Raw genomic sequence first — 57,671 nt, 5'->3', positions numbered from 1 at the left:
CCGCACGCGCCCGCCGACCGGCAGGTGCCGCTGCTGCCCGTTGAGGAACCCCAGCGAGTACGCGTTCTGCGCCGCGGTGGCCTGTTCGCCCAGCCACGACAGCAGGTGCAGCGTGTCGGTGAGGTCGCGCGGACCCGACGCCTCCTGGATCTCGCGGAAGGTGGCGGCGGCGTGCAGCGCGAGCACCCGGGGCAGGATCGCGTTGGGCATGCCCTTCTCGCCGCGCTCCCGCCCGATCTCGCCGACCACGGCCAGGTCGTCCGGACCCAGTCGCTCGTCGGCGGTGGCCAACTCGATGGTCCGGCGGCGGATGAACACGGCGAAGTCCAGCATCGCCGCCCGGTCGCGGTCGCCCGTGACGGTGGCGGCGTACTCCGGCAGCTCGCCGACGCAGATGTCCACCACCAACCGCGCGTTGACCGGGACCCGGTTGCCCAGCCGCGTGTACAGGTCGTCCATCCGCTACTCCGGGGGCGCGGCCAGCGCGCGGGCCACCGCGGTGCTCAGCACCCGCACGCCCCGCACCGACACCGGGTCCAGCCCGGTCAGCTCGCGGGCGCGTTGCAGGCGGTAGTCGAGGGTCCTCGGGTGCACGTGCAGCGCCGCCGCCGTGCGTAGGCGGGACAGGTCGTTGCGGTAGAAGGCGTCCAGTGTGGTCACCAGCTCCGGCCCCTTGGCCAGCTGCGCGACGAGGTCGCGCAGCCACCGGTCGACCGCCGGGACCCGCACCGCGCCGAGCTCGGCGAACAGGTCCGCGCGGTAGAAGGCGGTGGCGCCGTTCGGGCGCACGGGAGCCACCCGGCTCACCTGCCGCGCTTGCGCGACGGCCGAGGCCAGGTCACCGATACGTCCTGGAGCCGCGCCCACCCCGCACGGCAACCCGACGGCCGTGCGGAAGTCCGACGCGACCTGGGCCGCGCGTTCCTCGGCGGTGTCCCGGGCGGTCGCGCCCACGAGGGCGACGAACTCGTCCGGTGCCGTCCAGGAACACGGGATCCAGTGCTGGGCGAGCAGGTCCTTGGTCAGCGTCGCCCGCGGCGGGTCGATGTCGCCCCGCACCCGCGCCACGATCACCACGCCGTCGCGCGGCACCGCCAGCTGCAGTTGCCTGCCCATGTCCACGGCCAGCGGATCGTCCACGAGCAAGGCGTCCACCAACAGCCGTACTCGGTCGATGACCGGGAGCGCGTTCGCCAAACCGCCCAGATATCCCGAAGTGTACGCCACATGGGACGTCGCGGCGAGCTCCGGCAGCCAGCGCAGCGCGCGCATGACGGCGTCCCCGTCCTGCGGCCGCGCCAGTTCGTGCACCTCGCGCATCATCAGCGAGGTGTGCAGCAACAGGACCTGCCGCTGCGAGGCCAGGGAAACCCCCTTGGCGCCGCGCTCGTGGCCCACCGCGGTGAGCATGCCCAGGTCCGCCGAGGTGAACGGGCTGCTCTCGGCGATCAGCCCGATCGAGCGGCGGCGCAGGAAGGCGGCGAAGTCCACCATGCCCGCGTGCGCGCTCGGGTTGTTCGCCAACCTGCGGAAGTCCGGGATCTCGCGCTGGTACGCCTCGACCGCCAGCTTGCTGTTGACATCGATCTTCTTTCGCCACAGGGCGAAAAGGTCGGCCATGCCATCCCCCGTATGCGGTTGTCGCCCGCGCGGGACGCGCCCGCGCGGTACCACGGGGCAGCGTAGGGGCGATCACGCCCGCGGTGAACCGTTTCCCCCCGATCCGGGACGTTCGGCCCCATCGCTGCCATTCCCCCTTGCTCCAACGGTTCCGGGTGGGCCCGCCCGGGGGTCCCCACCACGGGGCGGGCCCACCCTCGTCGGCGGTCGGACGACCGCGGACGCCGGTTCGCGGGACGGCGGCGCTTCGGGGGTCGGCCGCCGCGTGGGCTCAGCCCGCGGTGTCGAGCGCGACGCTCACATCCCCGACGACCAGCGGGTCCGGGAACTTGCCGACCTTGCTCGCCGCACCGGTGAGCAAGTTGATGGTGTAGAAGGCGCTGATCCCCCCGGACGGCGTGAACACCGCGTAGGCGGTTTGCTTGCGCGGCTTGCCGTCCACGAGGTCGCTGTAGATGTCGAGCCCCGCGTTGCCCGCGTCCACGCCGAGGCCGCCGGTAGGCGCGAGCTGCCCGCTGTTGGCGGGCGACTGGACGACGACCTGGTCGGTGGCGGTGTTGAGGTCGAACAGCGTGGTCGCGGTGTCGGGGTCGAGGTCGTTGTTGGTGTACGCGGCCGCCGTCACGCCCGCGGTGGCGTCGGTCGCGGGCGGTGTGTTGAGCGCGGGATCGGCGACCGTGGTGCCGTCGTCGATGTTGTGCCGGAGGTTCTGGCCGGTGTCGCCGACGATCCGCAGCCGGTTGGCGGCGGGGTTGAAGTCGACGCCGAAAGCGTTGCCCTGCAAGCGACGGTCAGCTGCGACACCTTGGTGAGCACCGCGCCCGGGATGGAGATGGTGTAGATCCCACCCGCGTTGCCGACGCCGTAGAGCTTGCCGTCCTGCACCCGGAAGTCCAGGCCGATCAGGGACTTGTCGTTGCCGACCAGGCCGGTGACGTTGCGGAACCAGTCCACGACCTGCGGCCGGTCGACCCGGAAGGTGAGCAGTTGCTTGCCGTTGGCGGTGATCCCGTACGCCTGCGGCGGGTTGACCTGCGCCTGTCCGGCCCCCGCGAGTGCCACCGCGGCGACCGCCGACGCCGACACGACCGCGATGGCCGCGACAGCGCGCGTTGAGGCTGATCTCATGAACGGTTCCCCTCTCTGCCGCCAGGTCCGCCCCTCGGTGCCCTGGCGTGGGAAACCCTGCCGGCCCGCGGGCCGGCAGGTCCTCGTGACGGATGACGAAAGCGCTTCACATCCGGCGGGGGGTGTTGTCACATCCCGCAAAGTTTCACGAAACAGCGCGCAACCCGGCGAGGAGCACCCCGGTCAGCGGTAAAGGCACCCCAACGACCAGGTCGGATCGGCTCCGACCTGGTCGTTGGGGTGCGCGAACGTCTGCGGCGAGATCGCCCGGAAGCCCGGTCGAGCCCGACAAGCCGGGGTCAGGCGCCGGGGAGGAGGTGGGCGTAGCTGTCCGGGTTGGCGCGGAGGAAGTCCGGGAAGGACTGGGCCGGGTGGCCGGTCAACCGGGGGACGGTGTCGGCGACGACGCTCAGCTCGCCGGTAGCGATCGCCAGGTAGGAGGTCACCCAGCCGGCCACCTCGTGGTCCGGGGCGCCGTAGACCGAGCGGGACTCGTACGCCTCGGTCTCGGTCTCGGCGTGGTAGGTGACGGGTCGGCCGGTGAACTCGGTCAGGGTGGCGGCCGCCTCGGCGAGGGTGATGGCCTCGGGGCCGGTGACGTCGAGGACCTGGCCGTCGTGGGACGGGTCGAGGAGGACGGCGGTGGCGACGGCGGCGATGTCGTCGGGGGTCACGGCGCTGACGCGCCCGTCGCCCGCCGGGCCGCGCAGGACGCCGTCGGTGCCGGTCATGGCGGGGAGGCCGGAGGCGTAGGTGCTGTCGCGCAGCGCCACGAAGGGGACGCCCGTGGCGCGCAGGTACTGCTCGGTGTGCCAGTGGTCGCGGCCGAAGGTGAAGGTGCAGTCCGCGGCCGCGCCGAGGAACGACAGGTAGACGATCCGGCCGACGCCCGCCTCGATGGCGGCGTCGATGGCCGTGGCGTGCTCCCGCACCCGGTTCGCCGACTCGCGCGCCGACACCAGGAACAGCACTCCGGCCCCCGCGACGGCCGCGCCCACCCCGGCGGCGTCGGTGTAGTCGGTACCGCGCACGGCGGTGGCACCCGCCAGGTCGGGCAGCGCCTCCGGCCGACGCGAGACCAGCCGCGTGGTCGCCCCCGCGTCCGCCAGCCGACGGGCCACGCGCCCGCCGATCCCGCCGCCCGCCCCGGTGACCGCGATAACCGCCTCAGCCATGCCCACCACACCTCCGCGTTCCGAATCCACTACGCGGCTCCACTGTAGACAGGTCGACCTCCTCCTCGTCCGACCAACACCACCCGTCCCACAGGCTGAGTCGACCACCACACCTCACCGCCCACACAGGCCGCCCCGACTGCGTTCGCCCGCCGCGCAGGGCCCAACACCCGGCTAACGCGAATCAGATTCACGAAATGGGCACCACCTGTGGTTACTGCCTGTGTAGCGTCCCAGCCCACCCCGACCCGCGCGGCAAGGGTGAGTGAACCAATCCCCGTCTTCGAGCACGAACGGTGTAATCCCCGGCCCCACGGCGCGGGCGGCTTCTCGTTCGGGTGGTCGGGGCCTGAGCCGCGTCACCAAGTCGCACCCGGAACATCCCCTATCTGCAACCGCGAAGCACCCGAGAGCTTCCACAGCAGCAATGCGAAGGGACGGTCATGTCACGTGTTCTGGCCACCATCGTCTCCACTGTCACCGCGACTGCCCTCTCAGTACTCGCCGTCCTCGCCGTTCCCGGCGTCGCGGCAGCCGCTCCCCAGGCTGCCTCGGCAAGCTCGGCCGGTGTGGGTTCCGGCGCAGCGGCGGGTAACTCGCGACTGGTGACCCTGCGCCCGGTCCTGGTCGTGACCCGCGGCCGCGGCGGGGTCATCCGGGTCCAGGTCCGCTTCGTGCCCGTCCGCCCCAAGGCCAACCCGGACGACGACGTGCAGGTCGGCGCGGGCGACGCCCAGATGGCGGCCGACGCGACCACCGACTACGAGAACCCCTGACGACGGGGCGACCAGACCACCCCACTTCCGGTCCGCAGTGGACTCGGGGCTCGTGGGCCGGATGGGCGAGGCCGGGAACGCGCGGGGCGTTCCCGGCTCTCGCTCGTCGCACGGCGAGGTGCCCGGCCCCGGGACCGGGCCGGGCACCGCCGGTGGGGCTCAGCCCGCGAAGGGCTTGGCCAGCTCGGCCACCGTGTACGGGCGGCCGTTCTTGATCACGGACCGGACGTCCGCCAGTGCCGCGATGTCCTTCGTCGGGTCACCGCCGGTGATCACCAGGTCGGCCAGCTTGCCCGGCGTGACGCTGCCCAGGTCGTCCTCCACGCCCAACTGCTGGGCGGGCAGGATCGTCGCCGAGCGCAGCGCCTCGTACGGGGTCAGGCCGTACTTGGCCATGGCCCGCAGGTTCAGATGCAGGCTCACCGCGATGATGTCCAGCGGCGCGTCCGTCCCGGCCAGCACCGTGCCGCCCGCATCGATCAGCCTGCGGATCAGGCCGACGTCCCGGCGCGCCTGCGCCGCGTTGCCGTCCAGGAACCCGCACGGGCCCTGACCGAGCGCGCACTTCAGCTTCTGGTTGAGGAACGCCTGGTCCTGCGGCGTCATCAACGCCCTGACCCGCGGGTCGGACATGATCTGCTGGTCGTCGACCAGCGTCGAGCCCGCGCTGAACAGCGTGCTGCTGAACGGCATCCGGCCGCGCGCGGCGAGCTGGACGACGTCGTCGTAGGTCCCGCCGAAGGACGACTCGCGGGCGAACCCGAAGCCCCACTTCGTCGGACCGGCCAGGTGCTCCTTCATGTCGACCGCGTGGCCGATCGCCGGGTACAGGTAGTGCGAGGTGGTCGGGATACCCAGCTTGTGGCCGTACGCGGCCGCCTTCGCCTGCCAGTCGACGCGGAACCGCTGGTACGTCTTGATCAGGTCGTAGTCCAGCTCGCGGATGCGCGTCTGCTCGACGGCGAGCTGCTGCTCGTCGCGCACCGGCCGGGCGAACTCCCACCCGACGCGCGAACCCTCCAGCATCTCGCCGGTCGCGAAGAACCGCGGCCCGATCCGGTTGCCCGCCTTCAGCGACTCCTTGTCCTCCAGCGCCCGGTAGGCCGGGTCGCCGGTGGAGCGGGTCGTGGTGATGCCGTAGGAGAGCAGCAGCCGCCCCTGGCGGTCGCCCATGAACTTGGACTTCATCTCCTGGTGGTTGTGCATGTCCACCAGCCCGGGCGTCACCGTCTGCTTGCTGGCGTCGATGAACGTCCACCCGGGACGCGGGCGGTTGTCCTTGTGCGGCTCGATGCGCTGGATCCGGTTCCCGACGACGAGGATGTCGACGTTGGTGTACGGCTCCTCGCGCACGCCGTCCCACAACCGGCCCGCGTGGATGACCAGCTTGGTCTCCGGCTTGTCCTGGGCATAGGTCAGCCTGACCGCGATGTCGCGGGGTTTGCCACCGTCCAGGGTGATCGTGCGCAGGCGCCCGTTGTTCAAGTATAGCAGCGTTTTCGAGTCACCGCTCCAGCTCGGCGCGTCACTCGCCTCGGTGGTGAGCTGCTGGGGCGGACCGGTCGGCGCGCCCTTGGCGTCGACGGGCAGCACCCACAGCACGCCGTTCATCGAGTACGCCAGCCACCGCCCGTCCGGCGACCACACCGGACCGTCGTCGCCGCGCGTGGACACGGACCCGAACGGGCCGGGCTCCACGGTCCGGGTCGTCCCCGAGGCCACGTCGAGCAGGAGGATCTGGTTGCGCTCGGCGACCGACGAGGTGAACGCGAGCGTCTTGCCGTCGGCCGACCAGCTCGGCCTGCCCGGCACGTTCAGCGGTCCCAGCACCCGGGTCGCCGCGCCGGTGGCCACGTCGAGGGTGAAGGTCTGGGCGTTCTGGTCCTGGTAGGCGATGGTGCGGCCGTCCGGGGACCAGGCCGAGGCGACCTCGCCGCCGGGTGCCTTGGTCAGCTGGCGGGACTGCCCGCTCGCCACGTCCAGCGCGTAGACGTCCGGGCTGCCCGCCTTGTCGGAGGTGTAGGAGATCTGCTTGCCGTCCCGCGACCACGACGGGTCGACCTCGTAGAACTGGTCGTCGGTCAGCCGTTTCGGCGCGCCGCCCGCGACGGGTTGCAGCCACAGGTCGTTGAGGGCCTTGAAGACCACGGACTTCCCGTCCGGCGACAGCGCCGGGCCGACGATGCCGCGCACCTGCTGCGGACGGCGGCTGTCGAAGTCGTGCTCCTTGCGCAGGTAGTTGTCGCGTCGCAGCGTGAAGGTCGCGGTGAACGGGATCGCCCGGTCGACACCGGTGGACACCGTAGTAGCCGCGATCTTGCCGTTGGCGCCGTAGACGACCTCGTCGGGCGAGGTCCAGCGCGGCGGGAACGGGAAGACGTCGGTGTACTTGCCGACCTGCCGCACGATCCCGTCCTCGAGCACGGAGAGCGTGCGGCCCGCCTGGCCGGATCGCAGGAACGCCAGGCGTTTCCCGTCGGGGGACCAGGACGGCGCGGAGGTGAAGCCCTGCCCGCCGGGCACGAGCGTGCGCACGGCACCGGTGGCCAGGTCGACGCTCTCGACGGTCGCGCCCTGCACGTACGCGATGCTCTTGCCGTCGGGCGCCCACGTGGGTTGCTCTTCCGAGCCCGCGCCCTTGGTGACCTGGCGCGGTTCGCCACCGGCCGCGTCGACGACCCAGATGTCCTCGCCGCCCGCGCGGTCGGAGGTGAAGGCGAGCTGCTTGCTGTCGGGTGACCAGGTCGGGTAGGTGTCGTCGGCGTCGCCCTTGGTGATCTGCCGGGTGGTCTTGCCGTCCGGGGAGATGGCGACGATGTCGAAGCTGCCGTAGGCGTAGGACTGCACCGCGACCTGGCTGCCGTCCGGGGCGAAGGTGGGCCAGTACGGGTCGAGGTTGTCGGCGCCGATCGCCGTGGCCTTGCCACCCGCGCGCGGCAGCGAGAACAGCTGCCCCTGCAGGTCCATCACCATGGTGCCGTCGGCTGGGGAGGTGGTCACGGCGAGGTTGGTGCCCTCGGTGACCGTGACCTCGACGATGGTCGAATCCGGGGAGGCGGGCCCTGGGGCGCCCGCGGCCGAGGTGGTGAGCAGCGGCGAGCCGGCCAGCGCGCAGACCAGGACCACGCCGCCGAATCGCCGCTGATTCGGTGAACTCATACCAGGAAACTCCTTGGCTGTTCCCGACACCGGGTGGCAGCCCGGTGTCGGGAACTCTCGGTTGTCGCCGGTGTCGACTGCCGCGCCGCCTAGAGCCCGAACGCCAGCAGCACGTTGCCGTGCTCGCTCGGGTAGGACGGCCAGTAGCCGGATTGGATGTAGAGCACGCCGTCGGAGATCACCGCGCCGCCGTTGCCGGAGATCGCGCTGCCGTGCCCGGTCAGGCCGTTGACGCCGGGGAAGTCCTGGATGGTGTCGAACTCCCACAGCACGGCGCCGGTCTTCGAGTCGTAGACCCGCATCTTGCCGTCGACGCTGCCCTCGTAGACCAGCCCGGGACTCGTGCTGACCGCCGGGGTGTGCGAGCGCTGGCACACGGTCGGGTACTGCGCCGCGCCGCCCTTCGTGCAGCCGTCGGCCGGGCTCGGCGTGGACCAGACGACGTCGCCGTTGGCCGGGTTCAGAGCGAAGAGCGTGCCCGGGTTGGCCATGTTCGTGGCCATGTAGAGGTTCTTGCCGTCGAAGCTGCTGCCCCACTGGATGCCGGACAGACCGCCGCCGGGCATCGGGTTGGACAGCTGGCGACGCCACAGGACCTCACCGGTGCGGGCGTCGAAGGTGTGGAAGACGCCGCTCTTCTGGCCGACGCCGACGTACTGCTTGCCCTTGACGGTGAACATCGTCGGGGTGGCGCCGATGTCGTAGTCGAGCGCGGTGCCCTCCTTCTGCCCGGGGCAGTACCCGTCGTTGTCGGGGAACCCGCACAGCAGCCGCCACGTGTCGGCCTTGGTCACCTGCTGCTTCCACCGCACCGCGCCGGTGCGGGTGTTGAGCGCGAGCAGGCTGTCGAAGTCGCCGACGGTGCCCGAGTAGAGCTGGCCGACGCCGACGTAGAGGGTGTTGGAGCGCTCGTCGACGATCGGCGAGCTCCACACACCGGCGCCCGACGGCTCGAACTTGTCCGCGCCGCTGGGCCAGGTGCCGACCTTCTTGGGCTCCGGCACCGTGTAGTACCGCCACGTCAGCTCGCCGGTCTCGGCGTCGAGGGAGTCGACGTGGCCGCGGAAGGTGCAGCACGGGTAGTTGCGGTCGGGGGTGATGTTCTCCCCGCTGGACGCGCCGATGAAGATGTGGCCGTCGTGGTAGACCGGGGAACTGGTGTGCATGCCCGCCGCGTGCGGCTCGGTGTCCCGTGCCCACACGACCTTGCCCGTGCGCTGCTCCAACGCGTAGACGAAACCCTGGTTGTCGCCGAAGTACACCTTGCCGCGGGCCACGGCGGGGCCGTCGATGACGACGCTGCCGCGGTTGACCGTGGCCAGGTCGAAGCTCCACTTCTGGGCGCCGGTCTTGGCGTCGAGAGCGTAGAACTTGCCGTCCGGGCTGCCGAAGAAGATCCCGCCGTCGACCACCGCGGGTTGGCTCTTCGCGGGGAACCCGGTCTTGGGGTAGGCGAAAGCCCACTTGAGCTTGAGCTTGCTCGCCGTGCGGGTGTTGATGCGGTGTTCGCTCGCCGCGTACCGGGACCCGGCCTTGTCGCCCTGCCAGCTCGACCAGTCGCCGAACCGCGGACCGCCGCCGGACTGCTCGTCGGGGGCGCCGACGGCGTTGGTGACTCCGGCCAACAACAGCGCCGCGACACCGACCAGCGCGGCGACGCGGCGTTTTCCTCTGAACACGGGCTTTTCCACTCCTCAGGGTTGTGAGCCGCCTGCCTGGAGGCGGACTCGGGTGGGATCAGCCGCCGGGCCCGTGTCGGCCCGGCGCGCACCGCGGGCCGGGGAGTGGGCAGGGGCGGCGGTGCGGGCGCCACCGGGGCCCGCGACAGCGGATCGGCCGGGGTCGTTGCCCGGAGTCCTCGCCGCGTGGTCCGTCGAATGGCATCCGTGCTCCTCGGGACGGGGGAAGGTGTGCCGCCGATCACCCACTGCGCTTCAGCCATCCTCGGGGCCGGTCACGGGCAGCGCACAATCATGAAAAAGAGATGGCGCCGTGGTATCGGCCGACCAGGCGATGTGAACGGCGCGTGGGAAAACCCCGAGTAGAGTCCACTAGGGACTCCGTTGCCGCGCAACGCCGCAGCGCGCGGGCGGTTGACACAGGTAGCTTCACCGGGAAGTTTGTCGACCCTGGTTGTGTTCCGGCCGGAAACCCGGGCGTTTAGCCACGTCGCGTTCTGTTCGCAATCGTCAACGCCGGGAGACGAAAGTAACCGGCAATACCGGACATCAGACAACAAGAGCCCGCCTGTCGCGGCGGACAGGCGGGCTCTGGTGGGCGGTATCGCCGGGCGCTACCGGGCTTCCTGGGCCTCGTGCGGCGTCTTCTCCCCCGCCTCCACGGCGAACGGCAGGTGGTTGCCCGCGGGCGGCAGCGGGCAGGTCGCGTAGACGGTGAACGCGCACGGCAGGTTCGTCGCGCGGTTGAAGTCGAGCACCACGGCACCATCGGCGTCCGGGTCCCCCACCGCGAGCGAGCGGTTGGCGCCGTAGGTGGTGACGCCGCTGGTCTCGTCGGTGAACAGGATGCTGAAGCCGCCCCTCTTGCCGTTGAAGGCGGTCAGCGCGTGCTCGACCCCGTCCTTGGTGAAGCGGACGACCCCGGGCGCGGTGTAGACGTGGCTCAACCCGGCGACGACCGCGCCCACGGTGGTGGGGCGAGGCTCGTCGAAGGGCTCGTACGCGCCGCGCAGCACCCACCGCGGATCGGGCTCGTACGTGGGCACGCCGCGGAAGGCGCGCACCGCGTCGGCCTTGGGGTCGTGTACGCGGATGAGGTACCCGGACCGCCGCGCCACCTCCACCTCGACGTCGCCCGCCACGACGCGCGTCCCGGGTCCGCTGTTGACCAACTCGAACCGGTGCACCCCGGTCAGCGGCCTACCCCCGTAGACCAACTCGCCACCGTCGGGGTCGACGTAGGCGGCTTCGTCGTCCTGCCACCACAAACCGGGCAAGCCCGGGTACGCGGCGCGCTCGGTCCCCAGCCAGTCCAACGAGACCAGCGCCAGCCACCCGAACGGGTCGGCCAACTCACGCTCGCGACCGACCTTCCACTCCCGCCACTCCTGCGCGAACTCCACGGTCATGACAGCCCCTTCCGCTCCGGCTCCTGCTCTCACCCCCAACGACCCACCACTTGGACTATTCCCCCTCCCATATTCCGGACGCGAGCCCGCGGCAGCCACCCCCCACCCGGGTCAACCACCGGACGGGCGAAAACGGACGCCATCGGACCCGAGTGTCCACGCGCGGCGGACCACGGTGAGTGTCCCCTTTGAACCACCTACCGCCACGGAGAAGGGCGCGGCCGCGACGCTTCGCCGCGCCACTCGGCCGGACGCGCGACAGCGGTGAGCCACTCGGCGCAATCAGGGATCAAAACGCCCAAAAAGGCGTTGGGGGACAACGGACGCGTCGCGGCCCGCCGTTCACACACCGTCATGATCCACTCCACGTCGGGAGCGCGCATGAACAGACCCTCGCGGGTCATCCCCGCGGCCGTGGCCACCTCCGTCGTGACGGCGGTGCTGATCCCCACCGGGGCCTCCGCCACCCCGGCCGCCCCGGCCACCGCACCCGCCCACGCGACGGCCGCCCAACGACACGAAGTCACCCTGGTCACCGGCGACCGGGTCCTGGCGGCCCGGGACGCGACGGGCCGGTGGTCGCTCGGGCTGGCCCAAGACCCCGACCGCGCCCCCGGCGCGGCCGAGCACGTCGTGACCTACGGCAAGCGCCGGGGCGGCGTCGTCGACCACTACCTCGTGCCGGACAAGGCCCTCGGCCTGCTCCGCGCCGGTGTGCTGGACGAGCAGCTGTTCAACATCACCGGACTCATCCGCCAGGGCTACGACGACGCCACCACCGACTCGCTGCCGCTGCTCATCGAACGCCCCGACGGCGCCTCGGCCCGGGCCGTCGCGGAGGCGCCCGCCGGGTCGACCGTCGACCGGGCCCTGCCCGAGTTGGGCCTGACCGCGGTCGCCGAGCACAAGAACCGCGCGGAGGAGTTCTTCGCGGGTGTCGCCCCCTCCCCCACCGCGTTGGTCGCGAGCACCCGCGAGGTGTGGCTCAACGCCCGGGTCACCGCCTCGCTGGACCGCAGCGTGCCGCAGATCGGCGCGCCCGAGGCGTGGGCGGCGGGGTACACCGGCAAGGGCGTGACCGTGGCCGTGCTCGACACCGGCTACGACGACCGGCACCCCGACCTCGCGGGCACGGTGACGCGGAGCCGGGACTTCTCCGGTGCCGACGGTGGCTCGGTCCGCGACGGCCACGGCCACGGCACGCACGTGGCCTCCACCATCACCGGGTCCGGCGCGGCCTCGGGCGGCCGGTACCGGGGCGTGGCGCCGGACGCGTCGCTGGCCGTGGGCAAGGTCCTCGGCGACGACGGCTCCGGCGAACTCGACGACGTGAGCGCGGGCATGGCGTGGGCCGCCGCCGAGGCGCACGCGGACGTGGTGAACATGAGCGTCGGCAGTTGGCCGACCGACGGCACCGACCCGGCCGCGCGGGCCCTCAACGAGCTCAGCGTCCGCTACGGCACCCTGTTCGTGGTGGCCGCGGGCAACTACGGCTCCGACGAGGCCGTCAGCAGCCCCGCCTCCGCCGACGCGGCGCTCGCCGTCGCCGGCCTCACCAAGGACGGCAAGCTCTCGGAGTTCTCCAGTCGCGGCCCCCGCGTAGGTGATGGCGCCGCCAAGCCGGAGATCGCGGCGCCCGGCTCCGACATCGTCGCCGCCCGGGCCGCGGGCACGTCCATCGGCTCGCCGGTCGACACCAGCTACACGTCGCTGTCCGGCACGTCGATGGCCACCCCGCACGTCGCGGGCGCGGCGGCCATCGTCGCCCAGCAGCACCCGGACTGGTCCGGCGACCGGTTCAAGGGCGCGCTGGTCGGCACCGCCGCGCCGGTCGCTGGCACCGGGGCGACCGCCGTCGACGCGGGCTTGGTCGACCTGGCCCGCGCCACGAAGCAGCCGGTGCGGACCGACCAGGCATCCGTCTCGACCTACCTGCGGTGGCCCACCCCGCAACCGCAGGAGCGCAAGGTCGCCTACCGCAACGACACGGACTCGCCCGTGCCGCTCCACCTCGCCTTGGCGTTGACCGACAAGACCGGCCAGCAGGCCCCGGCGAGGCTCGCGGAGCTGTCCGCGCCGACGCTCACGGTGCCCGCGCGCGGCGCGGCGGACGCGGTGATCACCACGCGCGGCGGCTCCGGCAAGGCCGGTATCGCCTTCAACGGTCTCCTCACCGCCCGCGCGGCCGACGGCGCGGTCAGCCTCCGCACCCCGGTCGGCGTCCAAGAGGAGCCCGAGCGGTACGACCTCGCGATCGACGTCAAGAACCGCGACGGCGCCACCCCCAACCCCGACGACGGCAGCGTGCTGGCCGTCAACGTCGAGACCGGCGAGGCCATCTCGTCCCCGCTGGGCCAGCCGTTGCGGGTGGCCCCCGGCACCTACACCGTGAGCGGCTACGTCCAGACGCCGACGCCGAACAAGGTGGCCGTGGTCGCGAGCTTCGCCAACCCCGACGTCCGGGTGACCGGTGCCGCCCGCGTCGCGTTCGACGCGCGGCTGGGCAAGCGCGTGTCCTTCGACGTGGGCCAGCCCGCCGCGCGCGGCGGGGCGTGGTTGTCGCTGGCGCAGACGACCACCAAGGGCCTGCCGTACCCCGTCAGTGCGGCGCTGTACCTCGACCCGCAGTTCAACGAGCTCTACGCCTACTCCACCCCCGGGGTCCGGGCACCCTGGTTCGGCTACGCCGAGAACGCGCGGCTGGAGGAGCCGCTGCTGGAGCTGTTCGCCGAGTCGCCGCAGCGGTTCGAGGTGGTGTCGTCGTGGCTGCGCGGCTCGCCGGACCCCAAGCTCGACGAGCGGCTCGACGCGGTGCACGCGGGCGCGGGCACTCCCGAGGACCTGGCGCGGGTCGACGTCCGGGGCAAGCTCGCGGTGATCGAGCTCCCGGACGGCATCACCTACGAGGAGGTCTACCGCCGGGTCGAGGGCATCAAGAACGCGGGCGGCAAGCTGGTGGCCGCCTACGTCGCCGAGCGGGCCGCGCTCGCTGGCGCCGCGCTCAGCCCGGAGACTCCGCTGGCCGCGCTGCCGACCCTGCGGGTGGGGGACGTGCCGGGGCGGCGGTTCGTCGCCGCCGTCAAGGCGGGCGGGGTGAAGACGAGTCTGCTCTCGCGGAAGGTCAGCGCCAGCCGGTACGAGCTCAGCTACCCCACCGAGGGCTACGTGCCCGCGCGGCTGGAGCACCGCGAGCGGCAGAGCGACCTCGCCGCCGTGCGCACGATCCACTACGACGGCACGGAGAACACCCCGTACATCACCGCCGCGGAAGTCGACGGCCTGGGCACCACGATCGGCACCAACCGGGGCCTCATCGCGCCCTGGGCGGCGGAGCGCACGGAGTACTTCACCCCCGGCAAGTGGACCCTGCGGGGCTACGTGTGGTCGGCCCTCGCGGGCGACATGGTCGAACAGCTCGACCTCAAGGGGGGCCGGACCTACCGTGTGGAATGGGGCAAGGGCGTCCGTGGTCCCGGTTTCACCGGCACGACCCTCGACGACTTCGGCAAGCCGCGCCCCTGGGTCTCGCGGACCGGTGACCGGCTCCGGGTGGACGTGCCGTTCTTCACCGACGCCGCCGGGCACGCGGTCGGCGCGCAGACCTGGGCCGACATGGAGACCGGTACGACGGCCCTCTACCGCGACGGCGTTCAGCTCGGCAAGGTCGACAAGCCGGGCGTGGCGGAGTTGGCGGCACCGGCGGACAACAGCACGTACCGCCTGACGGCAGACGTCGACCGCGCGCCGCAGCAGGACTGGTGGAAGCTGTCCACAAAGGTCGCGGTCGACTGGACGTACCGCTTCCCGCCCCGGGGCGGGCCCGACGAGGTGCCGCCGCTGCTCACCGTCGGTTACCGACCGGCGCTGTCCCTGACGAACAGCGCCCCGGCCGGGCGGTTCACCATCCCGGTGACCGTCGGTCGCGCCGACGCCCCGCGGCCCCAGGTGCGGTCGCTCACGGTCGAGGTGTCCTACGACGACGGCGCGACCTGGCAGCCCACCCAGACCCGCCGCGCGGACCCGGGCTGGGAGGTCTCGGTGCGCAACCCCGCCACCGGGCATGCTTCCCCGCGGGCGAGGGCCACCGACAACGCGGGCAACTCCGTCACCCAGACGGTGATCCGCGCGTACCGCATCGGCTGACCCGCCCCACCACGGCCCTGGGAGTCCACATCGGACTCCCAGGACCTTTTTCGCGTCCCGCAACGACACCGCGCACCTCCACGGGTGGACAACTCGGACTCGCCCAGCCTGGCCCGGGCGGGCGGGACGCCGCCAGGCCAATCCGACATCTGTGGACAACTCGGAGGTATGTGGACAACTCGAACCGGACGCCATGGTAAAGAGCGATAAAAATGTGCCCCAGCACTCAGCAAATCATCTCTCGATGACCTCCGGTTATTCGCGAAGGAAACATACCAACTGCCAATACCGCGAAAGCTATAGCCAGTCGGGCACACACCGGCCCATTACCGTCCGAACTGGTCAATTCGGCAGCACACCAGGGGTTCTGGCAACTGTTAACCCCACACCGGATGCCCCGGGAGCCCACTCGGGCGCTTGATTTCCATTTCTCCGCGAACTTATATTCCCGCCCGAGTTCTCGGTATTCCCTGCATGCCTGAGGAGTTCGCGTGAAACGCAGAATCGGTGTCCCCCTGGCCGCCTGCCTGGCGGCGCTGTCCGTGCCGGTGGTGATGAACGCCGCGTCGGCCAGCCAACCGGCACCGGCGGCCCCCGCCCCGGCGGCGTCCCCGCTGGCACTGGCCAACTCGGCCGGTGACCTCGCCGCCGCGTCCGGTCTGGACGCGCTGGCCAAGGGCCCGGACGAGCAGTTCGTCCGCCGCACCACCTACCAGGGCGGCGTCCCCGGTCGCAAGGACCTGTTCTACGTGTCCTACGACCGCACCTACAAGGGCCTGCCGGTCATCGGCGGCGACGCGGTCGTCGCCACCGACTCGGCGGGCAAGGTGCTGGACACGGTCGCCGCCAACCGCGGCGGTCTCGCCGTGGACACCAAGGCCACGATCACCGCCCAGAAGGCCGAGGGCGTCGCCCGAGCCCAGGTGTCGAAGGTGGACTCGATCGACGGCAACGCGCTGTCGGTCCTCTCCGGCGGCAACGGCAAGCTCGTCTACGAGACCATCGTGGCGGGCCACAAGGCCGACGGCGTCCCCACCCGCCTGCACGTGTACGTCAACGCGCGCACCGGCGCGGTCGAGGGCACCAAGGACGACGTGCGCGCGGGCACGGGCCAGAGCCAGTGGAACGGCCCGAACCCGCTGAACATCGACACCAGCAACAACCAGACCGTCGACCCGATCCGCAGCGGCGTGCGGTGCGTGGACTACTCCGGTGGGCAGCCGTTCACCAAGGCCAACAACTCCTTCGGCAACGGCAACGCCACCAGCAAGGAGACCGGCTGCGTGGACGTGCTGTGGTCCACCCAGCACGAGTGGGACATGCTGAAGAACTGGCTGGGCCGCAGCGGCATCAACGGCAGCGGTGGCGGCGTCACCGTCCAGGTCGGCCTGAACCAGGTCAACGCGTACTGGACCGGTGACCACATCGAGATCGGCCACAACAACGCCAACCAGTGGATCGGCTCGATGGACGTCGTGGGCCACGAGCACGGCCACGCGATCGACCAGTACACCCCGGGTGGCGCGGGCCAGGAAGCCGGGCTCGGCGAGGGCACCGGTGACATCTTCGGCGCGCTGACCGAGGCCTACACCAACGAGCCGTCCCCGTACGACACCCCGGACTACACCGTGGGCGAGTCGGTGAACCTGGTCGGCCAGGGCCCGATCCGCAACATGGCGAACCCGTCGCTGGTCAACGGCGACCCGAACTGCTACTCCAGCCGCATCCCCAGCACCGAGGTGCACGCGGCGGCCGGTCCGCTGAACCACTGGTTCTACCTGCTGGCCGAGGGCTCGAACCCGGGCGGTGGCAAGCCGACCAGCCCGACCTGCAACAACTCCTCGGTGACCGGCATCGGCATCCAGGCCGCGGGTCGCGTGTTCTACAACGCCATGCTGCTCAAGACCTCCGGCATGTCGTACAACCGGTACCGCACCGCCACGTTGACCGCGGCCAAGAACCTCGACCCGACGTGCGCGCAGTACAACGCCACCAAGGCCGCGTGGAACGCCGTCTCCGTCGCGCAGCAGTCCGGTGAGCCGACCTGCACCCCGCAGGGTGGCAACGAGTTCAGCATCGCGGTCAACCCGACCTCGGGCACCGTGCAGGCGGGCGGGTCGACCAGCGCGACCGTCAGCACCAGCACCACCTCGGGCACCGCGCAGAGCGTGGCGCTGACCGCCAGCGGCCAGCCGTCGGGCGTCACCGTCACCTTCAACCCGGCGACGGTCAACTCCGGTGCCACCTCCACCGCGAACATCGCGGTCGGTTCGAACGTGACGGCCGGTACCTACCCGATCGTCATCAAGGGCACCGGTACCGCCACCAACCACACCGTCACGTACAACCTGACCGTCGGTGGGCAGCCGCCCGCCAACGACTTCTCGCTGGCGCTGAACCCGACCAGCGGCAGCACCGACGCGGGCAGCTCGGTTAGCACCACCGTCGGCACCACGACCACTACGGGCTCCGCGCAGACGGTGACGCTGACCGCCTCCGGTCTGCCCACCGGCGCCACCGCGACGTTCAGCCCGTCGTCGGTCACCACCGGCGGCAACTCGACGCTGACCATCGCGACCACGTCGTCGACCCCGGCGGGCCAGTACTCGGTGACCGTCACCGCGTCCGGCTCGGCCAACCACACCGCCACGTTCTCCCTGACCGTCAACGGCGGCAACCCGCCCGGCGGCTGCGGCAGCGTGGCCGAGTGGAGCTCGTCGCAGGCCTACGTGCCCAACGACCTGGTCTCCCACGGCAGCCACAAGTGGAAGTCCACCTGGTACTCCACCGGCGCGGAGCCCGGCGCGCCCGGCTCCTGGGCCGTCTGGCAGGACCAGGGCGCCTGCTGAGCAAGCCTTTCCACCCGCTGGGCGGTCACCGGTCTCCGGTGGCCGCCCAGCGGCGTTTCGCACCCCGGCCGGGGTAGGGACCACCTAGGGGGCGGACGGCGACGGTCATCCCGAGGACCGATGTCGGGGTACGCGCGCGCAAACAGGATGTGTCGCATGCGAACAACAACTCTGGTGACCGCGTTGGTCACCGCCGCGGTGGCCTCGGTCGTCGCCGCGACCGGCGCGCAGGCGCAGACCCCCGCGCGGGACCGGGTCGCGTGGCAGAAGTGCGGTGAACGCGGAGCGGACTGCGGTTCGGTGAGCGTGCCGCTGGACTGGAACCGCCCCGGCGGCGCGAAGATCACCGTCGCGGTGAGCCGGTTGAAGGCCACCGACCCCGCCAAGCGCATCGGTGTCCTGGTCTTCAACCCGGGCGGTCCCGGCGGCCCGGGATCCGGGGTGGTGCGCGACAACGCGGCCGAGCTGTTCCCGCGGGACCTCCTCGACCGGTTCGACCTCATCGGCCTGGACCCGCGCGGTGTCGGCGACAGCAAGCCCGCGATCGCCTGCGAGAAACCGGTCGCCGATCCCGCGGTGACCCAGTTCCCGCGCGACCAGGCCGGGTACGACCGGCTCGTCGCCTACAACCGCGTGGTGGCCGACGGCTGCCGCCGCAAGACCGGCCCGCTGATCGACCACGTCGACACGGTGAGCGCCGCCCGCGACATCGACGCGGTCCGGGTCGCGCTGGGCGAGGACAAGGTCAACCTGCTGGGCCTGTCCTACGGCACGTTCCTCGGCTCCACCTACGCCAGCCTCTACCCCGACCGCGTCCGCGCCTTCGTCCTCGACGGCGCGGTCGACCACACCGTCGGCTCCCGCCGCATGGCGTTGGACGAGACGCGGACCACTGAGGAGGTCTTCGCCGAGTTCGGTCGTTGGTGCGCGAGTGACCCCACCTGCGCGCTGCACGGCCGCGACGCCGTGGCGGAGTACCGGGCGCTGCTCGACCGGGCGACCCGGCACCCCGTCCCGGCGACCGGCGTGCCGGGTGGCCTGACCGCCGAGCAGATCGGCTACGCGGCCTACTCGTACCTCATCCTCAAGGACTACTGGCCGTACCTGGCCACCGCCATCCGCGACGCCGCCACCGACGCCGCGGGCCTGGTCGGCGAGGTGTCCTCCCCGGCCTACCGAGCCATCGCCTGCCACGACTTCCCCAGCGACGTCCGCGACTTCGCCGACCTGTCCGCGCGCCTGCGGGAGGTCCGGACCTCCCCGACGGCCCGCGGGTACGTCGAGGCGTGGGACATCCAGGCGGGTTGCCTGGGCTGGCCCATCCGCGCGAAGAACCCGTGGGGCCCGACCCCGGTGCGCGGCGCCCCGCCGATCCTCGTGGTCAGCGGCGAACACGACCCGTCGACCCCGAACGCCTGGGGCATCGGCCTGGCCCGCCAGATCGCCTGCTCCCGCCTGCTGGTCTGGAAGGGCTACGGCCACACCGCCTACCTCAACGACCCCGCCACCCAACGCCGAGAGGTCGACTTCCTCCTCAACCCCACCCGCTGACCACCCGACCACACCCCCGGGGCACCACCGCACACGCGGTGGTGCCCCGCACTCACACAAGCCCCCACCCCACCTACCCCGTACACCAACTCCGCCCCCGCACCGCCACCCCCGCGGCACCGCCGCCCCGCCCCACGCAGACGCCCCCGCACAGACCCCCTCCCACCCGGGGGCAGGCCCTTGATGCGATCCTATCGCCACAGCTCAGAGGCCGTACAGACGCGACTTGCCCGCTGTGGACAACCAGCGGGGATGTGGATAACCCGGCAACCCGTTCGAGTGATCCGATCCAACTGTCCACAGTGGACCGGCCAAGGCGATGGCCGCCACATGTCGAAGCCTGAGAAGATCGAGCGATAACGCCCGAGCACGTAACCGGATAACGGCACCCGCGCAACAGAAACCAAGCCGGCCCAAGACACGACGGCCGCCGAGCTGCCAGCGGAACGAGCACAGGTCGGTGGAGGCGCGACGCGATGGCCAAGAGGGCCCACGCGTGGCGCCGCACGACGAACGCGACAGAACCGCGGGCAACGCGCGCCATCCAAGCCGCGTCAAGCCAAACCGCGCCCCACCAAGAAGGCCCCGGACGAGGGAAGGTCAGGCGGGCGACAACACGGCGAGCAAGGCCTCGCAGGTGCGGCGCGTCTGGTCGGCGAGCGCGCCCGCCAACACCTCCGCCGTCGTCTGGTCCTGGTTCTTCGCCGCTTCCTCGATACCGGCGCAGGTCGCCGCCAACAGGTGACCGGCCATCATCGCGCTGGTCCCGCGCAGCCCGTGCGCCAACCGCGCCGCGCGGGGCAAGTCGCGGTCGTGCACGGCCCGAGCGATCCCCGCCGCGCGCGCGGGTGCCTTGCCGGTGAAGGACTCCAGCAACGTACGGGTCACCTCCGCGCCCATCCCCCGCAACTGCTCCAGCATCGCCGGGTCCAACACCTCCACCTCGTCCTCGGCGGAGCTCACCCGGTCTTCCTCCCGCCGCGGCGGCGGGGCCACAGCCGCGGAAGAGGTCATCCGACGCAACGCGGCCTCCAACTGGTCGCGGCGCAGCGGCTTGGTCAGGAAGTCGTCCATGCCCACGTCACGGCAGCGCTTCTCGTCGGAGGCGAGCGCCGACGCGGTGAGCGCGATGATCGGCACCTGCCCCAGCGGCTCGGGCAGCTGCCGGATCCGGGTGGTCGCCTGGTAGCCGTCGAGCACGGGCATCTGGCAGTCCATCAGCACCACGTCGTAACTGCCGGCCCGCAGCATGCGCACCGCCTGCTCGCCGTTCTCGGCGACATCGGCGGAGTAGCCGAGCGCGGTGAGCATCTGCACCACGACCTGCTGGTTGATGTCGTTGTCCTCGGCCACCAGCACCCGGCCCGCGCTCGGCCTCAGCTGCGGCCGGGTACCGGTCGGCGCGGTCTCGGCGGCCCGGTGCCTGCCCAGCTTGGCGTCGAGCAGCCTGCCCAGCGCGTCACGCAGGGTCGCCGCGCGGATCGGCTTGGCCAGGTACACCTCGACGCCGCCGCCGCGCGCCCGCTTGGCCTCCTCGGCGTCGATGGTCGAGGTCAGCACCGCCAACCGCGGCGCCCCGGTGGACGAGTCGGCCTGGATCCGGGCGGCCAGCTCGAGACCGTCCAGGTCGGGCATGCGCATGTCCAGCAGGGCTACGTCGAACGGGCGGCCGTCGGCGGTCGCGCCGCGCAGCGCGGCCAGCGCCTCGGTGCCGCTGGCGGCCAGGCTGACCCGCACCTTCCAGGTCTCCAGCAGCTGCGACACGATCTGCCGGTTGGTGGCGTTGTCGTCGACCACCAGCACGGCGGCGCCCTCCAGGTCGCGCACCGGCCGGGCCGCGGGCAGCGGCGCCCGGGCGGGCGGCAGCGGGAGGGTGAAGAAGAACGCACTGCCCTCCCCCGGGTCGCTGGTGAGCCCGATGGAGCCGTTCATCAGCTCGACGAGCTGGCGGCAGATGGTCAGGCCGAGGCCGGTGCCGCCGTACTGGCGCGTGGTGGACGCGTCGACCTGGGTGAACGCGTCGAACAGGTGCTGCTGGCGGTCGTGCGGGATGCCGATGCCCGTGTCGGTCACGGTGAAGGTGACGTCGTGGTGGTGGTCCGGCGGGATGATCGGCGGGATGTCGACGAAGACCACGACCTCGCCGCTGGGGGTGAACTTGACCGCGTTGGACACCAGGTTGGTCAGCACCTGCCGGACGCGGTGCGCGTCGCCGTTGAGCGCGGGCGGGATCGCCGGGTGCACCACGGCCGCGATCTCCAGCCCGGCCCGCTGCGCGGCCGGCGCGAGCAGGCTGACCACGTCCTCCACCAGCGAGCGCGGGTCGAAGTCGACCGGGTCGATCTCGAGCTTGCCCGCCTCGATCTTGGAGAAGTCCAGGATGTCGTCGATGACGTCGAGCAGGGCGTCCGCCGAGCGCTGCAGGGTGACCACGTTGTCGCGCTGCCGGGCGTCGAGGTCGGTGTCGAGCAGCAACGTGGCCAGGCCGATCACGCCGTTCATCGGGGTGCGGATCTCGTGGCTCATGTTCGCCACGAACGCCGACTTCATCCGCGAGGCCTCCAACGCCTGGTCGCGGGCCGCCGCCAGTTCCCGGTCGTGCTCCTTGCGCTCGGTGATGTCGCGGACGAAGGCGCTGAACACGACCTCGTCGCCGTTGCTGGAGGACCACAGGGTCAGCTCGGCGGGGAAGCTGGTGTAGTCCTTGCGCCGGGCCCAGACCTCGGTCGTGGTGCCCAGCAGGTGCTGGTCACCGCCGCCGAGGACCCGCCGCACCCCCGCCGAGTGCGCCGCCCGCTGCTCGTCGGGCACCACCAGGTCGACCAGCGGACGACCCATGGCCTCCTCGGCCCGCCAGCCGAAGATCAGCTCGGCGCGGGCGTTCCAGTTGGTGACGACGCCGTCGGCGCTCATGGAGATGAACGCGTCACCCGCCGCGTGCAGGATGCCGCGGACCTCCTCACCGCGCGCGGCCAGCCGCGCCTCGGCCAGGCGCCTGCGCCGCTCGGTGCGCACCGCGACCACGAGCGCGGCCAGCAGGACCTGCACGAGCAGGGTGGTCACCGTGACGATGCGAGCCGTCAGCACGGAGACGCCCGCGAACGCGCGCGCCGAGGAGATCTTCGCGACGACCGCCCAGTGCAGCGCGGGCACCGGCCGGTAGGCGATCAGGGTCTCCTCACCGCCCTCCGTCATGGTCGCCGAACCACCCGTGCCCCCGAGGGCGGCCCGCACCCCGCTGGAGTCCAGCCCGGACGCCAACCCGGGCATCCCCGGCGGCTGGGTGACCAGGGTGCCCCGGGGGTCGGTGACGACCAGCGAGACGTCCTGGGCCACGGCGACCCTGGAGACGAAGTCGGTGAGCAGGTCGACCGGGTAGCTGACCACGACGACCCCGACGACGCGGTCGCCGTCGCGCACCGGCGTGGACACCGCCACGACCTTCTGCCGCTGGTCGGTGGCGGCCTCGTAGACGTCGGAGATGTAGGGCCCACCCCGCCGCAGCGCGCCCCGGAAGTAGTCCCGGTAGGAGAAGTCCGCGCCGCGGATGGTGAGCGTGCCGGGGGCCACCGCGACCAGCGCGCCGGTCGGTCCCAGCGCCCACGCGGCCAGGAAGGCCGGGTTCTGCGCGTGCAACGACGTGATCGCGTTCTGCACGCTGGTGTTGTCGGCGGTCACCGCGAAGTCCGCCTTGCGCATGACCTCGCGCTGCGCGTAGGACTCCACCAGCGACGACACACCCGCCAGGCGGTCCTCCAGCTCGGAGCCCGCGACCTCGGCGCTGTGCGCGAGCCTGCGGTCGACCTCGTCGCCGACCATCCGCTTGGCGACGCTGACCGACAGGTAGGCGAGGCTGATCAGCGGCAGCAGCGCCAGCAGCACGAACGCCGCGCACAACCGCAGGGTCCGGTTCCGCAGCTCGGCGCGCAGCCCGGGGAAGGCCACCACCCCGCGCTGGGTCAGCGACAGCCGCAGCACCAGCAGCGCGGTGACGACCAGGGACCCGACGGCGATGACCGCGATGTCCTCCGTGGACGCCCGCACCGCGCGGATCACCAGCAGCACCGGCAGCGGCAGCACGCACACGGCCAGCGCGACCCGCTCGGCCCACCGGGCGCAGCGCGCGTCCGGGTCCCGCTCGGAGTCCAGGCGCGCGACGACCACCAGCACCGACCCGGCGAACACCAGCCACGGCGCGGCGTCGGGCGAGGTGCGCAGCAGCGCCACGCACACCAACCACGCGATCGTCCAGCCCAGCAGCCACGCCGCGCCCCGGCGCGCGGTGTCCACGAACGCCGACGTCACGCAGGCGAACACCGCCACCCACGCGTACAGCGGCAACACCTGCCCCGCGCCGGGCAGCGACCACACGAACACCCCCGCGGCCACCGCCGCGGTGACGGTGTCCAGCAGCGGCACCACCCGCAACCGCGTCGCCCGCGGCCCGTCCCCGAGGAACCACAGGCCCGCCAGCGGCAGGATCCCCGCGGCGGCGAGCACGTAGGCCGAGGCGGACCACGGCGCCAGTGCCCAACCACCGACCGCGAGCAGCTGCGCGGCGAGCAGAATCCGCCAGATCGGCGCGTTGCGCGCGATCCGCGAGGTGTGCGCGAGCAGCAGGGCGGAACTCCCCGCCACCACCGCGCCCAGCGGCACGAGGCGGAGCGGGCCGTCGGGGAGCACGGCGTAGACCACAGCCGCGACGACGTGCGTGGCGACCGAGGCCCACTGAGCCATCCGCAAGCGGTTCGGCACCGGTGAAGCTGTCACCACCCGAGCGTGCTCCCTGTGCCGTCCATGCTGGGCGCGCGCCCCATGGTGTGCCACCTGGAAGAGTGAAAGTTTCACACGTTCGCGAAAGCGCGCGGGTCGGGGCGCCCTCGTCCTGGATGCACCACCGACCACAAGGGAATCACGGATCACGCGCCGGGCAAAGCCGGTCCACCCGACCGTGTGGTGCCCCAGGGGTTCGGGGCTCAGCCGAGTTCGGCGTCCCGGGTCTCCGGCAGGGTGAGCACGGCGCAGAAGGCCACCACGGCCACGGCGGACAGGTACCAGAAGAACGCCGTCGACGCGCCCGCGTCGGCCAGCGCGGTGATCACCAGCGGCGCCGTGCCGCCGAAGAGCGCGACGGTCAAGTTGTACCAGGCGCCGATGCCCAGGCCGCGGAGTTCGGTCGGGAACAGCTCGCTCATGATCGCGGGCGCGATGGAGGTCATCGCGGTGTAGAGGCCGAGGCCGACGCAGAACACCACGAGCAACCCGCCCAGCCCCGGACCGACCAGCGTGGAGAGCGGGTAGCCCAGCACCGCCATGGCCGCCGTCCAGCCCAGCAACTGCGGCTTGCGCCCGAACCGGTCGGCCACCGCGCCCATCGGGTACTGCAGGACCACGAACACGGCCGTGCCGATCGACAGCGCCAGGAACACGACACTCGGGTCCGCGCCGCGGCTGTTGATCGCGAACGGCGTGAGCGCGCTGAAGAAGGTGTAGTAGCACAGGGTCGAGAGCATGGTGAACCCGACGAGCTGCGCGACGGCCCGCGGGTTGTGGCGGAGCGTGGCCAGCAACGGGTTGCGCAGGCGGCGGGCGCGGTCCTTGGCGCGCTCGAAGTGCTCGGTCTCATCGAGTTCGCGGCGCAGCACCAGACCGACCAAGCCGAGCAGACCGCCGACCAGGAACGGGATCCGCCAGCCGTAGCCGGTCATGTCGGCCTTGCTGAGCCAGCGGGTCAGGAAGTAGCCGAGCAGCGAGGCGACGAGCACGGCCGCGCCGGTGGAGACGTAGAAGAACGCCGCGTACCGCCCGCGCCGCCCGGCCGGGGCGATCTCGGCCAGGTAGGCGGAGGCGTTGGACACCTCCCCGCCCAGCGACATCCCCTGCGCGATCCTGGCGACCAGCAGCAACACGGGCGCCAGCCAGCCGACCTGCGCGAAGGTCGGCAACAACCCGATCGCCAGCGACGCGCCCGCCATCAGGACGATGGTGAGGATCATCGCCGGGCGCCGCCCGCGCACGTCGGCGAAGCGGCCCAGCAGCAGCCCGCCCAGCGGCCGGAAGAAGAACGCCAGCGCGTAGGTCGCGAAGGTGGCCAGCAACGAGCGGCTGTCGGGCGCGAACAGGGCGCCCGCGATGTAGGTGCTGAAGGTGGCGTAAACGGTCCAGTCGTACCACTCGATGGCGTTGCCGATGCCCGCGGCGAGCAGCTTGCGCACCGGGAGCCGGTGTCGGGTGTCCGAGGTCGTGACCATGCCCCACCTCCACATACGGATCTTGGTCGGACCTTGCCACAGACCTCCACGAGTTCGTTAGGTACTTTCTTCCACACCCGCCGCCCCGGAGACGCGGGTTTCCCTGGGAACCAGACCGTGAACCCATTCCCTCGGCACACACCGCCCCACGCGATGACCGCGGAGCAAGGCCGACAGCGGCAAGCTCGGACGCGCACTCCGGGGAGAGCGCTCCCAGTTCCGCTCCACGCCACCATCACCGATCGCCAACGCCGGCAAGCAGCGTGCGAACCTCGGCCGCACGCCGACCACCTTCGGGCGCTCCTCACCGCCACGCCGACCCACGGTCCGAAGTGGACTCACGGTGGCGCGTGCGACATGCCCTGGAGAAGACCGGCGCACCGCCTGCTCGGCGGCGCGACACCGGTACATCACGAGTTCTACGCGCGCGCGTCTGCTGCGGTACCCCGAATCCGGATCTTTCAACCGGTCCAGCGACAACGTCACACCTCCCGGGTGATCAGGTTCGCCGGTCGGCGCCACGGGTAGGTCTTGCCACGATCTCCCGTACGGCCGGATTTTTCCGAATCCGGCACCACCGGGTGGAAAGCAACCGAAGACGCACGGATGGAGCACGGAATGAGCGGAACCGACCTTCCCCCGCTGTCTACGGACGAACTCGCCGCCGAGGGCGCGGTCGCGTTGCCGGACAAGGAGGTCTACTCGCTGCTGGACCTCAACGTCGACCTGGACCTGGGGCTCGACCTCGCCGCGCCGATCGACCTGGCGGTGGCGGCGAACGCGAACGTGGCCGCGCCGATCGACGCCGCGGTCGGGGCGAACGTGCTGTCCGACGGCTCCACCGCCCAGGCGCTGTCCGACCAGGGTGTCGCGATCTCCCAGGGCATCACGGGCGAGGCCGTCGCGCACTCGACGCAGGAGAGCGGCATCGACCAGGGCGATGTGGCCACGGGCAACACCCCGGTCGAGACGCCCACCCCGCAGACCCCCGCCCCCGGCGCGGGTACCGCCGTGCCCGACATCAGCGGGGCGCTCGACGGCGGCCTGCTCAACGTCGACGTCAACCTCGCCGCCGACCTCGACCTGACGGCGCCGATCAACGGCGCGGTGGCCGCCAACGCCAACGTGGCCGCGCCGATCGACGCCGCGGTATCGGCGAACATCGGCTCCCACGACTCGGCGGCGACCGCGATCGCCCAGCAGGACGCGATCATCCAGCAGACGATCGACGCCTCCGCGGAGGCCACCGCGGACCAGGTCGCCGACGTCAAGCAGTAAGGGGCCGAGATGAGTGCCCCCGGCACCTCCCCCGGGTGGGACGCGGCAGCGTCCCACCCGGGCGGCGCCCCGGCCGTACCGCACCGGGCCGACGGTGTGGAGCTGATCGGGGAGATGCGCGGCTCGGGCTACCGCCGCCCGCCCGCGCTGGTACGACGCGGTGACGGCCAGGTCATCCAGCTGACGCCGCTGCTCTACAACATCCTGTCCGCGGTGGACGGCGAGGCCGACCACGAGCGGATCGCGGCGGTGGTGAGCGAGCGGGTCCAGCGCCGGGTCGGCGCGTCGGACGTGCGCGCGCTCATCGAGTCGAAACTGCGCCCAATGGGTGTCCTCCAAGGCGAGGACGGATCCCAGCCCACACCGCGCAAAGCAACACCCTTACTCGGGTTGAAGATGCGGTGCGTGGTTTCGCGACCCGAGGTGACACGGCGCATCACGGCACCCTTCGCCCCGTTGTTCCACCCCGGCGTTGTCGTGGCCGTAGTGGCGGCGTTCGTCGCAGTGTCGTTCTGGGTGCTGTTCGAGAAAGGGCTTGGCTCGGCGGCGTACGAGGCGTTCCGGCAGCCGTCGTTGCTGCTGCTGGTCTTCGCCGTCACCGTGATCTCCGCGGGGTTCCACGAGTTCGGGCACGCCGCCGCCGCGCGGTACGGCGGTGCCACGCCGGGAGCCATGGGGTTCGGCCTCTACCTGCTGTGGCCCGCCTTCTACACCGACGTGACCGACAGCTACCGGCTGGGTCGCGCCGGGCGGCTGCGCACCGACCTCGGCGGGCTGTACTTCAACGCCATCGTGGCGGTGGGGATCTTCGGCGTCTGGTGGTTGTCCGGCTGGGACTCGTTGTTGTTGGTCGTCGCCACGCAGTTGCTGCAGATGGTGCGCCAACTCGCGCCCATGGTGCGGTTTGACGGCTACCACGTCTTGGCGGACCTGACCGGCGTACCGGACCTGTTCCACCGCATCAAGCCGACGCTGCTCGGTCTGCTGCCGCACCGTTGGCGTTCACCGGAGACCACCGTGCTCAAACCGTGGGCACGGGCGGTGGTGACGTTGTGGGTCGTCGTAGTGGTGCCGTTGCTGTTGCTCTCGATGGTGCTGGCATTGGTGACATTGCCGCGAATCGTCGGGACCGCGTGGAGCGGCCTGCGGCACCAGTGGCACGGGCTCACGCTCGGCTACGGCGACGGCGATTTCGCCACCGTTCTGGTGAAAGCGTTGGGAATCCTGGCGATCGCGGTGCCGCTCGCGGGTACCCTGTACCTGTTGCTGCGAATGGCGCGGCGGTCACTGGCGAAACTCCGGCGTGGGACCCGGGGCAAGCCGGTGCGCCGGGCTCTCGCCGGGCTCTTGGTGGTGGCGGTCGCCGCGGCGGTGGCGTGGGCGTGGTGGCCCGACGCGCGGCGGTACCGCCCGATCCAGCCGGGCGAACGCGGCACCATCCAGGACGTACTCCCGTTGGCGGGCGCCACACCCGCGGGCTTTCGGGGCACCTCGCCGGGCGACCGTACCGCGGCGCCCCGACAGGTCGCGCGGACAGTGTGGCCGCGCCAGTCCGCGCTGCCCACGCGGGACAAGCCCGAACTGGCGGTGGTGCTCACACCGAAGGCCGGGCCGGGCGCGCAGCCGCAGGCGGAAGGCGACGCCGCCGGGCCACCGACGTGGGTGTTCCCGTTCGACCCGCCGCACGCGCCGGGGCCGGGCGACAACCAGGTGCTGGTCTGGAACACGACCGACGGCTCGGTCCAGTACGAGGTGTCCTTCGCGCTGGTGTGGGTGACCGACGGCGAAGCGGACAACCGCAACGAGGCGTACGCGCTGGCCAACTGCCGGGACTGCGCGTCGGTGGCCATCGCGTTCCAGGTCGTCCTGGTGGTCGGGCACGCGGACGTGGTCCCGCAGAACGTGGCGGTCGCGGTCAACCACACGTGCAGCCAGTGCCTGACCTTCGCATTGGCCTCGCAACTGGTGGTGACGCTGCCGGACGTGCCGAGCGAGCAGGTGAAGGCCGAGTTGGCCCGGATCTGGGCGGACATGGCCGAGCTGGCCAACCGGATGCGTGGCATGTCCGCGCAGCAGATCGAGGCGGAGCTGGAACAGGTCAAGGCGCGCATCCTCGACGTGGTCCGGCCCGCGGGCGGCTCCACACCACCGGGCACGGGCACGACAACGACCGGCGTGCCTTCCGCGCCGGGGTCGTCGTCGGCGGGCGTGCCGAGCCCGACCGGTTCCCTGCCAACGGTTCCGTCGATCACTCCGACGGGCACCTCGGCGCCGGGCGGTTCGTCGGGTACGCCGTCGGAGCAGGCTCCGCCGGGGTCGTCAACGGCTGCGAGCACGCCGGGCAGCACGACTCCGTCCCCATCGGACTCCGGATCGGAGTCAGCGGAACCCCCTGGTACCACAACATCCGGATGAATCTGGCGTAGACGGCACAGCCGACGGCCCACTGCGCTCGCGGTGGGCCGTCGGCCATTTCTGTTCGCCTCAGCCGGACTTGCGGCGGAAGGCCTGCTTGCGCGCCACCGGGACGCGCGGCGTCACCCGGGATCCGGTGTCGGTGTGCGCCTCACCCGAGCGGCCCTGCTTCTGGGCGAGTGCCTGGGTGAACCGGTCCTTGATGTCGTCCAGCTGGGCGGAACGCGGGGTCTTGTGGGCAGCCATGGGCAAACCTCCTGGAAAACCGAAGGGTGGGTCGCTCGGGGTACGCGTGGCGGACGGACAGCAGCGACCGTGCTCCGGGAAACGGGCACGGTGGATCGCGGTCTGCCGAGCAGGGTCAGACCGGATGAGGAGAGCGCTGTCCGCCTGATCGACGGCATGCTGACGGAACAGATAGCCGTTGGTGATCGCGGTGAGAGATCAACAGGAGGACCCAGGTCACGCGCGTGCCGACCACAAGGTCGTCAGCGGGGTGCCACGGGATCGTCGTCCTGGAATGTCACAGAGTGCCCATGCCGCAAATAGTGCCATCGGTCCGGCCGGGCGTCAAGCACGAATTCCTCCGATCGTCCCAAGTGGACTCAAGACGCGGAGAGGGCCAGGCCGACGCGCCTTGCCGCCTCCCGCAACCGATCCGGCGAGTGCGCCCCGTAGCCCAGGACGAGCCCGGGGGCGCCGTCGGTCATGCGGTACCAGGACAGCGGGTGCACGCGGACCCCGGTCTCGGCGACCCGGGCCGCCATGTCGGTGTCCTCGCCCGTGTATCCGGGGAAAGTGACCATGAGGTGCAGCCCGGCCGCCGCGCCGTGTACCTCGATGCCGGGCAAGTGCTGTCGCAGGCCGGTGAGCAGTGCGTCGCGTCGCGCGCGGTGACGGGCTCTTACGGCACGGATGTACCGGTCGAGCTCGCCGGTGCTGATGAGCCTCGCCAGCGCCAACTGCGGGACGGTGGGGCTACCCAGGTCGCTGGCGTGACGTGCGGCGACCAGGTCCGCGTAGTGGCGCCTGGGTGGGACCAACCAGCCAAGGCGGATACCGGGCGCGAGGGCCTTCGACGTGCTCCCCGTGTACGCGACGAAATCGGGCGCGGTGGCCTGCATGGCGGGAACGGGCGCGCGGTCGTAGCGGTACTCGGCGTCGTAGTCGTCCTCGATGACCAGGCGCCCTTCGGCGGCCCAGTCGAGCAGCTCACGCCGTCTGCCCGGGGCCAGCACCACGCCGGTCGGGAACTGGTGGGCCGGAGTGAGCAGCACCGCCCCCACGTCTGTCGCGGCCAGGGCGTCGACCCGGATCCCCAGGTCGTCCACGGGCACGGCGACCGGCCGCAGCCCCCAGTGGACGAGCTCGTCGCGCGGCCCGCGCGATCCGGGGTCTTCCGTGGCGATGGTGGTCACACCGTTGGCACCCAGGAGCTGGGACAGCAGCGCGAGCGACTGGGCCACGCCCGCGACCACGATGAGGTCGTCCGGTCCCGCGCGGACCCCTCGTACCCTGGCAAGTCGCCCCGCCAGCTCTTCGCGCAACCGCGGCACCCCGCGCGGGTCCCCGTACCCGAGGTCCGCCGCGCTCAGGTCGGACATCACGGCGCGTTCCGCGCGCAGCCACGCCGCACGGGGAAAGGACGCCAAGTCGGGCACGCCCGGCGATAGGTCGAGATCCACGCCCTCTTGGGGCAATGGCAGCAATGCGGGTACCGGGCGCGGGGTGGGCTGCGTGGTCGGTCGGGCGGCGTTGGGCGCGATGACCGTCCCGACGCCGGTACGCGCGGTGACCAGACCTTCCTCGTCCAACCTGCGGTAAGCCTCAACCACGACACCCCGGGAGATGCCGAGGTCGCGGGCCAGATCCCGGGTCGCGGGCAACCTCTCCCCCGGCTTGAGCCGCCCGTCGGCAACGGCGGTCCGCACAGCGTGGACGAGCCACGCGGTGAGTCCTCTTGGCCGGGCCGTCTCGGCCCTGAGCTGCAGGAAGTCGGCGCCAGGTGGTGTCGATTGGTCCACCTGACACCTCGCTCAATGGTCCTGGTTCCGGCGCATTGGTCCGGCAAGCATCATAGGCATGCCGACAATCAGCAGGACCATTGCCGCGCTCGACCGGTGGCTCGACGACGAGTTCACGGCGGCCAACACGGCGGCGGAGGAGATCTACTTCGCCGCCCGTCGCGACTACCTCCCGGGGCGCGCCCCGGACCTGCTCCACGCGGGAGCCCGGCTGATCGCGCCCATCGCCGCGGCGGACCTACCCGAGGACCCGATGGACCAGTATCGCCTCCTCGGCTCGGTCGGTCTCTACCTCGCGGCCTGCCGTCGGCACCGCCTCGACGACCAACCCGCGATCCTCGCTCCTGTGTGGGACCTTGCGACACGGCTGGGTACCGCGCTCGGGGTGGCGCCCCGGTATGTCTTCGCGCACCAAGTCCTCTACGGGTACCGGACATTCACCTCACTACCTGACGAGGATGTGTTCGTGACCTACAACGGCGCCGCCGTCGTCGCACAGCAGCGAGCAGCGGACGCGCTACGGCGGATCTCGACAATGGGCGTGTCCAGCCCGCTCGCCGGAGAACTGTTCGAGCAGGCCGCCGCCGCGCTCGGCGATGCACTCGACGCGTGCCGCGCCTTGGCCGACCGGTTGGATGTCGAGCGGTTCTACCTCTGCATCCGTCCGTATTTCGCGACCTATCGCGTCGGGGACAGCGACTTCCGGGGGGCCAACGCGGGCGATTTCGCCGCGGTGAACGAAATCGACCTTCGCCTGGGTCTGTGCCACGCGGACGACCCCTTCTACGGACGCGTACTACGCGAGAAGGAGTCCTATATGCCGCCGGGAGATCGGCAGGCGACGCACTGCGCCGCGCGATCCGTGCCACTGCCCACGCGGTTGCTCGAAGAACCGATCACGCGGCGGACGCGCGTCAACGCGCGACTGCTGCTGGACGTGTGCCGCGCGCACGGGGCGGCGGCGTCGTTCCACCACAACCGGCTAGTCCGGCCGTTCCTGGCGCGTCCCGCCGCGACGATGCCCACCGCGGAACCGGACCGGGTCACCGCGAGCGGCCCACCGCTGGAGGTCGTGCTGGCGGACCTGGCGCGCCTGCGTGACCTCCGGGTGGCCCACACCCGGCTCGGCGCGGCGGGCGCGAGTGCCGTCCTCGACCGCCTGCGGGCCATGGCGGACTGAGAAAAGCCAGGTCAGCGGCGGTTGTGGACAACTCCGCGCGGACTGTCGGTGGCGGCCGGCAAGGTATGCGCACAGTGATCGGAGGGGCACGGCAACGGGCCCGCGTCGGGGATCGGACCTGGCGACCCGATGATCGAACCGGAAAACCGAACGAGAACGGATCGAGGGATGGTGGCGGCAGCGGTGGCGCCCTGGAGCGCCGAGCGGGTGATCGGGCTCGCACCGGACGCGGCGTCGGCCAAGGCGGGGCGTGGCCTGGCCACGGCCGCCAAGTGGGCGGACACGGGCGCGTCGGAGGACGCGCTGTGGGGCCACTGCCAGGGTAGCGGCAAGAAGCCGTACCAGGCGTGCGTGGAGTTGGCCGAACCCGCGTACCGGTGCACGTGCCCCAGTCGGAAGTTCCCGTGCAAGCACGTGCTGGGGCTGATGCTGCTGTGGTCGGCGGGTGCGGTCGCCGCGGCGGAGGAGGAGCCGGAGTGGGTCGGCAGCTGGCTGGAGAGCCGCGCGGGACGCGCCGAGCGGGCGCGTCAGCGGGCCGAGTCCGCGGGGCCGCGGGACGAGAAGGCGGCGGCGAAACGCGCCGATGAGCGCCTGACCCGAGTCCGGTCCGGCGCCGCGGAACTGCGGGAATGGCTGACGGACCGGCTGGGCGCGGGCCTGGGCGGCCTGCGCGGCGGTGACGAGCTGCGGACGGTCGCGGCACGCATGGTCGACGCGCAGGCCCCCGGGCTGGCGAGCGGGTTGCGGCGCGCGGCGGCCCTGGCCGACGCCAGGCGCGGCGCGCCCCAGGCGCTGCTGGGTGAGCTGTCGATGCTCTTCCTGCTCGCCGACTCGGTGTCCCGGTTGGACGAATTGCCCGCCGAGCTGGTGGAGACGGTCCGCACGCGACTCGGGTTCCCGGTGGACACCGCGCGGGTCCTCGAGAGCGGTGAGCGCGTGAGCGACGACTGGTTGGTCGTCGGGGTGTCCGATGAGGAGAACGACGGGCTGGTCACCCGTCGCGCCTGGTTGCGCGGCGAGCGTTCCGACCGCACGGCAGTGGTGCTCGCCTTCGCGCCACCGGGCCGACCGCTCGACGGTTCCCTGCCGACCGGTCACGTGGTGTCCGCCGAGCTGGCCTTCCACCCGGGCGTGCCGCCGTTGCGGGCCTCGGTGGTGGATCGGGCCGAGCCGGTCCTCGCGCCGGAGCCCCGGGGGGTCGCCGTCGATGGCGCGCTGGACGGCTATGCCCGCGCGCTGGCCGCCGATCCGTGGACCGACCGCGTGCCGGTCGTCCTGGCGCGGGTCGTACCGACCAGGCACGGGGAGTCGTGGGCGTTGTCCGATGAGGACGGCAAGCAGGCGTTGCCGTTGGTGTCGACAGTGGACCCGTGGCCGCTGCTGGCGCTCGCGGCGACCGGTCCGGTCACGGTGGCCGCTGAGTGGGGCGCCACCGGGCTGCACCCGCTCACCTGCTGGCACGACGGGCGGGTGATCCGGCTGTGATCCCCGCATCCGCTCCGATCGACGGGACGGTCGGTCGATGAACGCCTGGAACGACCTGGTCGGTGCCGCGCTGCTCGGCGCACAACGCCGCGAGTTCGACCCGGCGGCGCTGCCGCCCGCCGTCGCCGCGCTCGCCGGACAACGCGCCGAGCCCGCCGACCGGCTGTTGACCGCGGCGGCGGCGTTGACGACGTACGAGCGCGCCGGTCGACTCCCGTTGTCGGACACCGCTTCCGCACCGGTCGCGGCGGCCGACCCGCGACCGGTGGTGCCCGCGGCGGCCCGCGAGCGGCTGGCCCGGCTGCTGGCCGAACACCAGCCGGAGGTCCTGGAGGAGTGGCTCCGCGCGGTCGCGCGGGCCGGGCTGCGGGTGCCGCCCGAGCGGGTGCCCGCGCTCGCCGACGCGGCGGGTGGGCGGATCGCGCTGCGCGCGCCGCTCGTCGAGGCGGCGGGGCCGGTGGCGGGCTGGCTGGGCGCGCGGAACCCGGACTGGGCGTTCCTGGCCAGTCCGGTGGCGGGCGACGACGCGGACGTGTGGCAGTACGGCAGCCTCGTGCAGCGCAAGGTGTGGTTCGCGCAGGCGCTGGTGGACGCGCCGGACGTGGCGCGCGAGGCGTTGGCGGGCACGTGGGGCAGCGAACCGGCCGAGGTGCGGTCCGCGCTGCTCGAGCTCGTCGGCGAGCACCTGCGACCGTCCGACGAGGAGTTCCTGGAGCGGGCGCTCGACGACCGCGCCCAGTCGGTCCGGCACCGGTCCGCCGAACTGCTCAGCGGCATGCCCGGCTCGGCGCTGGGGCTGCGCATGGCCGCGCGGCTGCGCCCGCTGGTCTCGGCGCGGCGCGGCACCCTGGTCGTCACCCTGCCCGACGAGCCGGACAAGGCGATGAAGCGCGACGGTATCGACGCGCAGACGGGCGCCGAACGCCGCACGACCATGCTGCGCCGCCTCGTCGCGTCCACCCCGCTGGGGTTCTGGGCCGATCTGGGCACCCCGGACGACCTGCTGTCCTGGCAGGTCGACGGGTGCGCGCCGAGTGTCCTGCACGAAAGCCTGACCACGGCCGCGATCCGCCAACGCGACCAGGAGTGGGTGCGGACGCTGCTGCTGCGGTTCCCGGCCGAGTTCAGCACGGCCGCCCTGCTCGGCGCTCTGGCCCCGGACGCCTTGGCCGACGCGATGACCACCCTGATCAAGCAGACCGCGACGGCGAACATCGCGCGGCTGGTGCACGACCTGCCCGGTCCGTGGTCGCCCGCCCTGGGCACAGCCCTCCTGGACTGGATCTCGGGGCAGTTGGACAAGCGGTTCGTGGCCCACGCGGCCGCGGTCGTCGCGCGATCCGTCCCGGCCGCGTGCCTGACCCACCCCGTCGTCTCGGCCCGGCCCGCCGACGACGCCGCCCCGTGGCGGCACACCCTCACCGAGACCCTGGCGTTCCGCCGCGACATGCACGCGGAGCTCCGATGACCACCGTTCCCCCATCACGCACTGGAGTCGACATGACCACCGCAGTTCTCCGGCCGCACGCCGAGGACGAGTACGCGGCCGAGCTGGCGGCGCTGGCCACCGCGGACGACCGGCCCCGGCCGTCGTCGTGGCGGCTGTCGCCGCAGGCGGTGGTGACCTACCTGCTGGGCGGCGTGACCGCCGACGGCACCGAGATCAGCGCGAAGTACGTCGGCCCGCGCAGGCTGATGGAGGTCGCGGTCGCCACCCTGGCCACCGACCGCGCGCTGCTGCTGCTCGGCGTGCCCGGCACCGCCAAGACCTGGGTGTCCGAGCACCTGGCCGCGGCGATCAGCGGGGACTCGACCCTGCTGGTGCAGGGCACGGCGGGCACATCGGAGGAGTCCATCCGCTACGGCTGGAACTACGCCCGGCTGATCGCCGAGGGGCCAAGCGAGCAGGCGATCGTGGAGAGCCCGGTGCTGCGGGCGATGCGCGACGGCAAGATCGCCCGGCTGGAGGAGCTGACCCGCATCCCGGCCGACGTGCAGGACACGTTGATCACGATCCTGTCCGAGAAGACGCTGCCGGTGCCGGAGCTGAACACCGAGACGCAGGCCCGGCCGGGGTTCAACATGATCGCCACGGCGAACAACCGGGACAAGGGCGTCAACGAGCTGTCCAGCGCGCTGCGCCGCCGGTTCAACACCGTGGTGCTCCCGCTGCCGGACAGCGCCGACGCCGAGGTGGAGATCGTCAGCCGCCGGGTCGCGCAGTTGGGCCGGTCGCTGGAACTGCCCGCGGAGGCCGCCGCGCTGTCCGAGATCCGGCGCGTGGTCACGGTGTTCCGCGAGCTGCGGTCGGGTCGCACGGAGGACGGCCGCACCGCGGTGAAGACGCCGTCGGGCACGTTGTCCACGGCCGAGGCGATCAGCGTGCTGACCGGCGGCCTCGCCTTGGCGGCGCACTTCGGCGACGGCGTGCTGCGACCGCACGACGTGGCCGCGGGCATCCTCGGCGCGGTGGTCAAGGACCCGGTCGCCGACCGCGCGATCTGGGTCGAGTACCTGGAGACCGTGGTCCGCGAGCGCGACGGCTGGGCCGACTTCTACCGGGCGGGCCAGGAGATCGCGGGCCGATGACCACCCACCTGCTCGGCATCCGCCACCACGGTCCCGGCTCGGCCCGGGCCGTGGCCGCGCGGCTGGCCGCGATCGCCCCGGACCTGGTCCTGATCGAGGGACCGCCGGAGGCCGACGGGCTCGTCGCGCACGCGGCGGACGAGTCGCTGGTGCCCCCGGTGGCGCTGCTGGCCTACGCCGCCGACGACGTGTCCCGGGCGGCGTTCTGGCCGTTCGCGGCGTTCAGCCCGGAGTGGCGGGCGATCCGGTACGCCGTGGGCGCGGGCGTGCCGGTGCGCTTCTGCGACCTGCCCGCCGCGTACCAGTTCGCGGAGGACCCCTGCGGGGCCCCGGCGGAGTCGATCAGCGCTGACCCGCTGGCCGAGTTGGCGGCGGCGGGTGGCTACGACGACCCGGAGCGCTGGTGGGACGACGTGGTGGAGTCGCGGCGGGACGCCGAGTCGCCGTTCGAGGTGATCGCCGAGGCGATGACGGCGCTGCGGGAGGACCGCGAGGTCACCGACGAACGTGAGCGCAGGCGCGAGGCGCACATGCGGACCGTGCTGCGCAAGGCGCGCAAGGAGGGCTTCGAGCGCATCGCGGTGGTGTGCGGGGCCTGGCACGTGCCCGCGCTGGCCGATCCGCTGCCGCCCGCGGCACGCGACCAGGAGATCCTCCGCGGTCTGCCCAAGCGGAAGGTCACCTGCACCTGGGTACCGTGGACGCACGGCAGGCTCGCCGCGAGCAGCGGCTACGGCGCGGGTGTCCGGTCACCGGGCTGGTACCACCACCTGTTCACCACCGAGTCGGACTCCACCGCGCGCTGGCTGACCGCGGTCGCGGGGGTGCTGCGCGAGGAAGACCTGCCGGTGTCCACGGCACACGTGATCGAGGCGGTCCGGCTCTCCGACACGCTGGCGGCGCTGCGCGGCCGTGCCTCCGCCGGGTTGGCGGAGGTGTCGGAGGCGACCCGCGCGGTGCTGTGCGCCGGTGATGACGTGCGCGCCGACTTCGTCACCGCCCGGCTGCTGGTCGGCGAACGGCTGGGCTCGGTGCCCGAGGCGGTGCCGCGACCACCGCTGACCTCCGACCTGATCGCGGCGGCCAAGCGGCTGCGGCTGGCGCGCGACCCGTTGAGCCGCGAACTCGACCTCGACCTGCGCACCCCCGGCGGGCTGGACCGGTCGCGGCTGCTGCACCGGCTGCGGCTGCTCGGTATCCACTGGGGTACGCCGCGGAAGTCGACGAAGCAGAACAAGGGCACGTTCCGGGAGACCTGGGACCTGGCGTGGGAGCCCGGGTTCGAGGTCGACCTGGTGGCCGCCGCCGTGTACGGCACAACGGTTGTCGCGGCCTCGACGGCGAAGGTCCAGGAGGCGGTGGCCGGGGCACCGCCGCTGTCCGAGATCACCGAGGCGGTGGAGAACTGCCTACTCGCGGACCTGTCCGACGCGTTGCCGGACGCGTTGGCCGCCTTGGATTCCCGGGCCGCGTCGGACACCGACATCACGCACCTGATGACGGCACTACCGGCGCTGACAAGGGCGACTCGCTACGGCGACGTGCGCGGCACCGACACGGGTTCGCTGCGCGCGGTGGCGCTGCGGATGTTGGAACGGGTGTGCGCGGGCCTGCCACCCGCCACGCACGGCATCGACGACGCGGCCGCGGCCCGGTTCGGCGAACTCGTCACCGCGGTGCACGACGCCACCGGTCTGCTCGGTGACGAGGCCAGGCAGCGTTGGCTCACGGCCCTGGTCCGGCTGGCCGCGCGAGAGTCCTTACCCAAGCTGTTGGCGGGTCGGGTGATCCGTGTCCTGCACGACGCCGACCGGCTGGACTCGGCGGAGGTCGAACTGCGCCTCGGCCGGGTCCTCACCCCGGGCGTCGCGCCGGTGGAGGGCGCGGCGTTCGTCGAGGGCTTCTTCGCGGGCGGCGCGCTCCTGCTGGTGCACGACGAACGCCTGTTGCGCACGGTCGACGCGTGGCTCACCGCGATCCCGGGCTCGATGTTCACCGAGGTGCTCCCACTGCTGCGCCGGACCTTCGGCGCGTACGCGGGCCCGGAGAAGCGGGCCATCGGCGAGCGCGCGGCCGGGCTGGCGGGCGCGGTGCGGGTATCGAGTGAATCCGTGGTGTTGGACGAGGAGCGTGCCGCGGCCGTGCTGCCGGTGCTGCGCGCGTTGTTGGGGGTGGCGGGATGAGCGAGACCACGTCCGAGGCCGAGCGCTTGCGGCGCTGGCGGCTGGTCCTGGGCGGCGAGGGGCCGGACCAGAAGTTGTCCGCGGCGGACAGCGGGGTGGACGGGGTGCTGTCAGCGCTCTACGACTCCGGCGGTCGCGGCGACGGCACACCCCGCTCGGCCGGGCTCGGGGCGTCGGCGCCGCGCGTGGCGCGGTGGCTCGGCGACATCCGCCGGTACTTCCCAGGCACGGTGGTGCAGGTGATGCAGCGCGACGCGGTCGACCGGCTCGGGTTGACCAGGATGCTGCTGGAGCCCGAACTGCTGTCCGCGGTGGAACCGGACGTGCACCTGGTGGGCACGCTGCTGTCGCTCAACGGCGTGATCCCCGAGGAGACCAAGGAAACCGCGCGGGAGGTGGTCCGCAAGGTCGTCGCCGAGTTGGAGCGGCGCCTGGCCGAGCCGACCCGCGCGGCGGTCCGCGGCGCGCTCGACAAGGCGTCCCGCACGCACCGCCCCCGCCCGGCGGACATCGACTGGCCCCGGACCATCCAGGCCAACCTCAAGCACTACTCCCCCGACCTGCGCACGATCATCCCCGAACGCCTCATCGGTCACGGCCGCAAACAGCACAGCGTCCAGCGCGAGGTCATCCTCGCGGTCGACCAATCGGGCTCGATGGCCGAGTCCGTGGTCTACTCCGGACTCTTCGGCGCGGTTCTCGCCTCGATGCGCGCGTTGCGAACCAGGTTCGTCGCCTTCGACACCGCCGTGGTCGACCTCACCGAGAACCTCGCCGACCCGGTCGACGTCCTCTTCGGCACCCAACTCGGCGGCGGTACGGACATCAACCGCGCGTTGGCCTACTGCCAGGGGCTGATCACCCAGCCGGAGAACACGATCCTGGTCCTGATCAGCGACCTCTACGAGGGTGGTGTCCGCGCCAACCTGCTCCGTCGAGCCGCCGAACTGGTGGAGGCGGGCGTGCAGGTGGTCACCCTCCTGGCCCTGTTGGACTCCGGAAGGCCTTCCTACGACGAGGAGAACGCCGCCGCCCTCGCGGAACTCGGCATCCCGGCCTTCGCCTGCACCCCCGACCTCTTCCCCGAGCTCATGGCCGCCGCCCTCCGCCGCGACGACATCTCCCAGTGGGCCGCCACGATGCTCAGCTAGCCCACTGGGCGACCCGGTCGCCCCACGCGCCGGCGTCAGCATGTGTTGACGCATCTTCCGGCGTCAGCATATGCTGACGCCATGTCCCTCGACGCGGCCTTGGACCAGGCGAAGGTCACCGGCGACCACGACACCGCCCTCCGTACCGTCGCCCGCCTCCGGCGCCTCGTGGAACACCTGGAAGCCGAACAGGTCACCGCCGCCCGCCGCGCGGGCTGGTCCTGGCACGACGTGGCCCTGCGCCTCGGGGTCACGAAGCAGACGGTTCACCGCAAGTACCGACACCTCACCGACTGACCCGGTTCACCGAACGACTCGGCGCCCCACCAAGCGCGCTCGGTCTCGCTTCCCACGCCGGAGGGCCTCATGTTCCAAGGAGATCACCACTCCCTGACTCGCGTCATGCGGGCCGCGGGCACCACGGCCCGCCGCTTCGCCCATCCACGGGTCGGCAGCGAACACCTCGTGCTCGCTCTCACCACAGTGGACACACCGGTCGCCGACGCGCTGGCGGCACACGGCATTACCGAGGGCGTACTCACCCCGGTGGTGCGGGAGGTCGGCGACCACGGCGCGGGTGCCGCGGCGGACCGGGAAATGTTGGCGCCGCTGGGAGTCGACGTGGCAGGGCTCCTCCCGGTCTCGGCGCTGGACCGTCCCCTGGGTCGTGAACCCCTGTTCCCGTTGGCCGCCGCCCGGGCCCGTGAACGCGCCGCGCGCGCCGCTCCCCCGATCGGCCTCGACGCCCAGGCCGCCTACGCCGCGTCCCTTCGCCTCGCCCTCGCCAGGCGGGAACGCGCTCATCGTCCCGAACACCTCGCCCTGGTCCTGGCAGGCGTCGACCCCGGCGCCGCGTGGACCATCACCCAGGTCGGCATTTCACCCGCCGCTCTCCACGACGCGCTGGCCGGCGCATTCCCACCCCCACGGCGAAACCCCTTACTACGCCTCGAACGCCACCTCGGCTCTCACCGGCGTCGACTCGATCTCCTCCGCCGCTACCACCGCACCACCGGCAGAGTCCCCCACACCCTGATCCTGTGACCGACCAGGCACATCGGCGACATCCCACCCCGGTACTACTTGAAATGGGAGAACCGCCCGCGAAGAGTCCGCGGCACGCGATCCCGCACTGCGACCCTCAGCGCCGCGAGTGGCGAAGCGGAGGCCCCGTCGCGTCCGTTCTGACTCACATACGGCGTGCCCGCCCAGGCATCACCGGACACCTCATACCCCAACGGGTCCTCGTGGTAGAGCCACGCCGCGCGCAAGTCCCGGCAGGCAACCTCACCCACGTACCAGGCCGCACCCTGCACCAAGTCGCCATCCTGCCGCGCCTTGAACTCGTCACGAGTCCCGAACTCCGCGCACAGCAAGGCCTCCACTCGGTCCAGCGAGTCGAGACCGAAGTCGAGCCACGCGGCGTCCACGCCGAGAGCGGACACCCACGCGTGGAACCCGGCCACGCGCTCGGCCAACCAGGCGACAAGCCATTCGTGCCGGATGAACGAGTGGACGTCGATGTCGTCCGGGGACCTGCGCGGCGTCCACTTCGGATGCGCCGCCCGATACGCGGCGACCACATCCGCCAGCCCGCCGATCGCATCGGCGAACACCGTGCCCGACCCGGTCACCCGGGCCCAACCAAGCAACGCGCCCGGGTCGATCAACGGCAACCCCAGCACCTCGTCGGAGGAGACCACGGGCACCTCGTCGATCTCGTCCCAGTCCCAGTCACCGTTGCCCGCGCGGATCAACGACTCGCCGACATAGGCGACCACGCCCTCACCGAAGCCCTGATCGTCCCGCTCGCCCAGCATGACCTCCAGGCGAGCCGGCGACACCACCGTGAAGTCGAACGAGAAGTCCGACGGCAGGTCGACATCCTTGAGCCGGTCCAGGATCGGCTCCACCGCGGACTTCCACTCCGCCAGCGGAGACTCCTCAGCGGCCACGCCTAATCCCCCTGCCTGATCCTGTCACGGATAGCGGAAACGGCGACGGCCGGTTCGTCGACCCAGAAGTCGATCCGACGCACCGCCCCCGCTCCCCCACGGCCGAGGTCGACCTCAAGCGGAACGCGCAGATCGACTGTCACGTTGCTCGACGACGACTCCTCGAACACGAGGGTATCGCCATCGATGATCTCCGCGACCCGCTTCAGGGAACGCGAGCGGGTGATCGCGCGAACCGACTCGATGTCGCCCACCGGCACCCGAACCGACGCGGCGAACACGGGCCGAAGGCGCAGTTCCCGATCGCTTATCACGTGCGGGCACTTGTGGAGGGTGGCGATCACGCCCAAGACCCACACCACGCCCACGACACCCAGGACGAACAACGCGACGCGGCCGGGCTCCCACGACAGAGCGATGTGCACAATGACCAGTTCCAGGCCGTTAACACCCAACACGGCCCACAGAACCGGTCGCACCGTCTTGCCGTAGGAAAGCCCGACCGCGCCTTCGGTACATCAGTCCCCCCGCGCACCACCAACCAGAGCGCTCGAGCGAACATCAGGTTGCGGTGAACAGACCTGCCGAATCCCCGGGGCATTCACCGATCCAACACCAGGTGTCAGCAAGCGCCAAGATCCACCCAGACCCAAGGGGCCTTTGTGGGGCTTTCCACGCGCACCCACCAATCGGCCTGGTAAACTCTCCCCTGGTAGGAAACCCTGCTCCCACCGGGATAGCTGGTGTCGCGCCCCCAGGACGGCGCGGTGCAGGCAGGCGGGTACGGGCCACCGGTCACCGCGGGCAGGTCGAACACCCAGCCGGACCGCTGCCACTGCGGGATCATCTGCCGGTAGGCCGCGACCGTCGGCCCACGATCCCCACCCCCGTCGTGGCTGAGCACGACCGCCGTGGGATACACCGCCGAGCTCAGGCGTCCGACGAGCACGTCACTCGGCGAGCCATCCCAGTCCCGGGGGTCGACGGTCCACGCCAGAGCGGACATCCCGAGCTCGGCCGCGATCTGCGGCGTCGCCCCCCAACTTCCGAAGGGCGCGCGGAAGTACGGGACGGGCAAGTTCGGGTTGCCCGCGGCCCGACGAATGGCATCGCGCGTGGCGACGATGTCGGCGCGCGCCTGCTCGACAGGCATCGAACCCAGGTCGTCGTGCTTGACGGAGTGGTCACACACCGCGTGCCCCTCGGCAACGATCCGCCGGACCAGGTCGGGGTAGAGCTCAACCTGACTGCCCAGCAGGCAGAACACAGCCCGAACCTTGTTCTCCCGCAACAGGTCAAGCACCTGCGGCGTCCACTGCGGGGACGGCCCGTCGTCGAAGGTCAACGCCAACACCTGCCCATCACCACGGGTCCGGTAGACGACCTCCCCGGTCGGCCCGCCCGCGGCACCCGCCGGCACCGCCAACGCCACCACAGAGGCCAGTCCCACCACCGCGGCGGCGATCCGTCGCACCACTGCCATATGCCCCACCCCTTTCCTGGGTCGGGGTGCACCATATTGGTCCGAACCACACGGCGGAATGCCTACACGAGCTGCTTCGACAACCCAGACATCGCACCCACCGCGCCAGCCGCCCACCACCTCAATGGACATGGTCGACGACCAGGGCATCACCGCATCGACAAGTCCATCAGCCACAGCCCACGGCCCAGATGCTGATCGTCACGACCGTCAACCTCAACAAGCCTGCCGTCGCCGGGCTCAAAGCCGGAACCTCGGGCTTCCTGCCGGCGCCGTCGTTCCATCCGCCGATCGGCGCAGTCCCAACGCAGAGCCCACAGACGCCGCCCTCAGAACCCACCTCTCAAACCCTGCGCCCCTCCTTCGAGCCCAAGCCCCGCTGCCACCGAGCCCACCGTTCCCACCCACCACTCCGCGCCCCGGCGGGTGCCGCCAACCCCAGCAAATGCCCGCCAACCGCAGGGTCGCTCGCTCCACAAACACGGTGGCGCGCGAACGAGCGCCCCCCGAGCAGCGGCCCGCGGCGGCGGTGATCTGCTCGACGAACTCGTCGGCGTAGCGCGGCGGCAGGAACCGCGCGTACTCGCGGGCCGCCGCCGGGACCGCGAAGCCGAGGCCGACCTGGAGCAGCAACCCGGTGGTCGCGCTGCCCAGCACCCCACCCACCTGCCGCGCGGTGTTGAAGACCCCGGACGCGGCACCAGCGGCCCAGCACCAGCGGCCCAGCACCAGCGGCCCAGCACCAGCGGCCCAGCACCAGCGGCCTCGAACACTGGCGAACCGACGCCGTGTTCGAGGCCGCACTGCTCGGCGACGGTGTCCACGACCCGGTTGACCCACACCACGTCACAGGCACGGTGGGTGCCGCCGGCGCCGGTGGTGCCCACCAACCGCTGGGCGGCGCGCTCGACGGACAAGATGGTGTGCGCGCGGGCGATCCCGACCACCGGCGCGGCAGCCTCGGCGGCTGGCCGCCGCGCCGTGGCCATCACTGCGGAATCGAGGTCCACTGGCGGCGGACAACGGGTCGAGGTTGAGCCGGATGCCTCAACCTCCGGATGGCCCAACCAGTCGAGGCGGATATCGGTTGCACTGGCCACCCGGGTGCGTGACCCTGCACGCCATGACCGACCCGGAGATCCCGCCGCTGCATGACGACCTGATCTTCCACGGTCCGCTGTCGGAATCCAGGGCGGACCAACTCGTCCGCTCGCTCGGGCCGCTCGCGGGCAGGCATGTGGTCGACCTCGGCTGTGGTTGGGCGGAGTTCCTCCTGCGCGCGGTCGCCACCGACCCCACCGCGACCGGTCACGGTGTGGACCTCGACCAGGCCGCCATCGAGCACGGCCGGGCCGCCGCCAGTGCCCGCGGCCTGGGTACCCGCGTCACGTTGGAGGTCGGTGACGCGGGCGCCTGGTCCGGCTCGGCCGACATCCTCATCGTCAACGGCGCGAGCCAGGTCTTCGGCGGTGAACCGACCCGCCACACCGTCAACGCCTTGGAAGCGGGCAAGCGGCTCCTTCGCCCGGGTGGCCGGTTGCTGCTGGGCGAGGGCTTCTGGGAGCGCGAGCCATCGGCGGAGAACCTCCGGCGGATGCCGATCACCCGCGAGGAATACCGTTCGATGGCCGATCTGGTCGATCTCACAACGGAACACGGCTACCGACCGTTGTGGATCTCCCAGGCCTCACTCGACGAGTGGGACACGTTCCAGTCCCAGCACGCGCTGGGGTGGGAGAAGTGGCTTTCCACTCACCAAGGCCACCCGGCCTTCGACGAGGTCAAGGCGAAAGCGGACACCCACCGCAGCTTTTGGCTCCACGGATGGCGAACGGTTCTCGGCATGGCGTACTTGACGCTCGCATTGGCCTGACGACTTCACCGCGGGCGCGATCGCGCGCCGCCCACGAGCCACCTATGCCTGGTCCAGATCGCACCACCGATCTGGTTGCTTCCCATTCTTCCGACTGGTTCGGGGTTTCGCACGTCTTTTTCCTGACACCAGCGGGTGATTCTTGGATGAGCGGCGGGATCAGGCGCCGTACGGGTGCTTGTCCCGGGCCTCCCGCAACGCCCTTGCCCACCAACCCAACTGGTTCACCAGGGTATCGGCGGCGGCTTCCGCGCCTGCGGGTTCGATCAGCTGCCCCTGCGCGTCGAACTGGGCGTGGAAGTTGTGGAAGCTGAGGGAGTCCCGAATGGTCATCGCGTGCAACTCGGCGAAGATGTGCCGGAGGTGTTCCACGGCCCGCAATCCACCCGCCATGCCGCCGTAGGAGATCAGGGCGACGGGTTTGGCCTGCCACTGGACGAAGTGCCAGTCGATGAAGCTCTTCAGCGACGCCGGGACGCTGTGGTTGTACTCGGGCGTCACCACTACGAAGGCGTCGGCGGCGGTCAGGCGCGGGTCCAACTCGCCCAGCTTGGCGCCGATCTCGGGCGACGGCGAGTCGGTCAGCGCGGCGGGCAGGTCGTAGTCGATCAGGTCTATCAGGTCGACCTCGACACCCGGGTGACGGGCGACCTGGGTGACGAACCACCCGGCGACGGTCGGGCCGAAGCGTCCTTTGCGGACACTTCCGATGATCACAGCCACCCGGATCGGCGCCGACACGGCGCTCGGTGCCACTGACATGGCGAGTCCCCTCTCCAGCAACGGTTCAACGCTCCACTCGCGTTCAAGATCAACGCTATTACCTCGAGTAAGGTGGAGGTCAAACCCCGACCGGGTGACACCCGCGGGCCCGCCCGGCGGCCGGAGGGGCCACCGGGCGGGACGCCGTCAGTCCTGCGGGGCGGAGACGTAGCGCAGGTACGGCTTGACCTCGTCGACCTCGCCGTACTTGGCCTTGGCGTCGTCGGTCGACACGGTCGGCGGCACGATCACCCGGTCGCCCTTGCGCCAGTCGACCGGGGTCGACACGGCGGCGCGGTCGGTGAGCTGCAGCGCGTCGAGGCAGCGCAGGATCTCGTCGAAGTTGCGCCCGACGCTCTTCGGGTAGGTCAGGGTCAGCCGGACCTTGTCGGACGGGTCGATGATGAAGACCGACCGCACGGAGGACGTGTCGCCCTCGTTCGGGTGGATCATCCCGTAGAGCCCGGCGACCTGCTTGTCCGGGTCGGCGATGATCGGGTACTCGACGGTGGTGTCGTTCACCTCGTCGATGTCGGGCACCCAGCGGTTGTGGTCGGCGACCGAGTCGACCGACAGCGCGATCGGCTTGGCACCGCGCGCCGCCCACTCCTGGCGGAGCTGCGCGACCCGCCCCAGTTCGGTGGTGCACACCGGGGTGAAGTCGGCCGGGTGGCTGAACAGCACGGCCCACGAACCGCTCTTCCAGCTGTGGAACTCGATCGACCCGGCCGTGGTCTCCGCGGTGAAGTCGGGGGCGGTGTCACCCAGTTGCAAACCCACCAGTAGCCTTCTTTCGCTCAATGTCAGGACATTTCGCCCGCGAGTCTAGGGAGCGCGGAGTCGCCCAGGCCACAGCCGACGCGCGGATCACAATCGGCGGTCGAGCGTCATCACCACCAGCGGCACGTCCTCGAGGGTGATCGCACCCCGCACGACAAACCCCGCCGACTCGTAGAGCGCCCTGGCGGGTGCCTCCGGGTGAGTGCACAACCACGCCCCGTCAGCGTCGTCGACGAGGCAACTCAGCATCCGCCTGCCCAGGCCCCTTCGCTGGTGGCCGGGGTCGACCATGAAGTTCACCACCTCGAACGCGGGCGCGCGGAGCCCGCGGTGGTCCGCGCTGTCCACCGCGCCGCGAACAGCCTGGTAGAACGCCGGGGCGTCGGGTATCTCGGGTGCCGCCCGCCACCCGTAGGCAGCGCCGACGATCTCGTCGCCACTCCACACGAGCACCCCGCGCACACCCTCATGCGCCAAGTGCGCGGCGAAGACCTCGGCGAACGCCGCGAACCGCTCCTCGCGCTCGTTCCACGGGGGCCCGACGAAGCTGAGCCGGTAAAGCCACGCCAACGGCTCGACCGCGGCCGCCAACTCGGTCACCCCGACGACCCGCACCACGTACTCGCCCATTCCGGCCATGGTAGCGACGGACCACCGGCACGGCCCTAGGCTGGGTGACCGGGGACGGCGGTCGAGGGTGGGGGATGACGAGGCAGCGGGTTCCGATCGGCATCGACGCCGACCGGTGGGTGACGGTCGCACCTCAGCGGGTGGTGCTGGTGGTGGCGCACAACATCGCCACGCTGTCCCGGCTCCTCGACGTCATCGACCTCTTCGACTCCGACTTCCGCGTGCAACTGCTGGCGACCACGTGCGGCACCGACCCGTTCAACGACGGCCTCCCCGAAGCCATCACCGCCCTGGGCCTGAAGACGATCCCCTGGGACCAAGCGCTGTCCACCCGGTTCGACCTGGTGCTGACCGCCAGTCCGCACGGCGGCGTCCCCGACCTCCACGGGCCGAAAGTCCTGCTGTCCCACGGAGTCGGCTACACCAAGCGCGCTCCCGGGGCACGCGGCGCCGACCAGGTCTTCGGCTTGACCGCCCAATGGCTCCTCGACAACGGCGAACCCATCGCCGACGCCCTGGTACTCGCCCACGACAACGACGTGGCCCGCCTGCGGACAGCGGTACCCCAGGCCGCGCACACGGCGGTCCTCGCGGGCGACCCGTGCCTCGACCGCATGCGCGCCAGCCGCGACCTGCGCAACCACTACCGCGCCCGCCTCGGCGTCGCGCCGGACCAGGTCCTGGTAGTGGTCTCGACCACCTGGTCCACCCGGTCCCTGCTGGGATCCTGGCCTGAGTTCTACCGATCCCTGCTGGCCGAACTGCCCGTGGACCGTTTCCGAACCGCCGCGATCATCCACCCCAACGCCACCAGAGGCCATGGTCCCCGGCAGATCCGGACCTGGCTCGCCGACTGCGCCCGGGCCGGGCTGGTCCTGATCCCCGACCTGACCGGCTGGCAAGCCGCCCTCGTCGCCGCCGACTGCGTGATCGGCGACAACGGCGCTGTCACCTGCTACGCCGCCGCCCTGGGCCATCCCGTGCTCCTGGCCGCCTTCCCCGAGGACGTCGTCGCTCAAGGCTCAGCGGTCCACGCGCTGGGCCTATCCGCGCCACGACTCGTCCCCGGCCACCCCCTGCTCGCGCAGGTGGAAGCAGCCCTCGCCCGCGGCCACGACAGCCACCCCTCGGTACGGCGCCTGGTGTCGTCCATCCCCGACGAGTCACCGGACCGACTGCGGTCGCTGTTCTATCGGGTCCTGGACTTACCGGAGCCACAGCCCGAGCCAGTGGTGCACCCGGTGCCGCTCACCGGCATCGACCTCACCGAGTCCCGGGTGTCCGCGTGGAATGCCGCCACCCATGTCACCGGCCGGGCGGTCAAGGTCAGCCGCTACCCGGCCGACGCGCGGACCACCCTCACGGCGGACCACCAGCACTTGGCAGTGCACGCCCGCCACCCCGGCCGACGCCTCCGAGGGCACGCCGACGTGTTGTTCCTGTACGACTCGGAACTCGACGAAGACCTCGATGTGGCGTTGAGCGAGTTCTTGGCCCGCTATCCCGGATGTGCGCTTGCCGCAGTCCTGTCACGGACGTCAGCCACCGTCCGGTCCCGGGAAGGGGAAACGGTCACGCTGACATCGAACGCCGATGCCGGGCTGTGCGCGTCGGTCGCCGCCGCCTGGTTGTTCTCCGGAGCGAAGCTCAGCGAACTCACGCCGTCGGTCCGGGCACATGTTGGGGCACGCGACTACGACATCTCGGCCACGTCCTGAGGGTTCCTGGATGAAGGAAATCAACGCCCACCAACAAGGTATCAGTTGGCTTTGGCGAAATCGTCACCGTTTCGGGTGGATTGATCAGGCGCGGGCAGCGCACGTAGATTCCCGCGGTGTGCCTTGAACAAACCGGCGTTGATCGCCCAGCACACAACCGGAGCGACGCGCCTGATCAGACGGAATGCCGAGCCAGCCGCTCGTCTAGGCTCTCCACCACCGACCACAAGCCGATCTGCCGTGCCAGCTCGCGAGCCTCTCGCAGTCGGCCCACCGCGGCGGCCTGTTCACCGTCGGCGAAGTCGAGTTCGGCAAGTGCCACCAAGGCGTCTATCTGCTTGGACCGCAGACCACCCGCCGCGAACAGCTCAAGCGCGCGTTCCAACGTCGGACGCGCCTGATCGCCCGAGATCGGCGCGAGCGCGAGCAACGCGCGCGCCTCGTTGATCACCTCGCCCCGGTCGTGGAACCACTCGAGGGCGTCGCGCAGCTCGGCATCCGCCTCCGCGGTGTGGCCGAGCGCGACAAGATCGGTTCCCCGGTGCAGTGAAAGCAGCACGAGAGCCCGTTCACGGTGTTCCCGGTTCTCGATCTCCCCCGTGCGCAGGATTTCCCGTGCCCGCTCGAACCGGTCAACCGCCGAGGCGTGGTCGCCGACCTGGCGCAGCACCAAGCCGGACCACTCGACCGCGCTCGCCTCACCCAGCCGATCTCCGCACTCCTGGGCCAACCCCATGGCGCGCTCGAATTCCCGGAGCGCGGCAGGGAACTCCTTCGCCTTCTCGTGCGCGGAGCCGAGGTCGTGGTGCAGGCGCATGGAGAGCCGGACATCGCCGAGCGCGTCGGCGGCGGGCACCGCGAGCCGCAGCACGGCGAGCAGGTGCGAGGTGCGGTCGGTGTTGTAGTACCAGGGTTGCAGCGCCTCACCGAGTTCCGCGCACGCTTGGTCGAGCGAGAGTTCGTCGGCCAGCGCGGCGATCGCCGGGTACACGGCGTCGTCGCGTTCGAGCTCCGCGGCCGCGGGTCGGTAGGCGTCGTCGCCGTCGTAGGCGGGATCGATCGCCTCGGCTCGGGCACTGACGCTCCACCGCCGGGAAACGTTCTTGCTGAGGGCGGCGGCCCTGCGGAGGTACCAGCCGACCGCGCGGAGGCGTGCCGCCCGTGGCTCCAGGTCGGCGGCCTCCGCACGGGCGCGGGCGTGCTCGCGAACCAGGCTGTGGATGGCGACACGGTCATCGGCGCGGCGAACCAGGTACGCTTCGTCCAGGTCGTCGACGAGGTCGTTGGTCTCCGAGATCGACCGGTCCAGGACAGCGGCGGCAGCGGCCAGGTCGAACTCGGCGGCGGGGATCTGGCCGAGCAGGCAGTAGGCCCGGCGTTGTTCTTCGTCGAGGTCGGCGAAGGACGCGTCGAAGACAGCTTCCACCGGCGCGTCACCTTCCAACCGCAGGTGTTCGAACGGCGCCTTGGTGATCTGGTCGACCAAGGCGGCGAGCGAGCGGGTGCGGCGGGCGAGAATGCGCGCGGCCACCACGCGCAGCGCCAGCGGCAACCCCGAGCAGAAGTTGACCAGCCGCTCGCCTGCGGCGGGTTCGGCGGCGAACCGCTCGGCACCCACGATGCCCCGCACCAACCGAATGGCGTCGTCGGTGGTGAAGTTCTCCAGCTCGATGCGGCTGAACCCGCTGTACACCAGGCCGTCCAGGTGGCGCCTGCTGGTGACGAGCACGACCGCGTCCGGCGACGACGGCAGCAGTGGCCGCACCTGAGCCGACGTCCGGGCGTCGTCGAGCACCACCAGGATGGCCCGGTTGGCGGTGTGCGAGCGGAAGTCGGCGGCCAGTTCGTCGAGGGCACCGGGGATCTCGGCGGGCTCCTTGCCCAGTTGGCGCAGGAAGTGCCGCAACACGTCGGCCACATCGGCGGCGTTGTCGGGCGTCGAACCGCGGAGGTCGGCGTAGAGGATGCCGTCGGTGAACCGCGTCTCGAACAGGTTCCCCAACCGCACGGCCAACGTGGTCTTGCCGATGCCAGGCGGGCCGGTGAGCCAGATTCGTCCTGGACCCTCTACCGCGACAGGGCCGGTGCCGACGACCAACCGACGGAACGCATCGATCTCCCGCCCCCGGTTGAGGAAGCCCGGCTCATCCCCGGGCAGCAACCGCGGCACCCCACTGTCCACCACCGGCGACCCCCGCCTCTCTCGCTCCGGCCTCGTACTCTAGCCGCGCCGGTTCAACGCCGGGGCGCAGTTCACCACCCTCCGACGGCCCGAGAGCCCGATGCCGGGCACGCCGACACGTATCACCGTCACCAAGTTCACCAACGCCGACGACATACAAATCGACACAAGCGAGGGGAACCCACCTGAAGGCAGGCCGAATTCGCGCGATGTCCGAGGACACAACTCGAATACCGCGCACCTCAGATGCCCGATCGCGCTCTACCCGTGCGCGCGCCCTGCCCGTGTTCGACGAAATCCAGCAGCAGATCTGCCGCGTCCGATACGGGGGTGTGGCGCGCCAACCTCTCGCGCCACACCCCGACCGCCGCGCGCACCCCCGCGTCAGCCGCCACCGACTCCACCGCACCCCGTAGGTCGGCGACCGTCCTGGGCGCCCGTACGGCCACCTCGAGCCGCACCAGGGTCTTGGCGATGTGGCGCTGGTCGGCCGCCCGCGGACGCACCACCATCGGTACTCCCGCCGCCAACGCCTCCAGGCTGGAGTTCATACCCGCGTGCGTCAGGAAAACGGAAGACCTCGCCAACACCGCCTGCTGGGGCATGAACCTCCGTGCGATGACATTGTCCGGCAGGTTTCCGAGCATGGTCGGATCCACCGGACCGGTCGCCACCACGACCCGCCATCGAGAGCCCGCGAACGCCGCCACCACAGCGCGCATATATGCGGGAGTCCATGCCCATACTGTCCCAGGTGATACGTATAGTACCGGATCTCCTTGCGGGTAAACGAGATCCGAGGTGTCACCAAGATCGGTGAACTTGGGCAGGAGCGGGCCGACGAACCGCGCGCCCTCCGGCGCCGCGCCCGGTTGGAGGCAACGGATGGCATTGACCAGCGCCAGCCGTTCCCGTCTGGCCGCTCTGAGTCCGTTTCCGGATAGGAAGGTCGTGCTGAACAGCACGGCAGGAGCGCCCGAGCCGGACAGGAACCTATTCACCGCGCGGACTGCCGGGTCAACCACCGTCAGGTCGGCCCACTCGCCCGCGAGCAGATCGGCCACGACGTGTCGGGTGTGCCGGTCGACGAGGCGCTTGCGTACCCGGCCCGCGAGGTAGCGCCCGGTCCCCACTCCCCCGATCCGGGCGGGCACATAGACATCGGCGCGCATGGCGGGCGAGATCGGCTCCGCACCGGCTGCGGCAACCAGCTCGGAGAACCGGCTGTCGACGACGACGCGGACGCGGACCCCTCTGAGCACGAGTTCTTCGGCGACCGCCAGCATCGGCAGGACGTGTCCGTATGCCGGATAAGGGACGAAATCGATCCGCGTCCGCACCTGCGATCAGCCTCCTGGGGACACGGTAGCGCAGAGATCATCATCGGCGTCGCCGACCACCGCCGACGGCCGGAGTTATCCACATGCCCGCGAGTTGTCCACAGATTCTCGCCGGGCACAGACAGCGGGTTGCGCCGCTGAGAACCTGGTCGTACAAGCAAATCCGGCCAGAAAGGAGTCCACATGGGACATGAACCATACAACTGAATAGCAATATGTCCTGGATAAAGGAACGCCAGGTCGCATGGTCGGGCGCGGTCGCCCGACGGGTCGCCGTCCACTCCGGAGGATGGCTCGCGGGATCACCTCACCCGCAGGCCATCCACCATCCTCCGGGATTCGCACCCCGGCGACGCATCGGATGACCCAACCCGCTCATGCGCCCCGGCCTGGACATGCCGCTCCCCAGAGGTGGCGTCTTCGAGTTCGGTCCTGCCGGATCTCTTCGACGCGACGCTCTGATCCCGGGAACACGCAGCACTCTGATCCGCGCTCGACGCCTCGGACGATCTCCGCGGTTGCGCGGCGGAGGATTCCCGTCCTCCGCTGTGGGTCGGTACGTGTCGCGTCAGAGCACGCCGGGAACGGCTGTCCAGTGCCGGGGCGCCGCCGGTGAGGCTGTTGATCGGTCTCACCGGGATGCCGCCTGGCAGGAACACGGTTGCCCGGTATCCGGGCATGGCCGGGTACCGGGCAACCGTGGGCGACTGCTGTCGTCGACCTGCTACAGGCGGAACTGGGCGACGACGCTGTGCATCTCGCCGCTCATCTGGGCCAGTTCGGTGGCGGCCTGCTGCCAGTGCTGGACACCGGCGGTCGTGGTGCTGGTGGCCGAGGCGACACCGTTGATGTTGGTGGCGATCTCGCGGCTGCTGGACGCGGCCTCGGCGAGGCTGCGGTTCATCTCGTTGGTGGTGGCGGTCTGCTCCTCCACCGCCGCGGCGATGACGATCTGGAAGTCGCTGATCCGGCCGACGGTCGCCACGATCTCACCGATCGCGGTGATCGCATCGGCGGTGTCGGTCTGGATGGCCTCGACGCGGGTGATGATGTCCTCGGTGGCCTTGGCGGTCTCCTGGGCCAGGTCCTTGACCTCACCGGCGACCACGGCGAACCCCTTGCCCGCGTCGCCCGCCCGAGCGGCCTCGATGGTGGCGTTCAGCGCCAACAGGTTGGTCTGCTCCGCGATCGAGGTGATCACCTTGACCACGTTGCCGATCTCCACGGACGACACGCCCAGTTTGGCGACAGTCGAGTTGGTCTGCTCCGCGACGGTCACCGCCTTGGTGGCGACGTCGGCGGCCTCGCTGGCGTTGTCGGCGATCTGGCGGATGGACTCGCCCATCTCGGTGCCGCCGGTGGCGACGGTGTCGACGTTCTGCAGCACCAGTTCGGCGGCCTTGGTCACGGCGCCCGCCTGGGAGCTGGCGTCGGCGGCGGAGCCCGCGATGTCGGTGGAGACCGCGGACAGCCGGTCCGAGGCCGACGCGAGCGACTTGGCGTGCCCGGCGAGGGTGGTCACGGTGCCGCGCAGGGACTCGATGGTGCGGTCGACGGCGTTGCCGACCTGGGCGATCTCGTCCGTGCCCGGCAGGTCGGCGCGGGCGGTCAGGTCGCCGTGCTCCAGCTTGCCCAGGGACCGCACGACCACGGCCAGCGGGCGCACGACGGAGCGGGTGGCCCACAGGGCCAGGCCGGTGGCCAGCACGAGCGCGGTGATCAGGGTGGCGATGAGCACCCAGGAGCTGCCGGACTGGGCGCTGTCCGCCTCAGCCTGCAGCGCCTTCATGCGGGCGTTGACCGACTCGGACAGCTTGGTGCTGGCGTCGAGGACTTTGCCGTAGGCGGCGGAGGCCTCGCCACCGTTGATGCTGTCCATCGCGCGGGCGCGGGCCGCCTGCGAGTCGTCCTGCTGCAGCCACTGCACGATCTTGGTGTCCCAGGCGAAGAAGTCGTCCCAGGCGGGCTTGAGGGTGGCGAAGATCGCGCGCTCGGCGGCGGTCAGGGAGTCGACGTGCGCGGAGTTGAGGTGGGCGTAGAGGGCGTCCTTGGCCTTGAGTTCCGCTGCGCGGTTGTAGGCGTCGGGGGCCAGGGCCTTGGCGGAGCCGTAGGCACCCGCGTCGGCGATCATCAGGGCCTGCCAGCCGGTGAGGTCGGCGGCGTCGTACTTGACCTGGTCGATGTCGTCCTGCACGAGTCGCAACTGGTCGAGGCGGTTGCCGATGTCGTCCTGCTGGTTCAGGCCCCACCACCCGGCAGTGGCCGCGAAGACGATGAGGAGCACCAGGACAGTGAAGGATCCGCCAAGCCGCACGCCGACCTTGGCCTTGCCGAGAGCCATCGTTGCCGCCCTTTCCGGACGCCGCACAGGGGCTCACCGGGGTGACGTCCCACTGCGGGACGGGACCGGGAGCCGATCTACACCGCCCTTCGGCAGTCGGTGGAGGGACCTGAGCAAGACTTGATGGCCCTCGTGACCAAAGTCCCACGCTCCGCGGGACCGTCGGCTCTTCCTGCGATTCGGCCTGCTCAGGGGCACGTCGAGGTGGGTACTCGATCGGGTCCGGGTGAGCCTTCGGTGGGCGAGGTCGGCCGTCCCGCCGAGATGCCGGGCGGGGTGGCGAGGCCGTGTCCAGCGGACCACGTGGCGGCGGGCGAGCCGGCCATGTCGATGACGGCTGGGTCAGCGACCCGGCAGCCAACTGTGCACGGAACCGCTGCCGGGCGGATGCCGGGGTTGTCTGAGCGGTTGCCGAAGTGTGAGGTGCTGCCGTTGGAGCAGGTGCTGGCACGGGGCCGTCCGGCGGTGTCTGGTCCGGCGTGGATGGTTGGCACGGCAGCGGCTGTGGTCCGGCGGCAGTGACAACGGAGACAGTGACAACGGAGGCGGTCCGGTGGTGGTGACGGTCCAGCGGCAGTGTTGATCCGGCTGCCGTCGTGGTCTGGCGGCACAGGTGTCCGGCGGCGGAGTGGTGGGCCGCCCGGCAGTGGTGGCGGTATCCGGCGGTCATGGCGGTATCCGACGGCGGTGAGGGCACTGTTGGCTGCGGCGCGGCCTCGCGGTGCCGGATGGATCGGATGAAGCGATGTACCTGGGGGGCGGGTGATGGGTCAGCCTGGGGCGGAGGAGAGGTCGCCGTCGTAGTCGATGAGGCCGGTGCGCAGGGCCGTGACCAGGGCCTGGGCTCGGCTGGAGGCGCCTAGCTTGTCGTAGAGGCGGGCGACGTAGGTCTTGGCGGTGGACTTGCTGATGTGGATGGTGCCCGCGATCTCCGGGATCGACTTGCCGTCCCGGAGGAGGGTCAGGACCTGGCGTTCTCTCGGTGACAGCGCGAACCGCGCCTCCTGCTCCCGGCGGCGGGTCAGGGCGTCCAGCAGGCCGGTGGCGGTGAAGGAGGTGGCCGCGACGGCCGCGTGGCGGATGGCGCCGAGCACCTCGATGACCGGCGCGGTCTTGACCACGAACGCGGACGCGCCGTGGTCGAGGGCCCGGAAGAGCACGTCGTCCTGGTCGATGGAGGTCAGCACCACGATGCCGAGGGCGGGGTAGCGGCCACGCAGTTCGCGGGCCAGCCGGAGACCGTCGCCGTCGGTGAGGTCGACGTCGATGAGGACCACATCGGGCTTGGCCTCGGCGACCAGGCCGGGCGCGGCCACCGCCGAGCCCGTCTCGGCCACGACCTCGATGTCGGGGTGCGCGCCCGCGAGCATCGACAGCCCATACCGGGTCAACGTGTCACTGTCGACCACGACGGTGCGGATCACCAGACTCCACCTTCCCTCATCACCCACACGGGCGATGACACTGGTGACTGTCGGTTTACCGCTGGCTGGGGTTACAGGAAGCCGCGAAATGTGGCCGATTCCCCGGGCGGTTTTCCTCAGATGTCATGGAGCCCCAGGTCACATCGATATGTCGGGCGACCGCCCGACAGCGGTCGGCCACCTGGAGTGACAATGCGACCGGTCACCCGCTGCCGAATGCTCCCACCATCGGCCACGCTCTGTGACAGCCGGGCGCCGTCGGGGGCCGAAGCCCTGGCAGGGTCGGATCGGGTGCCGGGCAGGCGGATAGGGATTTGGACAGCGTGAGCGCACACATCATCACGGTCACCGGGGGCCGCGCAGGTTGCGGCAAGTCGACCGTGGCGGCGAACCTGGCCGCCGTCCTCGCCACCCGCCGGACGGGGCCCGTGTGCCTGGTCGACCTCGATTTCGCCGCGGGCACCATCGCCGACATGTTCGACGCCGAGGCGGACGCCGGAGGTGTTCCCGAGGCCCACGTCGCCACCCGCCTGGCGCACGGCCTCTACGCGGTCCTCGCCCCCACCATCCTCGGCGACCCCGGGCGGCTGCCGGAGCGGGTCGTGAGCGAGCTGCTGGCCGTGCTGTCGACGATGTACAGCTATGTGGTGATCGACACGCCCTCGGTGGTCAACAAGCACGTGCTGACCGCGTTGGAGTACGCGCACCAGCAGATCTTGATCACCACCCCGGAGCGGCCGGGGTTGCGTGGGCTGAGGCAGGTGCACAGCATGCTCGATCTGCTCGACCACTCGCCCGCGCTGCGCACGGTCGTGGTGAACCGGGCGATCTCGGACAGCGGGCTGCCGGAGGGCGAGATCGTCGAGGCGGCTCGGGCGCCGATCGCGGCGTGGTTGCCGACCACGGCGGACGTGCCCCAGTCGATCAACAACGGTCACCCGCTGGCCACGATGGATCCCGGGCATCCGTTCAGCGCGGCTGTTCGCGAACTCGCGCTGACCCACGTCTGCCACGTCTGAGAGGCGCGCTTCGCCGGACCTCTCGGGACTGTTTCAAAATCGGTGTTTCCGGCCCGACACGCCGGGCCGAAGGTCCGGCGGGATGGGCACTGTGAGTGATGACATCCGATGTTGTGAGT

Annotated in this window: 39 protein-coding genes and 1 pseudogene (1 of these 40 running past the window's edge); 17 read left to right on the top strand and 23 right to left on the bottom strand. The window is 71.3% G+C overall.

Annotation, left to right across the window (positions count from 1 at the left end; genetic code table 11):
* The 5 genes and pseudogenes from CLV40_RS35025 to CLV40_RS35010 form a co-directional block, all read right to left on the bottom strand.
* Positions 1 to 459, bottom strand: the beginning of a protein-coding gene (locus tag CLV40_RS35025) for a PucR family transcriptional regulator (RefSeq protein ID WP_104483328.1). It extends 663 nt beyond the left edge of the window; only the first 459 of its 1,122 coding nucleotides appear in the window; the start codon lies at positions 457 to 459; the stop codon falls past the left edge of the window.
* 3 nt (positions 460 to 462) lie between these two features.
* Complete coding sequence (locus CLV40_RS35020; RefSeq protein ID WP_104483327.1) at positions 463 to 1,620, bottom strand: PucR family transcriptional regulator; 1,158 nt, start codon at positions 1,618 to 1,620, stop codon at positions 463 to 465.
* 271 nt (positions 1,621 to 1,891) lie between these two features.
* Positions 1,892 to 2,404, bottom strand: coding sequence for a DUF4394 domain-containing protein (locus CLV40_RS40480; RefSeq protein ID WP_281261702.1), 513 nt, complete (start codon positions 2,402 to 2,404; stop codon positions 1,892 to 1,894).
* Between the two features lie 92 nt (positions 2,405 to 2,496).
* Positions 2,497 to 2,748 (bottom strand): annotated as a pseudogene (locus tag CLV40_RS40475) (DUF4394 domain-containing protein); the annotation flags it as partial.
* A gap of 299 nt (positions 2,749 to 3,047) precedes the next feature.
* Complete coding sequence (locus CLV40_RS35010) at positions 3,048 to 3,923, bottom strand: NAD(P)H-binding protein (protein ID WP_104483335.1); 876 nt, start codon at positions 3,921 to 3,923, stop codon at positions 3,048 to 3,050.
* Positions 3,924 to 4,528: 605 nt separating this feature from the next.
* Here CLV40_RS35010 and CLV40_RS38615 point away from each other — a divergent pair.
* The gene (locus CLV40_RS38615; protein ID WP_181043937.1) at positions 4,529 to 4,699 is read left to right on the top strand and encodes a hypothetical protein; all 171 of its coding nucleotides are present in this window, start codon (positions 4,529 to 4,531) and stop codon (positions 4,697 to 4,699) included.
* Between the two features lie 159 nt (positions 4,700 to 4,858).
* On the opposite strand, the gene CLV40_RS35005 is transcribed toward CLV40_RS38615, so the two are convergent.
* From CLV40_RS35005 to CLV40_RS34995, 3 genes are all read right to left on the bottom strand, one after another.
* Positions 4,859 to 7,858 carry an amidohydrolase family protein gene (locus tag CLV40_RS35005; protein WP_104483326.1) on the bottom strand — a complete coding sequence of 1,000 codons (3,000 nt, stop codon included), beginning with the start codon at positions 7,856 to 7,858 and terminating at the stop codon, positions 4,859 to 4,861.
* 89 nt (positions 7,859 to 7,947) lie between these two features.
* Positions 7,948 to 9,537 carry an outer membrane protein assembly factor BamB family protein gene (locus CLV40_RS35000; protein WP_104483325.1) on the bottom strand — a complete coding sequence of 530 codons (1,590 nt, stop codon included), beginning with the start codon at positions 9,535 to 9,537 and terminating at the stop codon, positions 7,948 to 7,950.
* A gap of 614 nt (positions 9,538 to 10,151) precedes the next feature.
* Entirely contained in the window at positions 10,152 to 10,946 is a 795-nt protein-coding gene (locus CLV40_RS34995; RefSeq protein WP_104483324.1) for a DUF1684 domain-containing protein, read from the bottom strand.
* Between the two features lie 381 nt (positions 10,947 to 11,327).
* On the opposite strand from CLV40_RS34995, the gene CLV40_RS34985 reads away from it, so the two are divergent.
* The 3 genes from CLV40_RS34985 to CLV40_RS34975 all read left to right on the top strand — a co-directional run bounded on the left by CLV40_RS34985 (position 11,328) and on the right by CLV40_RS34975 (position 19,489).
* The gene (locus CLV40_RS34985) at positions 11,328 to 15,089 is read left to right on the top strand and encodes a S8 family serine peptidase (RefSeq protein ID WP_181043936.1); all 3,762 of its coding nucleotides are present in this window, start codon (positions 11,328 to 11,330) and stop codon (positions 15,087 to 15,089) included.
* 491 nt (positions 15,090 to 15,580) lie between these two features.
* Positions 15,581 to 17,938 carry a M4 family metallopeptidase gene (locus CLV40_RS34980; protein ID WP_219824199.1) on the top strand — a complete coding sequence of 786 codons (2,358 nt, stop codon included), beginning with the start codon at positions 15,581 to 15,583 and terminating at the stop codon, positions 17,936 to 17,938.
* A gap of 156 nt (positions 17,939 to 18,094) precedes the next feature.
* Positions 18,095 to 19,489, top strand: a complete 1,395-nt coding sequence (locus CLV40_RS34975; RefSeq protein WP_245931776.1) for an alpha/beta hydrolase — start codon at positions 18,095 to 18,097, stop codon at positions 19,487 to 19,489.
* 600 nt (positions 19,490 to 20,089) lie between these two features.
* Here CLV40_RS34975 and CLV40_RS34970 read toward each other — a convergent pair.
* Together CLV40_RS34970 and CLV40_RS34965 are read right to left on the bottom strand one after the other, a co-directional pair.
* Positions 20,090 to 24,259: a response regulator gene (locus CLV40_RS34970; RefSeq protein WP_245931775.1), complete on the bottom strand. Its 4,170-nt coding sequence runs from the start codon at positions 24,257 to 24,259 to the stop codon at positions 20,090 to 20,092.
* 206 nt (positions 24,260 to 24,465) lie between these two features.
* Positions 24,466 to 25,740 carry an MFS transporter gene (locus CLV40_RS34965; protein WP_104483319.1) on the bottom strand — a complete coding sequence of 425 codons (1,275 nt, stop codon included), beginning with the start codon at positions 25,738 to 25,740 and terminating at the stop codon, positions 24,466 to 24,468.
* A gap of 618 nt (positions 25,741 to 26,358) precedes the next feature.
* On the opposite strand from CLV40_RS34965, the gene CLV40_RS34960 reads away from it, so the two are divergent.
* Positions 26,359 to 27,018 carry a peptidoglycan-binding protein gene (locus CLV40_RS34960; protein WP_104483318.1) on the top strand — a complete coding sequence of 220 codons (660 nt, stop codon included), beginning with the start codon at positions 26,359 to 26,361 and terminating at the stop codon, positions 27,016 to 27,018.
* A 9-nt stretch (positions 27,019 to 27,027) separates the two neighbouring features.
* The gene (locus CLV40_RS34955; RefSeq protein ID WP_219824198.1) at positions 27,028 to 29,433 is read left to right on the top strand and encodes a M50 family metallopeptidase; all 2,406 of its coding nucleotides are present in this window, start codon (positions 27,028 to 27,030) and stop codon (positions 29,431 to 29,433) included.
* A gap of 69 nt (positions 29,434 to 29,502) precedes the next feature.
* On the opposite strand, the gene CLV40_RS38610 is transcribed toward CLV40_RS34955, so the two are convergent.
* Together CLV40_RS38610 and pdxR are read right to left on the bottom strand one after the other, a co-directional pair.
* Positions 29,503 to 29,679: a DUF5302 family protein gene (locus tag CLV40_RS38610; protein ID WP_181043935.1), complete on the bottom strand. Its 177-nt coding sequence runs from the start codon at positions 29,677 to 29,679 to the stop codon at positions 29,503 to 29,505.
* 359 nt (positions 29,680 to 30,038) lie between these two features.
* Positions 30,039 to 31,457 (bottom strand): MocR-like pyridoxine biosynthesis transcription factor PdxR, encoded by a 1,419-nt coding sequence (pdxR, locus tag CLV40_RS34950; RefSeq protein ID WP_104483317.1) that lies wholly within the window; start codon positions 31,455 to 31,457, stop codon positions 30,039 to 30,041.
* Positions 31,458 to 31,515: 58 nt separating this feature from the next.
* Here pdxR and CLV40_RS34945 point away from each other — a divergent pair, with 58 nt between their 5' ends.
* From CLV40_RS34945 to CLV40_RS34910, 8 genes are all read left to right on the top strand, one after another.
* Entirely contained in the window at positions 31,516 to 32,637 is a 1,122-nt protein-coding gene (locus tag CLV40_RS34945) for a monodechloroaminopyrrolnitrin synthase PrnB family protein (RefSeq protein ID WP_104483316.1), read from the top strand.
* A gap of 168 nt (positions 32,638 to 32,805) precedes the next feature.
* Entirely contained in the window at positions 32,806 to 34,122 is a 1,317-nt protein-coding gene (locus tag CLV40_RS34940) for an SWIM zinc finger family protein (RefSeq protein ID WP_104483315.1), read from the top strand.
* 37 nt (positions 34,123 to 34,159) lie between these two features.
* A complete protein-coding gene (locus tag CLV40_RS34935) occupies positions 34,160 to 35,590 on the top strand; it encodes a DUF5691 domain-containing protein (protein ID WP_104483314.1) in 1,431 nt (476 codons plus the stop codon).
* A 32-nt stretch (positions 35,591 to 35,622) separates the two neighbouring features.
* Positions 35,623 to 36,711 (top strand): ATP-binding protein, encoded by a 1,089-nt coding sequence (locus CLV40_RS34930; RefSeq protein ID WP_104483313.1) that lies wholly within the window; start codon positions 35,623 to 35,625, stop codon positions 36,709 to 36,711.
* A complete protein-coding gene (locus tag CLV40_RS34925; protein WP_104483312.1) occupies positions 36,708 to 38,894 on the top strand; it encodes a DUF5682 family protein in 2,187 nt (728 codons plus the stop codon). Before CLV40_RS34930 ends, CLV40_RS34925 begins: the two co-directional genes overlap by 4 nt.
* Positions 38,891 to 40,045 (top strand): VWA domain-containing protein, encoded by a 1,155-nt coding sequence (locus tag CLV40_RS34920; RefSeq protein WP_104483311.1) that lies wholly within the window; start codon positions 38,891 to 38,893, stop codon positions 40,043 to 40,045. Before CLV40_RS34925 ends, CLV40_RS34920 begins: the two co-directional genes overlap by 4 nt.
* Before the next feature lie 81 nt (positions 40,046 to 40,126).
* A complete protein-coding gene (locus CLV40_RS34915; protein ID WP_104483310.1) occupies positions 40,127 to 40,342 on the top strand; it encodes an RNA polymerase subunit sigma-70 in 216 nt (71 codons plus the stop codon).
* A gap of 69 nt (positions 40,343 to 40,411) precedes the next feature.
* Positions 40,412 to 41,089 carry a Clp protease N-terminal domain-containing protein gene (locus CLV40_RS34910; protein ID WP_104483309.1) on the top strand — a complete coding sequence of 226 codons (678 nt, stop codon included), beginning with the start codon at positions 40,412 to 40,414 and terminating at the stop codon, positions 41,087 to 41,089.
* A gap of 35 nt (positions 41,090 to 41,124) precedes the next feature.
* Here the strand turns inward: CLV40_RS34910 and CLV40_RS34905 are convergent, their stop codons facing one another.
* From CLV40_RS34905 to CLV40_RS40965, 4 genes are all read right to left on the bottom strand, one after another.
* Complete coding sequence (locus tag CLV40_RS34905) at positions 41,125 to 41,958, bottom strand: hypothetical protein (protein WP_146108389.1); 834 nt, start codon at positions 41,956 to 41,958, stop codon at positions 41,125 to 41,127.
* Between the two features lie 44 nt (positions 41,959 to 42,002).
* Complete coding sequence (locus CLV40_RS34900) at positions 42,003 to 42,479, bottom strand: hypothetical protein (RefSeq protein WP_146108388.1); 477 nt, start codon at positions 42,477 to 42,479, stop codon at positions 42,003 to 42,005.
* Between the two features lie 143 nt (positions 42,480 to 42,622).
* A complete protein-coding gene (locus CLV40_RS34895) occupies positions 42,623 to 43,660 on the bottom strand; it encodes a polysaccharide deacetylase family protein (RefSeq protein WP_245931774.1) in 1,038 nt (345 codons plus the stop codon).
* 152 nt (positions 43,661 to 43,812) lie between these two features.
* Positions 43,813 to 44,493 (bottom strand): lysine 5,6-aminomutase subunit alpha TIM-barrel domain-containing protein, encoded by a 681-nt coding sequence (locus CLV40_RS40965; RefSeq protein ID WP_425428260.1) that lies wholly within the window; start codon positions 44,491 to 44,493, stop codon positions 43,813 to 43,815.
* Positions 44,494 to 44,606: 113 nt separating this feature from the next.
* Here CLV40_RS40965 and CLV40_RS34880 point away from each other — a divergent pair, with 113 nt between their 5' ends.
* Positions 44,607 to 45,356 (top strand): SAM-dependent methyltransferase, encoded by a 750-nt coding sequence (locus CLV40_RS34880; protein ID WP_104483331.1) that lies wholly within the window; start codon positions 44,607 to 44,609, stop codon positions 45,354 to 45,356.
* A gap of 159 nt (positions 45,357 to 45,515) precedes the next feature.
* Here the strand turns inward: CLV40_RS34880 and CLV40_RS34875 are convergent, their stop codons facing one another.
* The 3 genes from CLV40_RS34875 to CLV40_RS34865 form a co-directional block, all read right to left on the bottom strand.
* Positions 45,516 to 46,118 (bottom strand): NADPH-dependent FMN reductase, encoded by a 603-nt coding sequence (locus tag CLV40_RS34875; protein WP_104483305.1) that lies wholly within the window; start codon positions 46,116 to 46,118, stop codon positions 45,516 to 45,518.
* Between the two features lie 147 nt (positions 46,119 to 46,265).
* A complete protein-coding gene (locus CLV40_RS34870; protein ID WP_104483304.1) occupies positions 46,266 to 46,898 on the bottom strand; it encodes a peroxiredoxin in 633 nt (210 codons plus the stop codon).
* A gap of 87 nt (positions 46,899 to 46,985) precedes the next feature.
* Positions 46,986 to 47,528 (bottom strand): GNAT family N-acetyltransferase, encoded by a 543-nt coding sequence (locus tag CLV40_RS34865; protein WP_181043934.1) that lies wholly within the window; start codon positions 47,526 to 47,528, stop codon positions 46,986 to 46,988.
* 74 nt (positions 47,529 to 47,602) lie between these two features.
* Here CLV40_RS34865 and CLV40_RS34860 point away from each other — a divergent pair, with 74 nt between their 5' ends.
* Positions 47,603 to 49,246, top strand: coding sequence for a hypothetical protein (locus CLV40_RS34860; RefSeq protein WP_104483302.1), 1,644 nt, complete (start codon positions 47,603 to 47,605; stop codon positions 49,244 to 49,246).
* Between the two features lie 175 nt (positions 49,247 to 49,421).
* On the opposite strand, the gene CLV40_RS34855 is transcribed toward CLV40_RS34860, so the two are convergent.
* From CLV40_RS34855 to CLV40_RS34840, 4 genes are all read right to left on the bottom strand, one after another.
* Positions 49,422 to 51,416, bottom strand: a complete 1,995-nt coding sequence (locus CLV40_RS34855) for a tetratricopeptide repeat protein (RefSeq protein ID WP_181043933.1) — start codon at positions 51,414 to 51,416, stop codon at positions 49,422 to 49,424.
* A gap of 254 nt (positions 51,417 to 51,670) precedes the next feature.
* Entirely contained in the window at positions 51,671 to 52,768 is a 1,098-nt protein-coding gene (locus CLV40_RS34850) for a glycosyltransferase (protein WP_104483300.1), read from the bottom strand.
* 724 nt (positions 52,769 to 53,492) lie between these two features.
* On the bottom strand, positions 53,493 to 55,109 hold the full coding sequence (locus tag CLV40_RS34845) for a methyl-accepting chemotaxis protein (protein ID WP_104483299.1): 1,617 nt from the start codon (positions 55,107 to 55,109) through the stop codon (positions 53,493 to 53,495).
* A 770-nt stretch (positions 55,110 to 55,879) separates the two neighbouring features.
* Positions 55,880 to 56,533 (bottom strand): response regulator transcription factor, encoded by a 654-nt coding sequence (locus tag CLV40_RS34840; protein WP_104483298.1) that lies wholly within the window; start codon positions 56,531 to 56,533, stop codon positions 55,880 to 55,882.
* 323 nt (positions 56,534 to 56,856) lie between these two features.
* On the opposite strand from CLV40_RS34840, the gene CLV40_RS34835 reads away from it, so the two are divergent.
* Positions 56,857 to 57,552, top strand: coding sequence for a CpaE/TadZ family protein (locus tag CLV40_RS34835; protein WP_181043932.1), 696 nt, complete (start codon positions 56,857 to 56,859; stop codon positions 57,550 to 57,552).
* Positions 57,553 to 57,671: the final 119 nt, after the last annotated feature.

Origin of the sequence: Actinokineospora auranticolor, assembly GCF_002934265.1 — a bacterium.
Classification (GTDB): Bacteria; Actinomycetota; Actinomycetes; order Mycobacteriales; family Pseudonocardiaceae; genus Actinokineospora; species Actinokineospora auranticolor.
Note: the sequence above shows the minus strand (reverse complement) of the source record. Positions and strands in the feature narration are given on the sequence as shown.

Excerpts from the sequence above, each read along its gene's own strand:
- CLV40_RS35020 (WP_104483327.1), bottom strand. The coding sequence starts at position 1,620 with ATGGCCGACCTTTTCGCCCTGTGGCGAAAGAAGATCGATGTCAACAGC.
- CLV40_RS35010 (WP_104483335.1), bottom strand. The coding sequence starts at position 3,923 with ATGGCTGAGGCGGTTATCGCGGTCACCGGGGCGGGCGGCGGGATCGGC.
- CLV40_RS35005 (WP_104483326.1), bottom strand. The coding sequence starts at position 7,858 with ATGAGTTCACCGAATCAGCGGCGATTCGGCGGCGTGGTCCTGGTCTGC.
- CLV40_RS34995 (WP_104483324.1), bottom strand. The coding sequence starts at position 10,946 with ATGACCGTGGAGTTCGCGCAGGAGTGGCGGGAGTGGAAGGTCGGTCGC.
- CLV40_RS34985 (WP_181043936.1), top strand. The coding sequence starts at position 11,328 with ATGAACAGACCCTCGCGGGTCATCCCCGCGGCCGTGGCCACCTCCGTC.
- CLV40_RS34975 (WP_245931776.1), top strand. The coding sequence starts at position 18,095 with ATGCGAACAACAACTCTGGTGACCGCGTTGGTCACCGCCGCGGTGGCC.
- CLV40_RS34965 (WP_104483319.1), bottom strand. The coding sequence starts at position 25,740 with ATGGTCACGACCTCGGACACCCGACACCGGCTCCCGGTGCGCAAGCTG.
- CLV40_RS34960 (WP_104483318.1), top strand. The coding sequence starts at position 26,359 with ATGAGCGGAACCGACCTTCCCCCGCTGTCTACGGACGAACTCGCCGCC.
- CLV40_RS34955 (WP_219824198.1), top strand. The coding sequence starts at position 27,028 with ATGAGTGCCCCCGGCACCTCCCCCGGGTGGGACGCGGCAGCGTCCCAC.
- CLV40_RS38610 (WP_181043935.1), bottom strand. The coding sequence starts at position 29,679 with ATGGCTGCCCACAAGACCCCGCGTTCCGCCCAGCTGGACGACATCAAG.
- CLV40_RS34945 (WP_104483316.1), top strand. The coding sequence starts at position 31,516 with ATGCCGACAATCAGCAGGACCATTGCCGCGCTCGACCGGTGGCTCGAC.
- CLV40_RS34940 (WP_104483315.1), top strand. The coding sequence starts at position 32,806 with ATGGTGGCGGCAGCGGTGGCGCCCTGGAGCGCCGAGCGGGTGATCGGG.
- CLV40_RS34935 (WP_104483314.1), top strand. The coding sequence starts at position 34,160 with ATGAACGCCTGGAACGACCTGGTCGGTGCCGCGCTGCTCGGCGCACAA.
- CLV40_RS34930 (WP_104483313.1), top strand. The coding sequence starts at position 35,623 with ATGACCACCGCAGTTCTCCGGCCGCACGCCGAGGACGAGTACGCGGCC.
- CLV40_RS34925 (WP_104483312.1), top strand. The coding sequence starts at position 36,708 with ATGACCACCCACCTGCTCGGCATCCGCCACCACGGTCCCGGCTCGGCC.
- CLV40_RS34920 (WP_104483311.1), top strand. The coding sequence starts at position 38,891 with ATGAGCGAGACCACGTCCGAGGCCGAGCGCTTGCGGCGCTGGCGGCTG.
- CLV40_RS34915 (WP_104483310.1), top strand. The coding sequence starts at position 40,127 with ATGTCCCTCGACGCGGCCTTGGACCAGGCGAAGGTCACCGGCGACCAC.
- CLV40_RS34910 (WP_104483309.1), top strand. The coding sequence starts at position 40,412 with ATGTTCCAAGGAGATCACCACTCCCTGACTCGCGTCATGCGGGCCGCG.
- CLV40_RS34880 (WP_104483331.1), top strand. The coding sequence starts at position 44,607 with ATGACCGACCCGGAGATCCCGCCGCTGCATGACGACCTGATCTTCCAC.
- CLV40_RS34875 (WP_104483305.1), bottom strand. The coding sequence starts at position 46,118 with ATGTCAGTGGCACCGAGCGCCGTGTCGGCGCCGATCCGGGTGGCTGTG.
- CLV40_RS34865 (WP_181043934.1), bottom strand. The coding sequence starts at position 47,528 with ATGGGCGAGTACGTGGTGCGGGTCGTCGGGGTGACCGAGTTGGCGGCC.
- CLV40_RS34860 (WP_104483302.1), top strand. The coding sequence starts at position 47,603 with ATGACGAGGCAGCGGGTTCCGATCGGCATCGACGCCGACCGGTGGGTG.
- CLV40_RS34845 (WP_104483299.1), bottom strand. The coding sequence starts at position 55,109 with ATGGCTCTCGGCAAGGCCAAGGTCGGCGTGCGGCTTGGCGGATCCTTC.